This window comes from Rhodospirillales bacterium, assembly GCA_016872535.1.
Classification (GTDB): Bacteria; Pseudomonadota; Alphaproteobacteria; order Rhodospirillales; family 2-12-FULL-67-15; genus 2-12-FULL-67-15.
On the sequence record VGZQ01000002.1, the window covers coordinates 1 to 55792 of the forward strand.

The window sequence follows — 55792 nt, forward strand, 5'->3', positions numbered from 1 at the left end:
CATGTTCTGTCGTCTCAAGGACTTCCGGCGGATCGCCACCCGTTACGACAAACGCGCCGACGTCTTCCTCTCCGGCGTGTTCTTGGCCGCCGCCGTAGTATGGTGGGCCAATTGAGTCCGGACCCTAGACTGAGTATTTTGAATTTCACCCAAGGACTGTTGAACTATATGCAAGTTAATTTTGTCTTCCGTCCTTAACGCAATTTCTATTCGTTTCTCCCATTGCTGAATTTTCTCATTAAGAGTTCTCCAATCTTCTACGAATTTTCCAATTTTTGGCGCGTGATCGACCCACCAGCGATATAAACTTGCTTGCCGAGGATCAATAGGATGCTCGGTTAAGTCGGAACCCGCAACGAAAATTCGACGCATTCCGGTGATCCGAATCCGCGCTTCTTGAATATGATCCCACGTCGCCCATCCGAAATGGATCACATGGTATAGAAGAATCAAAAATAAGACTTCATCGACGACCGTTTTATCGAGATTATCGACCGTTAACCCCCATATTTGTCCGCTGATCGCGAGATCGTAACATTTGTAAACAAGCGTAATAAAACTCACCAGGATGAGGTTGCGCCTGATCCGCAGAACGTTATCGGAAAACTCGGGAAATACGGGTTCGCCGAGGATTTTTTCGACTTCCTGGCGGTCCTTAGCCATTTGTCGGCCCTACTCCGCCGCAGCCTTGATCTTTTCGCCGTTGATGACCAGCGCGCCGTCGCCCGCGGTCACGCGCACGGTTTCGCCGTCCTTGATCTTGCCGGCGAGAATCATCTCGGCGAGCGGGTTTTGCAGCGTCTTCTGGATCACGCGCTTCAAGGGCCGCGCGCCGTAGACCGGATCGAAGCCCTGGTTGGCGAGCCAAGTGCGCGCGCGCGTATCGAGCTCCAGCGTCACCTTGCGCTCGGCGAGCAGCTTGCGCAGGCTGCCGAGCTGGATGTCGACGATGCCGTCCATCTGCGCCCGGGTCAGGCGGTGGAAGAGGATGATCTCGTCGAGCCGATTGAGGAATTCGGGCCGGAACGCGCGGCGCACCACCTCCATCACCGGACCGCGCACTTCTTCCGAATCGTGACCTTCCTCCTGGCCGGCGAGGATGTCGCCGCCGAGATTCGAGGTCAGCACGATGAGCGTGTTGCGGAAATCCACTGTCCGGCCGTGGCCGTCGGTGAGCCGGCCGTCGTCGAGCACCTGCAGCAGCACGTTGAACACGTCCGGATGCGCCTTTTCGATCTCGTCGAACAGGATCACCTGGTAGGGCCGGCGGCGGACCGCCTCGGTCAGCGCGCCCCCTTCCTCGTAGCCGACGTAGCCGGGCGGCGCGCCGATCAGGCGGGCGACCGCGTGCTTTTCCATGTATTCGCTCATGTCGATGCGCAAGAGCGCCTGTTCGTCGTCGAACAGGAACGCGGCCAGCGCCTTAGTCAGTTCGGTCTTGCCGACACCGGTCGGCCCCAGGAACAGGAACGTGCCGATCGGGCGGTTCGGGTCCTGGAGCCCGGCGCGGGCCCGGCGCACCGCGTTGGAAACCGCGGCGAGCGCCTCGTCCTGGCCGATGACGCGGCCGCGCAGGCGTTCTTCCATCTTGAGCAACTTTTCGCGTTCGCCCTGCAGCATCTTATCGACCGGAATTCCGGTCCAGCGCGAGACCACGGCGGCGATGTGTTCGGGCGTCACCGCCTCGTGCAACAGGCCGGCCTCGCCCGCCTTCTCGGCCGCCTGCAGCTTGGCCTCCAGGCGCGGGATCAGGTCGTATTGCAGTTCGCCCGCCTTTTCGTATTTGCCCTCGCGCATGGTCGCCTGCAGTGCGATGCGCGCCTGCTCCAGCTGTTCCTTGAGCTTGGTCGCGTTGGCGAGGGTTTCCTTCTCGCCTCGCCAGCGCGCGGTCAGTTCCTCGGAACGCCTCTCCAACCCGCCCAGTTCCTTTTCCAGGTTCTTGAGCCGGTCGCGCGAGGCCGCATCGGTCTCCTTGCGCAGCGCCTCGCGCTCGATTTTGAGCTGGATGATGCGCCGATCGAGTTCGTCCACTTCCTCGGGCTTGGAATCGATCTGCATGCGGAGACGGCTCGCCGCCTCGTCCACCAAGTCGATCGCCTTGTCGGGCAGGAAGCGGTCGTTGATGTAGCGGTGCGAGAGCGTCGCCGCCGCCACCAGCGAGCCATCGGCGATGCGCACGCCGTGATGCATTTCGTAGCGTTCCTTGATCCCGCGCAGGATCGAGATCGTGTCCTCGACCGTCGGTTCGCTCACGAACACCGGCTGGAAGCGCCGCGCCAGCGCCGCGTCCTTTTCCACGTGCTTACGGTACTCATCGAGCGTGGTGGCGCCGACGCAGTGCAATTCGCCGCGCGCTAACGCCGGCTTGAGAAGATTGGAAGCATCCATGCTGCCTTCGGCCTTGCCCGCGCCGACCAGGTTGTGCATCTCGTCGATAAACAGCACGATCTCGCCCGCCGCCGCCGTCACCTCGCCGAGCACCGCCTTAAGGCGTTCCTCGAACTCGCCGCGGAACTTGGCCCCGGCGACCAGCGCGCCGAGATCGAGCGCCATCAGGCGTTTGTTCTTGAGGCTTTCCGGCACGTCGCCCTTGACGATGCGCTGCGCCAAGCCTTCAACGATCGCGGTCTTGCCGACGCCGGGCTCGCCGATCAGCACCGGATTGTTCTTGGTCCGGCGCGACAGCACTTGAATCGTGCGTCGGATTTCCTCGTCGCGTCCGATCACCGGATCGATTTTGCCCTCTGCCGCGTCCTTGGTCAGGTCGCGGGCGTATTTCTTGAGCGCGTCGTAGGAATCCTCCGCCCGCTCGCTGGTGGCGGCGCGGCCCTTGCGGAATTCGTTGATCGCCTGATTGAGCTTTTGCGCGGAAAGGCCCTGCCGCGCGAACAGTTTCGCCGACCCCGCATCGGGACTCATGGCGAGCCCGAGCAGCACATATTCGACCGTAACGTAGGAATCGCCCGCCTTTTCGGCAAGCTGCGCGGCCTGATCGAGCACGCGCGCGGTTTCCGGCGCGAGATAAACCTGACCCGCGCCGGAGCCTTCGACCCGGGGGATTTTCTGCAATTCGGCCGCGACATCCTGGCCGAGGCGTCCAGCGTCCCCGCCCGCGCGCTCGATCAGCTTCGCCGCCAGTCCTTCGCGGTCGTCGAGCAGGACGCGCAGCAGATGAAGGCTTGCGAGCTGCTGATGGTTGCTGCGCAGCGCCAAACTTTGCGCGTTTTGAATGAAACCGCGCGCGCGTTCGGTGAATTTTTCGAGGTCCATCGGCGGTCCGTCCGGAGTGGATTTAACCCCAGACTAAATAAGGGCGCCCGCCGATTTCGCAAGCGGGCCCTGCCCCTCGCGTTAAGGCCTTCCTCGCGTCAGGTCGGCTGCGGACTCGGCGGACGGGCGTCGCCGGCTTCCTCGCCGGCCTGCTCGAAGCCCGCTTCGGGCTGGCCGTCGAGACCGACCGGCATGGACGACGGAACGTTCGGATTGGTCCCCGGCTGACCGCCTTGCGGGGGGCGGGCGCCGCCGTTGCCCTGGCGGTTGGCATTGTCGAAATTGAGGATCCGGTAGTAATGCTCGGCGTGTTGAAGGTAGTTTTCGGCGGCGATGCGGTCGCCCTGCGCGGCGGCGTCGCGCGCGAGCGCCAGGTACTTTTCCAGGACTTGTTGCGCGGTGCCGCGGATTTTGACCTCCGGCCCGCTGCTTTCGTAGCTGTGATGGCGGTGGCCGTGATGGCCGCCGTGACCGTGGAATCGGCGGCCGTTGTTGTTGGGCGGCCTGCCGCCGCGCCTCATGTTCGAACCGTGTTTCATGACACCTGTTGGATTTTGAAAAAGAACGCCCCCGCCTTGGCGACTATCGCCTCGGCGCGTCCGCGCGGCCAAAAACCACTCTCTCGTCGGTCATCGACAACCGGCTATGGGGGAGCGAAAACGGGCAGGTTCCGCGCTTGGCGATCCGAAAAACTCAGCGGATATCGAACCGGCCCATTGAAAAAGCCTAGTCGGGATTCCCCACTTTTCCAACCCCTATTTTGGGGCCGCGCCCGCGCGAACGCGATTTCGCCGGGGCCGTGGCCAGAACGACACACCTGGGCCTGCCCGCGAGATCGCGCCGGATTTCGGCGACGCGGAGGCCGGCGCGGCGGGCCAGGGCGCAAACCGCGCCCTCCTGGCGCCAGCCGATTTCAAGGCATGCGAAGCCGGCGCGCCCAAGCAGGCGGGAAAGCCGGGGCACGATGCGCCGGTAGGCGGCAAGACCGTCCCGGCCCCCCACCAGCGCCGGCTTGGGATCGTAGAAGCGCACCTCGGGTTCGAGGGTCTGCCATTCCCGTGCCGTGACGTAAGGCGGATTGGCGAGAACTATGTCAAACGGACCGACGAGCGCTTTGGTCCAGTCGTTCCGCCGCCAGCGCACCCGGCGCGCGAGGCCGAGCCGGGCTGCGTTCGCCCGCGCGCAGGCGAGCGCCGCCGGTTCCGCGTCCACCCCGAGGCCGGTCGCGCGCGGCAATTCGGCAAGCAGCGCAAGCAACAGGCAGCCCGACCCGGTGCCGAGATCGAGCACGCGGAGCCGGGCGGAGCGATCCCGGACGCGGGCAAGCGCGGCCTCGATCAGGGTTTCCGATTCCGGCCTCGGCACCAGCGTCGCCGCGTTGAGACGAAAGGAGAGGCTCCAGAATTCGCGCTCTCCGGCCAGCCGCGCGAACGGAACCCGCGCCGCGCGCGCGGCGACCAACCGGGCGAAAGCCGCTTCCTCGGGCGGAGCGAGCGGGCCCGCTTTGCGCGCGAATACTTCCGCCGGACTGGCTTGAAGGGCGAGTTCGGCGAGCCGGCGCGCTTCGCGCGGGGCATCCTCGATCCCCGCGCCGGCAAGAACGCGTGCGGCCTCCGCCAAGCGCCGGGCGAGCGGCACCGATAAATAGGTCATGCGATTTCGGCGAGTCGGGCGGCCTGATCGTCGGCGATCAGGGCTTCGACGAATTCGTCCAGTTCGCCGTCCAAGACGCGGTCGATCTTGTGCAGAGTCAGGTTGACCCGATGGTCGGTCACGCGCCCCTGGGGAAAGTTGTAGGTGCGGATGCGCTCGGAGCGGTCGCCGGTGCCGACCTGACTCTTGCGCGCGGCGGCGCGCTCGGATTCGCGCTTTTCACGTTCGTGCTCGTAAAGGCGGGCGCGCAGGAGTTTCATCGCCTTGGCCTTGTTCTTGTGTTGCGATTTTTCTTCCTGGCAGGCGACCATCACGCCGGTCGGAATGTGGGTGATGCGGACCGCGCTGTCGGTGGTGTTGACGTGCTGGCCGCCGGCGCCTTGCGAACGGTAAGTGTCGACGCGCAAATCCTTGTCCTCGATCTTGAGGTCCACGTCCTCGGCCTCGGGCAGCACGGCGACGGTCGCGGCCGAGGTGTGGATGCGCCCGCTCGCCTCGGTCACCGGCACGCGCTGGACCCGATGCACGCCTGATTCGAACTTGAGCCGGGCGAAAACGCCCGCGCCCGCGATCTCGGCGATTCCTTCCTTGAGGCCGCCGAGCCCGGTGTCCGACATCTCGATCGGCTGGAATTTCCAACCATGGCGGTCGGCGTAGCGCTGGTACATGCGGAAGAGATCGGCGGCGAACAACGCCGCTTCCTCGCCGCCGGTGCCGGCGCGCACCTCGAGGATCGCGCTTTTTTCATCGGCCTCGTCCTTCGGGATCAGCAGCAGCCGCACGCGTTTTTCCAATCCCGGGAACTTCTCCTTGAGTGCGAAATATTCGCTTTCGGCGAGCTTTCGCATTTCGCCGTCCGAAGTGTCGTCGGCCATCAGTGCCTTCAGACCCTCGGCCTCGGCGCGCGCCTTATCGAGCGCGTCGATTGCCTCGACCACCGGGCCCAAGTCGGCGTATTCCTTGGCGAGCCTGGCGAAGTCGCGACCCGCGTCGCCGGACGACATCAGGTGCGCGAGTTCGTCGCGCCGCGCCTTGATGCGCCCGAGCTTGTCGTCGATGTTCACGGCTTGCCGTCCTTGTCCGTCCGTCCGTTGTCGCCGAACAGCTCCTTCAGCGCGCGTTCGGCGTCGGCGATGCCAAACCCGGCGCGCGGGTGCGCGGCGAGCGAGCGCAGCGCGCTCGTCGGCGCATGCAGCAGCCGGTTGACCAGCAGCCGGGTCGCCTTGTCGGCGTCGCCGCCCGCGTCCTTGAGCGCGGCGGCGCGCGCGTCCTCGAAGGCGCGGCGCAGGTCCGCGAGCGCCGGCACCGCCTGGCGCATCAAACGATTCTGAAGAAACGCGCGCACTTCGTCCTCGAGCACCTCGCGCGCGCGGGTGCTTTCCTGCTCGCGGCCGGCGCGGCCGCGCATCGCCACCCGTTCCAGATCGTCGAGGGTATAGAGAAACGCGCCGTCCAAGTCATTGACCGCGGGCTCGATATCGCCCGGCACCGCCGCGTCGATCAGGAACATGGGCCGGCGGCGCCGCATACGCAAGGCCTCCTGCACGTGGGCAACCGAAATCGCGCGCGCCCGCCCGCCGAGAGATGCCAGGACCACGTCGGCGCCGGCCAGCCGCTCGACCAGCGGCTCGAACCGGGCCGCGTGGCAGCCGAACCCGCGCGCGGCGGCCTCCGCGCGGCGCGGGTCGGGATGGATGACGGTCAACGCGACGAGTCCCGCCGCCTGAAACTCGCGCGCCATGATTTCGCCCATGTCGCCGCCGCCCAGCACGAGCGCGGCGCGGGGCGCGAGATCGCCGAAAATCTCGCGCGCGATTTCGACCGCAGCGGCGGCGATGGAGACCGGCCGGCGGCCGATGTCGGTTTCGCTGCGGATGCGCTTGCCGGCGGCGAGCGCCGCCTGCATCAAGGCGTCCATTTCCGGACCAGCGAATCCGAGCTCCCGGGCGAGCGCGTACGCGTCCTTGACCTGCCCGAGCACTTCGGGCTCGCCCACCACCAGACTGTCCAAGGATCCGGCAACGGCGAAGGCCTGGCGCACGGCGTCCTCGTCGAGAAGGGCGTAGGTCTGGCCCGTCATCTCCGCGAGCGATACCGCGCCGTGGGCGGCGAGGAGGTCGAGAACGACCCGCGCCGCCGCATCCGGATCGGGGTGCGCCGCCTGCACCTCGATCCGGTCGCAGGTCGAAAGCACGATGCCCTGGCGGATTCCGGCCGCGCGCAAGCGCTCGATGAACCCGGGCAGCGCGTGTTCCTCGATGAACAGCTTGTCGCGCAGCGTGATGCCGCTGGAGCGGTGGTTGACGCCCACGACCACGTAACGTGCGGGAGATTGGTCGCTCATGGCCCCGCTATCGGTCGCGAGCGAGGCGGTCCTCGAGCGCGGACAAGGGCACTTCCGCCTGTTCGCCCGTGGTCATGTCGCGCACCGTGGCGATCCCGCGCGTCAATTCGTTTTCGCCGAGCACGACCGCGATCCGCGCCCCGATCTTGTCGGCGCGTTTCATGCGCTTGCTCATGTTGCCGGAAAACGCCATGTCGGCGGCGATGCCGGCGCGGCGGAGTCGCTGCACGATCTTGAGCGCAGCGGCGGTTTCGGCCGGGCCGACCGGGACCACGGCGACGGGGGGCGCTTCGGACGCGGGCTCGGTCAACAGGAGCGCAAGCCGTTCGATTCCCGCCGCCCAACCGATGCCCGGGGTCGGCGGGCCGCCCAGCTGCTCGACCAAGCCGTCGTAACGACCGCCCGCCAGCACGGTGCCCTGCGCGCCAAGGGCCTCGGTCGTGAACTCGAAGGCGGTATGGCTGTAATAATCGAGGCCGCGCACCAGACGCGGGTTCAACCGGTACGGCACGCCGACAGCTTCCAGCGCGCGGCATAGACCGTCGAAGAACGCCTTCGAGGCATCGTTGAGACTGTCCTCCATCGGCGGCGCGCCGGCGACGATACGCCTGTCGCCTTCGTCCTTGGAATCGAGGATGCGGAGCGGATTGCGCTTGAGCCGCGCCCGGCTATCCTCGGAAAGCTGCGCGTCGAAATCGCGCAAATACGCAACCAGCCTGTCGCGGTAGACGGCGCGGCTTTCCGGATCGCCGAGGGTGTTGAGTTCGAGCGCGCATTTGTCGGCGACGCCAAGCTCCTCCAGCAGATGCCGGCCGAGTGCGATCACCTCGGCGTCGCCGAGCGGATCATTGACGCCGAGCAGTTCGACGCCGATCTGGTGGAATTGGCGCATCCGGCCTTTCTGCGGGCGCTCGTAGCGGAACATCGGCCCGCGATAGAAAAGCTTGAGCGGCAACTGCTGTTGCAGGCCGTTGGAGAGAAACGCGCGCACCACGCCGGCGGTGTTTTCCGGGCGCAACGTGATGCTGTCCCCGCCCTTATCCTGGAACGTGTACATCTCCTTGGTCACGATGTCCGAGGTGTCGCCGAGCGAGCGTGCGAACACGTCCGAGAACTCGAAAATCGGCGTCGCTATTTCGGCGTAGCCGTAACGGAGCGCAAGCGCGCGCGCCGTTTCCTCGACGCGGCGATGGCGGCGCATCTCCTCAGGCAATATGTCGCGGGTGCCGCGAACTGGCTGCAACGCGGGCATGATCGATGCCTCGCTATCGGGACGCGGCGCGCGGGACGGGCGCGGGTTCGCGCGCGGTGTCGCGGCGCGGATAATGACTCGCGACGTAATCCTCGACCATGCGCTGGAAGTCCTCGGCGATGCCGGCGCCGCGCAACGTCGCGACCTTGCGCCCATCGACGAATACCGGCGCCGCCGGTTCCTCGCCGGTGCCGGGCAAGCTGATGCCGATGTTGGCGTGCTTGCTTTCGCCGGGACCATTGACGATGCAGCCCATCACCGCGAGCGCCATGGTCTCGACGCCGTCGTGGGTCTTGCGCCATTCCGGCATGCGCGCGCGCACGTAATCCTGGATCTTGCCGGCCAGTTCCTGGAACACGGTGCTGGTAGTCCGCCCGCAGCCGGGGCATGCGGTGACCAAGGGCGCGAACGAGCGCAATCCCATGGTCTGGAGAATCTCCTGGGCGACGATCACCTCGCGGGTGCGGTCGCCGCCCGGCTCGGGCGTGAGCGAAACGCGAATGGTGTCGCCGATGCCTTGCTGCAACAGAACGGCCATCGCCGCGGTCGAGGCGACGATGCCCTTGGAGCCCATGCCGGCCTCCGTCAAACCGAGATGCAGCGCGTAATCGCAGCGCCGGGCGAGATCGGAATAGACGGCGATCAGGTCCTGCACGGCGCTGACTTTGCACGAGAGCACGATCCGGTCGCGCCCGAGGCCGATCTCTTCCGCGCGCCGGGCACTGTCCAAGGCCGAACGCACGATCGCCTCGCGCATCACCGCGTTTGCGTCCTTGGGCGACGGCAATTTGGCATTTTCATCCATCAGATGCGCGAGCAATTCCTGATCGAGGCTGCCCCAGTTGACCCCGATCCGCACCGGACGGCCGTATTTGAGCGCCATTTCGATCATGGTGCCGAACTGGCGGTCCTTCTTGTCGCGAAAGCCGACGTTGCCGGGGTTGACGCGGTATTTCGCGAGCGCCTCGGCGCAGGCCGGGTGCTCGGCCAAGAGCTTGTGGCCGATGTAATGGAAATCGCCGACCAGCGGCACGGTGACGCCGCGTCGTTCGAGCAGCTCGCGAATGCGGGGCACGGCGCGGGCGCTTTCTTCGCGATCGACCGTGACGCGCACGAGTTCGGAGCCGGCCCGCGCGAGGTCGGCGACCTGCGCCGCCGTCGCCTCGGCGTCGGCGGTGTCGGTATTGGTCATCGACTGGACGACGATGGGCGCGCCGCCGCCGACGATCACGCCGCCGACGGACACGGGAACGCTCTGACGCCGGACTCCCGGCTCGACCGTGCTGGACATGGAAAAACCCGCTTCGACAGTTCGTTAAGTATCGCCTCTCGCAGGCCCGACCGCAATGGCGCGCGCGGACACGTCCGCGCGCCCGATGCGGCGCCCCCTATGCGGGGTCCGCGGGCGCGGTGCTATTCGGATACGGCGGTGCCTTGCTTAAGGCGTTCGGCGTCGAGCGCGATCGAACGTCGGACCGCGCCTTCGGGACCGAGCGACGGTACGGCCGCGCCATCGACGCGGATCTCAAGCGCCCCGGCGTTGCCCGTGAGCAGGCTCAACCCCTCGCGATCGGGCGCCGTGTAGGTCTCGCCCTCGCGCAAGAGCCGGGTGAGGAGAAGCTCGTTGGCGCCGCCGTCGCGCACCTGGATCCAGCTGTCGGCCTTGGCCAGCACCTCGATGCGCGGGCGTTTCGGCTTTTCGGGCGGCGTTGCCGCCGGCGCCAAGGCCGCGATCGCCGTTTGTGTCGCCGTCGGAGCTGCCGCGGGTGGGAGCGAGGAAGCGGACGACGGGACCGGCACCGAGGCAGCCACGGACGGAGGCGCCGGAGTGAGCGTGGGTGCGGGCGCGGCGGCGGTCACGCTGGAAGGTGGGGCGGAAGGCGCAGACTGCGTATCGGCCTGTGCGCCGAACGACGAGGCCGCCGGCGGAGCCACCGATGTGACGATGGGCGAGGACACGACGACGGCAGGAAGCGCAGCCGCCGCCGGCGCCGGAAGAGACACCGGAGACTTGCTCTCGTTGATTGCAGGCAACGCGGTCGCGGTCGCGGCGGGCGGCGGAGCGGTCCGGCCGTCGTCGCGCGCGAGACGCTCCGGAACGGGCGAGACGCGCGCGATCGAATCGCCATCGCGCGACGTTCCCGCGAGATATGCGCCGTAGGCGACCGCCGCCACCACCAAGCCGACCATCACGACCGCTCCGCTCGGCATCGAACTGTCGGACAGCGGCACCGGGAAAGACAACGGTGGTTTTGTGACGGCAATCTCCGTTTCCACGCGCAACCGACGAACTACTTCCTCGCCGTCGAGCCCGAGATAGTTGGCGTAGGTGCGCACGAAGCCCAGCGCGTACGCCGGGCCGGGTAATTCGTTGAAGCGACCGGCTTCGATCGCCTCGAGGTGGCAGAGGCGAATGCGCAGCGCATCCGCGACCTGCGACAACTCCTCTCCGCAACGGACACGGCTTGCGCGCAACAACGCGCCGACGCCTTCACCGCTCTTGGCTTTCGTTTCTTCCATCAGTCCGGCCAAAACGAGTTCTCCGTTTTCTCGCGCGCGGTGAAAGGAATTTTGCAAAAAAATCGAGTAATTTCAAGAGCAAATGGATTTTCGCCGAAAATTACACCGCGAGCCCGCGCTGGCGCGCAAACCTTTCGAGCGCCGCGCGCGGCGGTTCCCGGCCGTCGCCGGTGACGGTCTGCAGTAACGCCTTGACCTCGTTAAGGTTAACCGACCGGATCATGTCCTTGATGAGTCCGATCGCCGGCGGTGACATGGACAGGTCGCGAAAGCCCAAGCCGATCAAAGCCAGCGCCTCGAGCGGACGGCCGGCCATTTCTCCGCACAACCCCACCGGGCAGCCGGCGCGCCCGGCGCGCGCGACGATATCGCCGAGGCATGTAAGCACCGGAGGCGACAGGGGGTCGTAGCGTTCCGCCAATCCCGGCGCGGTACGGTCGCTGGCGAACAGAAATTGCAGGAGATCGTTGCTGCCGACGGAAACGAAATCCGCGCGCGCAAACAGAGCCTCCAGATCGAACAGCAGCGAGGGCACTTCGAGCATCGCGCCGACACGGAACGGTTCGGGAAGCCTTCGTCCGGCCTTGCGCTCGCGCGCGATCTCGCGTTCGAAGATCGCGCGCGCGGATTCGAATTCCTGAACCGTAGCGATCATCGGGAACATGACGCGCAATTCGCTACCCGCCGCCGCCTGGATAAGCGCGCGCGCTTGCTGACGCAGGATCGCGGGCCGGTCGAACGCGACCCGGATCGCCCGCCAGCCCATCGCCGGATTTTCTTCGCCCGCGCGGTCCCAATAGGGCGCCATTTTGTCGCCGCCGACGTCGAGCGTGCGAAAGACAACCGGTTTTCCCCTGGCCTGCTCGCGGACGCGCACGTAGAGATCGCGCTGGGCGGCGACATCGGGAAACGTCGGCCGGACCAGAAACGGAATCTCGGTGCGGTAGAGACCTACTCCGTCGGCGCCGAATTCGTGCATCAGGCTCATGTCGAGCAAAAGACCGGCGTTGATGTTGACCGCGATTCGCACTCCGTCACGGGTGACGGCGGGTTCGTCGCGTCGCTCGACGTAACCGGCGCGCCGCTCGGCACCGGCGCGAATCGCGTCGCGGAACGCTTTTTTCACGTCCTCGCCGGGGCGAACGATCACCTGGGCGTTGTCGCCGTCGACCACCACGTCGTCGCCCGGCTCGATCTCGGCGAGCGCGCGGGCGCAACGGCCGACGATCGGGATTTCGAGCGCGCGCGCGAGCAACGCGGCGTGCGACGTCGCCGAGCCTTCTTCCAGCACCACGCCGCGCAAACGGGCGGGATCGAAGTCGAGCAACTCGGCGGGTCCGAGCGCGCGGGCCACCAGCACAATGTGTTCGGGCAAGGCCGGACGCGGGCCGCCGTCGCGCCCGGGCGCGCCGTCGATCAGATGCTGGATCAGCCGGTTGGCGAGATCGTCGAAATCGTCCACCCGTTCGCGCAAATAGGGATCGTCGACCTGGGCCAGTCGCGCGCGGATGTCGTTCTGGACCTTTTGCACCGCCGCTTCGGCGGTCAGGCCGCCGTCGATCGCCGCCTCGATCCGGCCGAGCCAACCGGCGTCCTCGGCGATCATCCGGTAGGTGTCGAGCACGTCGCGGTGCGCGCCGGCGGCTTTCAGTTTTCCCGCGCCGAACAGTTCGTCGAGAGCGCCGTGCATGTCGGCGAAGGCGCGCCCGAGCCGCTCGCGTTCGGCTGCCGGATCGTCGGCGACCATGCGATCGATGGCAAAGCGCGGGCGATGCAGAACTGCGGTGCCCAGGCCGACGCCGGGGGAAAGTCGCGTGCCGACGAGCCGTTGCGGCTTGGTCGCAATCACGCCCGCCTCGCGCGCGCCGGCCGCCTGACCGAAGCGCGCGCCCGCGATCATCTCGGCGAGCACCATGGCCACCGTCTGGAGGGTTTCCACTTCCTCGTCGGTGTAATGGCGCCGGGTCCGATTTTGGACCGCGACCACGCCGACGACAAAGCCGTCGCGCAGGATCGGCACGCCCATCATCGAGTGGTAGATTTCCTCGCCGGTTTCCGGTCGGTAGGCGAAATTGGGGTGGGCCTGGGCGTCGGCGAGCGCGAAAGGCCGCGCGCCGGCGGCGATATCCCCGACGATGCCCTCGCCCACCTTCAGCCGGGTCCGGTGCACCGCCTCGGGCTTCAAGCCCTGGGTCGCGAACAACTCCAACACGTCGCCCGGCCGGCGGACATAGATCGAACACACCTCGGCCACCATGTCGGCGGCGATCACGGCGACGAGCCGCTGAAGGCGGCTGCCGGCGTCGCCCGGCCCGGCCATAACGTCGCGCACGCGCGCAAGCAGGCGCCGCGACGCCGGTTGCGTCTTGGACGAATGAAACGGCGGATGCGAATCGTGCGGGATCATGCTCGCGATCGCCTGAAATCCGGCGGGACCGCCCCTTTGCGATCCCTCCGCCGCCGCCTTAGTCGGCGTCGAGACCGTAGGCCGAATGCAGCGCGCGGACGGCGAGTTCGGTGTATTCCTCGGCGATCAGAACGCTGATCTTGATTTCCGACGTGGTGATCGCCTGGATGTTGATGCCTTTCTCGGCGAGCGCGCGGAACATGCCGAGCGCGACGCCGGCGTGGCTGCGCATGCCGACGCCGATAACCGAGACTTTGACCACGTTCTTGTCTTGGATCAGCCCGGCGTAGCCGAGGTCCTTCTTGCGCGCCTCCAGGATGGCGACGGCGCGATCCAGGTCCGCCTTGGTCACGGTGAAGGTGAGATCCGTGGTCTTGCCGTCGGCGGAGACGTTCTGGACGATCACGTCGACGTTGACATTGGCGTCCGCGAGCGGGCCGAATACGGCCGCGGCCACGCCGGGTCGGTCGGCAACCGCCGCGAGCGTGATTTTCGCTTCATCGCGGCTGTAGGCGACGCCGCTGACCAGGGCTTTTTCCACGATTTCGTCCTCGTCCACCACCAGGGTTCCGGGCGCGTCGGAGAAACTCGACAGCACCTGCAGCCGGACGCCCTGCTTCATCGCCAGTTCGACCGAGCGCGTCTGCAGAACCTTCGCGCCGACCGAAGCCATTTCGAGCATTTCTTCGTAGGTGATTTTATCGAGCTTCCTCGCTTTGGCAACGATGCGCGGATCGGTGGTGTAAACCCCGTCCACGTCCGTATAAATGTCGCAGCGGTCGGCCTTGAGCGCGGCCGCCAGCGCCACCGCGCTGGTGTCGGAGCCGCCGCGCCCGAGCGTGGTCACCCGCCCGTTTCGCGTCACGCCCTGAAAACCGGGCACGATCGGCACCTCGCCCGCGGCCATCGCCGCCAGCAAATCCTCGGCCGCGATCGAGTCGATGCGCGCCTTGCTATGGGCCTCGTCGCTCATGATCGGAATTTGCCAGGATAGCCAGGAGCGCGATTTAAGGCCGAGCGCTTGCAGCGCGAGCGCGGTCAGGCCCGTGGTCACCTGTTCGCCGGTTGCCACCACCACGTCGTATTCGCGATCGGCGGCGAGCGCCGCGCCGGGGTCGTGCGCCGCGCGACCGCGGAGTTCGTTGACCCAGGTGACCAGTTGGTTGGTGACCCCGGACATGGCCGAAACCACCACCGCAACCTCGTGACCGGCGTCGCGCTCGCGCTTGACGCGCGCGGCCACCGCCCGGATGCGCTCCAGGTCCGCGACCGAGGTGCCGCCGAATTTCATCACGATCCGCGCCATGGGAGCCTTTCGCTCGTGGATGCGGGTTGCGCCGTGGAAAGCGGGGTTACATACTCTGTCGGCACCCGACTGGCAATAAGCCGACATGGCCGCTCCCCGCACCCGCTTGCGCCCGACGCCCCGGCGCTACCCCTCGACGCGAGACGAGGACGAAATCGCCCGCTTCGAGGCCGACGCCGGGGATTGGTGGCGATCCGACGGCGCCTTCGCGGCGCTGCACCGCCTCAACCCGGTCCGCATCGCCTTTATCCGCGACGCCGTCTTGGCGCACTTCGGGCGCTCCGGTAGGGGCGCGTCATCCAAATATGCGCGCGGGGATTCGCCCGCGCGCCCGTTGAAGGGCCTCGACGTGCTCGATGTCGGCTGCGGCGGCGGCATCGTGTGCGAGCCGCTCGCCCGGCTCGGCGCGCGCGTGACCGGGATCGACGCCGGCGCCGACAACGTGCGCGCAGCCGCCCTGCACGCCCGCGCCTCGCGTCTCGACATCACCTATCGCACCGCCGCGCCCGAAGACTTGATTCGCGACAAGGCCCGCTTCGACGTCGTGCTCAACATGGAGGTGATCGAGCACGTCGCCGAGCCGGGCGCGTTCGTCGAAACCTGCGCCGCGCTGGTGCGGCCGGGCGGGCTGATGGTGCTCGCCACCCTCAACCGCACGCTGAAGTCGCTGCTGCTCGGCAAGATCGCGGCGGAATACGTGCTCGGCTGGATACCGCCCGGTACCCACGATTGGAGCAAGTTCGTCCGGCCGGACGAACTGGCGGGCATGCTTGCGAACGCGGGGTGCGTCGCCATCCGCCGGGCGGGTGTCGCGTTCGATCCGTGGCGGGGCGAATGGCGTCTCGCCGACGATCTCGGCGTCAATTACATGATGGCGGCGGCGAAAGAGAGAAAGCGCGATCCAGCGCGGCGGCGCGGGCCGGCGCGGCCTGTTCAGCTGTCGCGACGGGGACGGCCCGGCAGGGGAAAAACCTCAATGCCCTCGTCGTCGAGGCGGCGGGTGTCGTCCGGGCTGGCCTCGCCGTAGATGCCGCGCTCCGGCTTCTTTTCGCCGTAATGAATGCGGCGGGCTTCCTCGGGAAAGGCGTCGCCGACGTAATCGCAGTTCTCCTCGACGTGACGGCGGATCTTGCCGAACGCCTCCGCCACTTTGCCGGCGATGGTGTGGGCGGCGTCATCCTTGGACTCCACATCGCCGCGGCTTCCGACCACGCCCCTGCCGATGACGTTGGGCGCCATCGGCGCCTTGGCGATCTTGGTCGAGCCGCAAAACGGGCATTCGACCGCGCCCTTGCGATTCTGCGCCTCGAAGCCGGCGCTGCCCTTGAACCAGGCTTCGAACTCGTGATTTTTCGCGCAGCGGAGTTGATAAAGGATCATGGTCCGAAAACTTGGCATATCCGGGGGTGTTTTAAAATGGGAAATGTCCGGGACGCCGGAACGGATTTCCGACCATCACCGTGTCAGACGGCTCCGATCCACGCCATAAGGTCCCGCGCGCGGTGCTTCCATGTGTGATGTTGCGCCTGCCAAGCCCGACCGTTGGCCGCGATCCGCTCCGTCTCCCGATTGCGCGCGAGCCGACGGCCGATGTTGTCCGCCGCGTCGGCCATGTCGAGTCGAATAACCGCCTCCTCGGGGGCGTGCGCATCGAACCAGCGCGTCGGCACGGTCGCGGCCGCCGCGCCCGCGGCTTGGGCGTCGAATACCCGCTCGTGGGTTCCGTGAAATCCGGTGCAGGCGTTGAGCACGATCTTCGCGCGCGCCATCAACGCCTGAATCTCGTCCGCCGGACGCACGCCGAGAAAAACGAAACCGCAGTCCGCGTGACGCGCGGCAAACGCGTCCCATCCGCCCCCGGCCACGGTCACCGGCAGCCCTCGAAGCGACTCCAACAGTCGCCAGCGCGCATGGGCTCGCAAATAAACGTCGAGCGTCGCGAAGTACGGATGGATCGCGTAGGGGTTCCTGACATCGAGCCGGCCGCCGAGAATCTCTTCGATGGCCGCGGTCAACGGGCGCAGCGGCGCGGCGAGGTGGTTTTCGAGCACCGCGTTCAATTCCGCGGCGACCTTGGCGCCGTGTCGGATCCAGCTTTCCCGCGTCCGTTCCGGATTCTCGCATCCGGTGGCCGGAAACAGGAGCGCAATGTCGCGCTCCGCCCACGGCCGGCCCGATCCCGGCTCGGCCGCGTGCGGCAAATGGCGAACCGCAATCGCCGGCGCGACGGCATGCCAATAGTCGAGATCGCAATCGGACACCGTAGTGACGATCCGCCGTCGGATCGGAACCAAAACCTGATCGGCGTAGCCGACCAGCGGGTCGAAATAGATCGAAACCAACGGAAGCCCGATCCGGTCGAAGAGGTTGTTCTCGGCCCTGAGATCGAGACCGAGACCGGTCGCGCTGACGAAGAAATCCGCTTCGCCGCCTGCGACCGCCCGCCGCAACGTTTCGGCGAAGTCCGGCCGGCGAACGTCGAGCAGGGACGCACCCACGCCGCAAGCGGCGAGGCCCCGCGCCAATCCCGCCAGCATGCGTGCCACGTTGCCGTGGAGTACGTCGCCGGTGAACAGTATGGCCTTCTTCATTCGTAGGGTTTCGAACCGTGAACTCCGACCGTCGGGGAGTATATTCGGCGGCAGGCGAAATCGTGCATAATGATGATGGTCCCGCCCGACATGATGCCCGAATCCGCAAAGACCGACGACGAGCTCCGCGCCCGCCACCTGCGCGTGGCCGAGCCGTCCCCCTGGGTCGCGCGTTTCGCCCACCTGGTTCCGGCCAAGGGCTTGGTGCTCGATCTCGCCTGCGGCGGCGGACGACACGCGCGCTATTTCGCCGGGCGCAGCCACCCGGTAGTGGCGCTCGACCGCGACACGACGGCGCTCAGGGAATCCGCTCCGGCCGGCGTCGAAATCCTCACCGCCGATCTCGAGAACGGCGCGCCGGTGTTCGATCCGCCCGGTCCGCTCGCCGGACGCGCGTTTGCCGGCATCGTTGTCGTCAATTATTTGTATCGCCCGCTTTTGCCCCGGCTACTCGCCCTGCTCAATCCCGGCGGCGCGTTGATCTACGAAACCTTCGCGCGCGGCAACGAACGCTTCACCCGGCCGCGCAATCCCGATCACCTGCTGAAGGCGGGCGAGCTGCTGGAATTCGCGCGCGGCAGGCTCCAGGTCGTCGCCTACGAGCACGGGATAGTCGAGGGCGATCCGATCCCCGGCGTCAAACAACGCCTCGCCGCCGTCAACGACCTCGGACGTTCGACCCGCGCGGCGGCGGGCGAATCCCTGCCGCCAAATGACAAAGGCCGCGAGGATTCGCTCGCGGCGGGCGAGCCGGAACCGCATCCGCTCGCTTAGGAAAACTCCCGATCGCTCGAAATCGCCGGCACCTTGGCGCGCGCCTCGGCAACGCGGGCCGGGTCGATGCGCGCGACCACTATGCCCGGCTCCTCGCCGCCGTCGGCGAGCACTTCGCCCCACGGATCGACGATCAGCGAATGGCCATAGGTCTTGCGCCCGTCCGCATGCTCGCCGCATTGGGCCGGAGCGAAGACGAAGGTGCCGTTTTCGATCGCGCGCGCGCGCAGCAACACGTGCCAGTGCGCCCGTCCGGTCGGCCGGGTGAAGGCCGCCGGCACCGAAAAGAAGTCCGCGCCCCTTTTCGCCAGGGCGCGGTAGAGCTGCGGAAAGCGCATGTCGTAGCAGACGGTCATGCCGAGCCGCCCCCACGGCAGGTCCGCCGTCACCGCCCGATCGCCGGGGCGATAAGTGCGCGATTCGTGGTAGCGCTCGCCCTCGCCCAGATCGACGTCGAACATGTGAATCTTGTCGTAGCGGGCGGCGACGGTTCCGTCGGGCGCAAGCAGGAACGAGCGGTTGGCGACGCGCTCCGGCTCGCTCTCGGTCTTGACCACCAGCGAGCCCGCGAGCAGCCACGCCCCGGTTTTGCGCGCAAGATCGCGAAACGCCGCCAATGCCGGGTCTTCCGCCTCGGGCCGCGCCTTGGCCAGCACGGCGTCGCGCTTCGGCTCCAGCATGTTGACGATTTCCGGCAGCAGAATGAAATCGGCGCCCCGGTCGCGCGCGCGTCGGACCAGATCGACGGCGACGGGGATATTAATGTCGGGTTCGCGCGCCGAGGTGATCTGTACGCAGGCGACGGTGAAAATTGCTCCGGGCACTTGGTCGGCCCTCGCCTCAGGCCGCGAGGCCCAACAGCGTATCGAGCTTGCCCTGGCGATCGAGGGCGTGGAGATCGTCGGACCCGCCGATGCTTTTGCCGTCGATGAAGATTTGCGGCACCGTGCGCCGGCCTTCCGCGCGCTTCAGCATTTCGTCGAGCTTGCCCGGCGTGACGTCCACCTCGTATTCGGTGTAGGCGACACCCTTCTTGTCGAGCAGCGCCTTAGCCCGCCGACAATAGGGGCAGAGCGCGGTGGTGTAGATTTCGATCTTGGGCACGGTTTTCTCCTTCCGCTCGGTCGCTTGATATAGACCGGGCCCCCGCGCCAATCTAGGGGGGCCGGCCGCAGGAGCCCCCGATGTCCAGCCGCCTCGTGATCGTTTTTTGCCTGGTTCTGCCGCTCGCCTGGACGGGCGCGGCTTTCGCCGATCCCGTGGTCGGGCCGAGGCCGCAGGCGGTGGACGATATCCCGAGCGAAGGCGCGCCCGGCCACCGGGTGGAAACCTGGATCGGGGGGCTGGAGGCGCCCTGGTCGCTCGCGTTTCTGCCCGACGCGCGCGCGGGCGAATCCCCGCGCGCATCATCGAATGATGGGCCCCTATCGGGGCGCGCCCTGGTCAGCGAGCGGCCGGGTCGTATCCGCCTGATCCAAAACGGCGCGCTAAGGCCCGAACCCTACGCCCGGATCGACGTCGCCACCGGCGGCGAAGGCGGCCTGATGGGCTTGGCGCTCCATCCCGATTTTCCGCGGGCACCTTTCGTCTACGTCATGCACACCTATTTTCCGGGGCCGCTGCCGGCGTTCGCCCGCCGCAACAAGGTCATCCGCCTCCGCCATCTCGGCGATACGGGCGCGTTCGATCGCGTCGTGCTCGACGGCATTCCGGGCGCCCTCAACCACAACGGCGGGCGGATCGGCTTCGGCCCCGACCGCATGCTCTACGTAACGACCGGGGAAATCTACGAAGCGGAGCTGGCCCAGGACCCCGCTTCCCTCGCCGGAAAAATTCTGCGCGTCACCCCCGAAGGCGACGTTCCCGCCGACAATCCCATTTCCGGATCGCCGGTCTGGTCGCTCGGCCACCGCAACCCGCAAGGGCTCGCCTGGCAGCCGGCGAACGGGGACCTGTTCGCCTCCGAGCACGGACCGTCGGGCGAATTTGGCCTCGGCGGCCACGACGAAATCAACCTGATCCTCCGGGGAGCCAATTACGGCTGGCCGCGCGCCGTCGGCGCGCCGAACGTGGCGGCCTACCGCGATCCGCTGGTGGTCTGGAAGACGCCGACCACGCCGCCCTCGGGCATCGCCTTCTGGCGCGGCGATCTTTACGTCGCGACGCTCCGCAGCCAAGCGCTGATGCGCATCGCGCTCGCCCGCGCCGGAAACGATTACCGGATCACGCGCATCGAGCGCTGGTTCGCGCACGGTGACAATCGTCCCGGGCGGCTGCGCGACGCCGTCGCCGGGCCCGACGGGGCGCTGTACGTGCTCACCAACAACCGCGACGGCCGCGGGCGGCCGCGCGAGGGCGACGACCGGATTCTGAGAATCACTCGACCCTGATCACGCGGGCGAGCGTCAGCACGTCGACGGCGGAAGCGCCGGCGGCCATCAGCGCGCGGGCGCAGGCGTTGGCGGTCGCGCCGGTGGTCAGCACGTCGTCGATCAGCAGGATTCGCCGCCCGGCGACGCGGGCCTTTTCCGGCACCGCGATCGCGCCCCGGAGGTTGCGTTCGCGCGCCGACGGATTCAGTTTTCCCTGCGCGGGCGTGCGGCGGCGGCGCGCCAACAACCCGGCCTCGACCGGAATCCCCGTCCGTTCCCCGAGCGCGCGCGCGAGCAGCGCCGCCTGATTGTAGCGGCGCGCGAACAACCGCGTCCAATGCAGCGGCACCGGCGCCAGCACGTCGGCGTCGGCCAGCAGTTCGGCGCCCGCGCGCTGCAACCAGGTGCCGAAGGCGGGCGCGGCGTCGGTGCGGTCCCCGTGCTTGAAGCCGAGAATCAGGCCCCGGCTTGCCTCGTCGTAGACGAACGCGGCCCGGGCGCGGGCGAACGCCGGCCGCTCGGCCGCGCACGCGCCGCAGAGCGCGCCGGGGCCCGGATCGGCCTCGAACGGAACGCCGCACGCTTCGCATACCGGCCGGGCGAGGAAACGAAGTCCGCGCCAGCAGTCCGCGCACAGCGCCTCGCTCTCCACCACCCGACCGCACACCAGGCAGCGCGGCGGCAGCAGCGCGTCGAGACCCCAGCGGATCGCCCGGGCGATCCCGCTGCCGGCGGCGTCGTGCACGGCAACCCTTTCTTGTGCCATATATAACGAGCATGTCGGAAATACCCGTGGTCTTCAATCGCCGCGCCGTGCGCCGCCACCGCGACCGCGCCGCCGCCCGCTTCGCCGAACACGACTTCCTGTTCCGCGAGGTGGCCGAGCGCCTGCTCGACCGCCTCGACGACGTGACCCGCGCCTTTCCGCTCGCCCTCGACCTCGGCTGCCGCGCGGGCGCTATCGGCCGGATGCTGGGCGGGCGGGGCAAGGTCGAAACCCTGATCCAGTGCGATCTGTCGGAGGCGATGGCGAATGCCGCGAGCGGCCTTGCCGCCGTCGCCGACGAGGAAGCCCTGCCGTTCGCGCCCGCAACCTTCGATCTGGTCTTAAGCGCGCTCGCGCTTCACTGGACCAACGACCTGCCCGGCGCGCTGCTGCAAATCCGGCGCGCCCTCAAGCCCGACGGCCTTTTCCTCGGCGCGCTGTTCGGCGCCGACACGCTGCAGGAGCTGCGCCGCGCGCTGACCGAAGCCGAATTGGAGGTCGCGGGCGGGGCCAGCCCCCGCGTCGCGCCGTTCGCCGACGTGCGCGATTTGGGCGCGCTGCTGCAGCGCGCGGGCTTCGCGCTGCCGGTCGTCGACCGCGACACGATCACCGTCTCCTACACCGACCCCCTGCGCCTGATGCGGGACTTGCGCGGCATGGGCGAAGCCAATGCGGTCGCGGCGCGCCCCAAGCGGTTTTCGCGCCGTGCCCTGTTCGCCGCCGCGACCGAGCGTTATCTTCGCGTTTCGCGTGGCGCCGGGTCCGATGGCCGCGTGCCGGCGACCTTCCAGGTGATATTCCTGACCGCCTGGGCCCCGCACCCCGGCCAGCAACGGCCCTTGAAACCCGGCAGCGCCACGACTCGCCTCGCCCAAGCCCTCGACGCCGAAACCCGGAACCCGCGCCGATGAAATTTCCGACGCCCCTGGTGCGCGGCACGCTGCTCAGGCGCTACAAGCGCTTCCTCGCCGATGTCGAACTCGACGGCCGCGGGACGGTGACCGCCCATTGCGCCAACCCGGGCTCGATGCTGAGCGTAAACGCGCCCGGCTCGGAGGTATGGCTCTCCCAATCTCCCGACCCCGCGCGCAAGCTCCGTTATTCGTGGGAGTTGATCCGGGTCGGCGACACGCTCGTCGGCATCAACACCCAGCATCCCAATCGGCTGGTGGAGGAGGCGATCCACTACAAAAAAATTCCCGAGCTCGCCGGGTACGCCGCCTTGCGCCGCGAGGTGCGCTACGGCACGAATTCGCGCATCGACCTGCTGCTCGAAGATCCGCAGCGGCCTTCGTGCCACGTCGAGGTCAAGAACGTGACCATGAAACGCGACCTTGCGCCGTCCGCGCCGGCGGAGTTTCCCGATTCCCCGACCGCGCGCGGGAAAAAGCATCTCGATGAACTCGCCCGGGTGGCGGCCCGCGGCGGGCGGGCGGTGATGTTTTTTCTGGTCCAGCGCCAGGACGCCCGCGCCTTTGCCGTGGCCGCCGATATCGACCCGGCCTACGCCCGGGGGCTCGCCCGCGCCAAGGCCGAGGGCGTCGAGGTGCTGTGCTACGGTTGCCGCGTGAGTCCACGCGAAATCCACCTCGCCGGCCCGCTTGTCATCGGACTTTAGCTTGCGATCCGGCTTTAGCTTGGGGGTCGCTCCGGGCATAATGCGGGTTCGGGTCACGTCATGAACAACAATATGGATTTCGGCGAACGGCAAAGCGCGCACCGCGCCCCCCGCCACGTCAAGATTCACGGGGCGGAGGATTTCGCCGCCATGCGCAAGGCGGGAAGACTCGCCGCCGAGGTGCTCGACTTCGTCACCCCTTACGTCAAGCCCGGGGTAACGACCGAGGCGCTCGATCGCCTCTGCCACGATTTCATCGTCGGCGCGGGCGCCGTGCCGGCGCCGCTCAATTACCGCGGCTTTCCGAAATCCATCTGCGCGTCGGTCAACCACGTCGTCTGCCACGGCATTCCCGGTCCCAAGACGCTGGAGAACGGCGACATCGTCAACCTCGACATCACCGTGATCCTGGACGGCTGGTACGGCGACACCAGCCGCATGTTCTATGTGGGCGAGGTGGGCGTGAAGGCGCGCAGGCTGGTGGAAGCGACCTTCGAGGCGATGTGGAAGGGGATCGAGGCCGTGCGGCCGGGAGCGACGCTCGGCGATATCGGCCACGCCATCCAGATGCACGCCGAGGCGCGGCGCTTTTCCGTGGTGCGCGATTTCTGCGGTCACGGCATCGGGCGCGTGTTTCACGACGCGCCCAACATCATGCATTTCGGCAAACCCGGCGAAGGCCTGGTCTTGAAGGCCGGCATGTTCTTCACCATCGAGCCGATGATCAACGCCGGGCGCTTCGAGGTGAAGATCCTCGACGACGGCTGGACGGCGGTGACGCGCGATCGTTCGCTGTCGGCCCAGTTCGAGCACACCGTCGGCGTCAACGCCGACGGCTATGAAGTGTTCACCCTGTCGCCCAGGGGCTGGCACCAACCGCCCTACCCCGCGCCTTGACCGCGCCCGAGGGCAAATCCCCCCATGCCGGCCATCGCCGACGGCTGCGCGATCGATTCCTCAAGGGCGGCTCGGGCGCGCTTGCCGACTATGAATTGCTGGAATTGGTCCTCTGTCTCGCCCACCCGCGCGGCGACACCAAGCCGCTGGCCAAGCGCCTGATCGCCCGCTTCGGCTCGTTCGCCGCCGTGCTCGCCGCCGAATCCGAACGCGTCCGCGAGGTCGAGGGCGCCGGCGAGACCACCGCCGCCGCTCTCGCCGTGGTGCGCGCGGCGGCCGAACGGCTGGCGCGCGAGGAGGCGATGGTCAAGCCCGTGCTGTCGTCCTGGCAGGCGCTGACCGATTACCTGCGCGTCAGTATGGCGCGCGAAACCCGCGAGCAGTTCCGCGTGCTGTTCCTCAATCGCAAGAACATGCTGATCGCCGACGAGGTCCAGGGTCAGGGCACCATCGACCATACGCCCCTCTATCCGCGCGAGGTGGTCAAGCGCGCCCTCGAGCACGGCGCCGCCGCGCTCATCCTCGTCCACAACCATCCGAGCGGCGATCCGACGCCCTCCAAGGCCGACATCGCGATGACGCGCGAGGTCAAGGACGCCTGCGCCAAGCTCGGCATCGTGCTGCACGATCACCTGATCGTGTCGAAGCACGGCACGGCATCCCTGAAGTCGATGGGGATGTTGTAGGACTCAGGGCGCCCGTGGCGACCGGCGGGCCGCCCAAAAGCAGAACGCCGGAATGGCGATCCATTGCAATAACGGCGTAAGACCGGTCCCCCACGGCGGCACCACCGGCATCGCCTCGGCATAAGCCCAGCTTTGGCGCACCACGGTGTTGAGCCATTCGCTGTAGATCGTGTAGGCGATTCCGGCGGTGACGGTCACGGCGGCGACCGTGCCGAACCGCTCCGCCGGCCAGCGGGACCGGCCGCACGCGACCAGCGCCAAGGCCAACGCCGCCGCCGCGATGCCGAGATCGCCGGCGGTGCAGTGAACGACCGCCCACGCCATTTCGCCGGGCGAGGCGGTCGTCCACAGAGTGTAGAGCGGCAGCTGCGCGGATTCCCAAACGAGATGGCCGACGGCCCCCGCCGCCAGATAGCGGCGGAAAGCCGCCAGCCAGTTCGCCGGCGAATCCAAAGTCGTCGCCATCCGTATCATCAAAGGCCTCCCGGCACTTCACCTTCCGATGTCGATCACGTGCTGAAAGGTTCCATCGGGAAGGCGAATATCGATTCGCCACCGCCCGGACATGGTGACCGGTCCCGTCGCGCGATACACGCCGGGCGCCAGATGTTCGACCGTCGCACGGGTTGGAGGCATCGCATGCCCGACCATTTCAAAACCGACATCGACCCGGGCATCTTTCGGCATGGGGCCATTGTTTCGATCCTGGACCTGGAATTCGATGCGGACTATGCCCATCGGCGTCTCGATCAGGCGCCCGCGCACGGTCCACGCCGGGGTCCGCCCCTCGAAGGTGCCGGCGGCAGCAATGGTCCCGAGCGCTGGCGCGTTCGGCCGGCCGGCCGACGAACCGCTGCCGTCCCCGAAAAATAGGACAACGGCAAGAAAGCTTCCGGCCACCGCCAGAATTAATCCGAAGACGATGAAGAAGAACGCTCGCGACAGCATTGGTCTACCCGCTCGCAATCTTTGCCGGATTCGGGGCCACCCGGCTATGGCCGCGTATCCGCGGGGTCGCGCCCGACCTCAAGGCGGCGCCGCCCACGCATTATCCTGTTGACCGGATTTTCCCAGGCACTCGTAACGCCAGATCGCCGCCGGCGGCAAGTTCAGCCATATATGGTCCGCACGGATGACTTTCAATTTCAGCCGCCGAATGATCGGTTCGGAAACCGGCGGAAACGGGCCATATGTAAACTGGATGAACGGTCCTTCGGTCGCCATCAACCGAAAAGCGGATTTCAGGATCGCGCCCTGCTGACGGATGCTCATGAACAAAAACGGCAGACTGGACACGACGGCGGCAGCCCGGGTCACGCCTGCCTCCCGTGCAATCTTCCCGAGTCGCGACGCGTTGCTTTCGACGACATGAGCCCCTCGGAAACGGCGGCGCAGATGTTCCGCCATGCGACTGTCGAACTCCACGATCAACATCCGCTCCGGCCGAACGCCGGAATTGATGAGTGCTTCCGTCACCGACCCCGTTCCGGCGCCCAATTCGACGATCGTGCCCCTGGTTCGCCCGTCGATCTGCCGCGCCAGCGCCTCGGCGAGCGGACGGCCGCTGGGTAAGACCGAGCCCGTGCGCAGCGGGTTGCGGAACCAGCGGGACAAGAACAGCCAAGCCGGAACGGCCAGATCGGTCATCACGCCGTTTCGAACCGACGCCAGCGGCATTCCATCGACAGCTTGCGCCGTCATGTCTTGTACTCGACGGTCGTAATCATGTCGGCCGCCATGTGGCGCGGGTTGTGGTAATGGAGCGCCCGGTGCCGCGGTAGCAACGGGCGAGGCCAAGAACTGAGGGCGGGAAAGCGTGGTCATGACAAAACTCCCAGCTGTTAAGAACGGCGCCACCGGCCGACGCCGATGGCGCCCGACACCATGCGGCGCCGGTTCAATCAGTCCTGGGTCGTAAGTTTGGGAGGTCGGTATTCGGGGTGGACGATCCGCGCTGGTCCAAGATCGATGGCCGCCCACCGCACGACGCCCGCTTCGTCGTCGGACACGACCGCACTTGCGCGCGGCGGTCCGGCAAACGAGCAGTGGGCGCTGGCTTCGCACTGCTGGACGATGTTGTGGCTGTTTTTGGGCAAATCGTGGTCACTCGATCCGGCAACGCCGATGACAGCCATCCTGCTCGCATCCGCTTGGGCGGACGAAAGGTGGCCGTAATGAAGGAGAACGCCGAACGCAACCAGCAGACCCATAACGGCGCCAAGCCAACGCCCCCGCGCCGGCCAGCAACCGCGTCGCCTCCTGTCGTCGTCTCCGCCCGTCACGTCCCGATCCCTTACGTCCGCCGATCTCGGATGTGCCCCGGAAAACCCTTACGATGGTGACATCCCGCAGTCAAAATATATCCCTGGGCCCGACGCAAATCGAGAGCCTCCGTTTACTTCCATATGCCGTGGGGCGTGTGGCTCCGTTGATCTCGCGAATTGCGAAACCACACCCCCGACTTGCCGCCGGATTTAGTCCACGATCGATATCAACCGGCGTCGCAGATCCTCATTGCTTGGGCATGCCCGGCATGGGTGCCGCCCCGGACCCTTGCCCCATACCCTGACCTGGCCCCATTCCTGACCCGGGCCCCATACCCTGTCCCATGCCTTGGCCCATCGTGCCCTGGCCCTGGGGCATCGATCCGCCGCCCATCATTCCCCCGCCCATATGGCCGGGCGGCATCATTCCGGGTTGCATCATTCCCTGGCCCGTCATACCCCCGCCGCCGGGCGCCGCCGCGCCGGGCTGAATGGCGACGCCGAGCTTGTCGAGAGTCGCCTTGTCGGGCTCGCCGGTGACGGGCAGATGGTGCTGCGACTGGTACTTGCGGACCGCCTCGCGCGTCGCGCCGTCGAGCACGCCATCGGTCTTGACCGCGATCCCTTGCTTGTTGAGCGCCTCCTGCAGCGCCTTGATGGTGGCCGAAGAAAGCCCCGAAGGCGCGGTTGGCGCCGGCGCCTGGGCGAAAACGGGAACCGGCGTCCCTCCGGTCACTCCGGCCGCCAGCACAACGGCCGCAATCGCAATCAAACGCGGGATCATCGAAGTCTTCATGGCACGTTTCCTTTCATGGTTGGCGAAAATCCCCTCCAGGCACGCACACGACCTCAAAACCAGAATCGCACGCCGGCGACGACCGAGCGGTTGTCCGCCCGGTTCCCCTCTTCGCGCGCGTAGTCGGCGGCCTGGCCGAGCTTCCGCTCCCAATGGAAGCCGACGTAAGGCGCAAATTCGCGGACGATTTCGTAACGCAAGCGCAGGCCGGCGCTGACTGAATCGACGCCGGAGCCGACGTGACGCTCCTTGACGCTTTGCACCGCCAAATTGATCTCGGCGCTCGGTTGCAGGATCAATTTCTGGGTGACGAGCCAGTCGGTCTCGCCCTTGAGCCGGGCCGACACCTCGCCCTCATGGCTGACGAAGGCCGCGGCGTCGACCTCGATCATGTATGGCGCCGTTCCTTGCGCGCCGAACACGGCGAAGGTGCGATCGGGGTCCGGCTTGATGTCCTGGCGCAAACCCACCACCGCGTCGAAAAAATCCGAGACTCGGCGGCTGTAGAGAAGCTGGAATTCCCCTTTTTCCAGTTTGCCGTCGTTGGGCTTTTCGCCTTCGGCCTTGATTCGAATCTTGTCGTCGTCGGTGCCGATCCAGCCTTCGGCGTCCCAGGCGAGATTGTCCTTGCCGGTGCCGCTCCGGTATTCGAGCTGCTCGGCCTGAACGAACGTAAATATCTGTCCGGGCTCGGCGGCATCCACCGGCGACACGGACAAGGGCGCGACGATCACGGCGGCGAGCAAACGGTACATTTTCGTCATGTGCTCGCCCCCTTCGGCCCAACAATGAAGCGAGTCATCATCCCCGATGCCATGTGGTACATGAGGTGGCAATGGAACGGCCAATCGCCCGGTTCGTCGGCGGTGAGCAGGGCCGAGACTTCTTGCCCCGGCGGCACGACGACCACGTGCTTGAGCGGCCGGCGGTCGGTTTGCCCGTTCTCCACCTCGACGAACATCCCGTGCAGGTGCATCGGGTGCGCCATCATGGTTTCGTTGACGAACTTGATCCGCACCCGTTCGCCGTATTTGACGCGGATCGGTTCTTCCTTGCCGAACGGGCGGCCGTTCAGGTTCCACATGTAGCGATCCATGATCCCGGTGAGGCGGACCTCAATCTCCTGGCTCGGTTCGCGCGCGTCCGCGTTCTTAGCCGCCGAACGGAGATCGGCGTAGGCGAGCGCCTTCTGGCCCGGCGGCGTCGCGGCATCCGCCCAGCCGAATGGCCGCTTGCCGCTGGCGTCTTGGGTCGTTGGCATGGCGCCGTGCCCCATGGCCGAATGGTCCATCCCGGGCATGGACATCTTGCTGTGGTCCATGCCGGACATGGCGCCGCCTTGGCCCATCGCCCCATGGCCCATCGCCGAGTGATCCATACCGGCATGCGCCGCACCCATGTCGGCCATGCTGAGGATGGTGCGCGGGCGCTGTTCGGGGATCGCCCCTTCCATCCCTTCGCGGGGCGCGAGCGTCGCCCGGGCATAGCCCGAACGGTCGATCGGCTCGGCGAAGACGGTAAAGGCCTTGTCCTCGCGCGGCAGCACGATCACGTCGTAGGTCTCGCCGACGCCGAAGCGGAACTCGTCGACGCGGACCGGCTGGACGTTCTGGCCGTCCGCCGCAACCACCGTCATCGGCAAGCCCGGAATCCGCACGTCGAAGAAGCTCATGGCCGAGGCGTTGATGAAGCGCAGCCTGACCCGCTCGCCCGGCTTGAACAGCGCCGTCCAGTTGTCGCGAGGGCCCTTTCCGTTGACCAGAAAAGCGTAGCCGGTGACGTCGGCAAGATCGGTCGGGTCCATCCGCATTTCGCCCCATTCGAGGCGGTCCTTGAGCGCGGCGCCGAAGCCGTCGCGGTCCGCGTCGCGGAAAAAGTCGACCAGCGTCCGCTTGCCCCGGTTGTAATACCCGGCGTTGGCCTTGAGCTTGGCCATCACCCGCATCGGGTCTTCCTGGGTATGGTCGGAAAGCGCCACCACATAGTCGCGGTCGGCGCGGACGGGATCGCGGCCCCGGGGCTCGATCACGATTCCCCCGTACATGCCGGCCTGCTCCTGCAAGCCGGAATGGCTGTGGTACCAATAGGTGCCGCTCTGGCGGAGCTTGAAGCGGTAGGTGAAGGTCTCGCCCGGCGGGATCGGAGCAAATCCGTTGAATCCCGGCGCGCCGTCCATGTCGCCGTCGAGCAGCAGCCCGTGCCAGTGGATCGAGGTCGATTCCTTGAGACGGTTGGTGGCCTGGATGGTCACTTCTTCGCCTTCGCGCCAGCGCAACGTCGGCGCCGGAACCGAACCGCCCATCATGACAGCGTTGCTCTCGATTCCGTCGACGACGATCCGGCCCGCCTCGACGGCAATCGCGTATTCTTTCGTCGCCGAGGCGAAGCTGATCCGGCCGGGATAGACGGCGACGAGGCCGGCCGCGCCGGCGAGCTTGAGCGCGTTCCGCCGGGAAAGGCCGTGAAGATCGGTGGACATGGCGCGATCCCTCCTCACCATCCGCCGCTAAAGTCGAGCTTGCCGACCATGCCCGCCTCGTAATGGCCGGGAATGGTGCAGGCGAATTCGAGTTCTATCGCCTTGGAGAATTTCCAGACCAGCTCGGCCTGCTTGCCCGGCTCAACCAGCACGCTGCCGGTTTCCGGGCCGTGGTCGTGCGCGGCCATGCCCATCTTGGCGTGGTCCATCTTCATCATGTCCTTGTTGATCCCGGTCGCCGTAATCATGCCGTGGTCCATCATCATCTTCATCATGTCCTGGTGTTTGGCGTGGTCGTTGGGCTGGCCGAGCGCGAACTCGTGCAAAAGATCGCCCTTGTTGACGATGACGAAGCGGACCGTCTCGCCCGCCTTCACGGCGACGGTTTCCGGTTCGTAAAGATTGTCCTTCATGATGATGGTGACGGTGCGGGTCGTGGACGTGGCTTTGGCCACTTCGCCGAAGGGGTGTTTCTGGGCCGGGCCGGCGAGGGCGGCGCCGGCCCCAAGCGTTATGAGGCCGAAAACGGCGGCGACGAAACTTGAGCGAATCATATGCATGACGCGTGCAATCCTTGTCTGGTGTTGAAGTCGAACGGATGGCGCTCACGCGCGAGCTGCGGCCCGGCCGTTCAAGCCCGGCACGGCTAAAGACGCGCGAAGAGCGGATTTAGATCAGGAAGCGCGCGGAGGGCGCAGCGGCGGCGCGGACGAGCCGAGCGGAACGAAGGTGTCGGGCGCCAGCACCGAAACGGTGGCTGGCGCGCGGAGGACGGTTCCGGACGGAATCGGCGTCACGGCCGAAAACGAGCAGCCGGGCGGGCAGCAGCGGTCGATGCCGCCAGCAGAGTTTTCGTCGCACGAACCCAGCAGGGCTTCGGCATCGCTCCCGACGTGCGCGGACGCGGAAACTATCGGCGAGCCTGCCGTTTCGTGCCCGGGCGCGGCAACGCCGGCCAAGCCCCACAGCAGGGTCGCGGCGACCGCAAAGGCGGAAACGATTTTACGGAACCGGCGCGACACGCAAATATTTCCTCGGACGTTCCTCGCCCACGAGCGGGCGAGAGGCGTGGATAGCAAAAGCGGATTCTAAAGACAAGCCGAAAAAGGGCCATCTTCAATCACAAGCGCGAAATCCGTATTCCCGCCAAAAACTGTTTCCCATTGCAAACTCCATGGTCTTCGTCTCACGTCCTCACGGCGCGAAGGGTCGCCCAGAGGGCGGCGGCAAAGCCGAGAACGCCGAGCAGCGGCACGTCGGCATAGTCGCCGAAGACGTGAGGGCCGATGTCGTACTGGAGGAGCAAGGAAGAAGCGACGAATAAACCCATCGACACCAGCGCGAACGCCACCCGCCGGCCGCCGCGCTCCACGGCGTCCTCGACGCGATCGATACCGTGAAGACGCAAGCCGAACTCCGGTCTTCCTCCTTCGCCCTGGAGCCGGTGGAGCCAGGCGCCAAGCAGCGCCGGTAAATCCTCCGCGGTCATTGCGGCTTCGCTCTTCAGCCGCTCCATCTTGCCGGTGCTCTGCGATTGCCGGAGGGTAGTCTCGAATATCTTTTCGCCCTTGGCCAACAGTTCCTTGACGAGGATGTATTCGGGATCGAGGCTTCGTACCGTGCTTTCGATCAGAAACATGGTGCGCAAAAGGACGAGCAGATTAGGCGGAATGGTCACACTTTCGCCGCGCCCGATCCGCAAGATTTGCAGAAAGGCCTGGGCGATCGACAGATCGTTGAGCGGCAACGCGGCGTAATCGGCCATGATCTCGTCGAAGGCGCGCCGGAATTCCGCGCGATCGACCGCCGCGTCGATCACGCCGAGGGCAATCGCCGTGTCGAGCAGCCAAGCCGAGTCTTGATGGGCGAATGCCTGCGTGAACAGCGCAAGATTTCGACGCGTTGCGCGGTCGAGATAGCCGGTCAGACCGAAATCGTGAAAGCAGATGCGTCCCGAGTTCATGATAAACAAATTGCCCGGGTGCGGATCGCCGTGGAAGACGCCGAGCACGAAGAACTGGTGGAGATAGGCGTCAACGAAATTATCGGCCAAGCGCCGTCTGTCTTCGTCGTTAATCGGATCGTCAACGCGGCGGCCACTGCTCATCTCCTGCACCAGGACTGACTCGGCGCCGAGTCCGTCGATCACTGTCGGTACATGCACCGTCTTCCAATCCTTGAAGGCCTCCTTGAAACGCCGGGCGTTGCGTGCCTCCCGCCGGAAGTCGGTCTCGTTGCGGAGATTGGTCCAGGTCTCCTCCACCAGGCGAAGCGGGTGGTAGCGGCGGAGACGAGGGGCCAGAAGTTCAGTCGCGCGCGCGAACATCCGCAGCATGCGCATGTCCCGGCGGATTTGATCCTGAATCCCCGGTCTGCGCACTTTGACGACCACCATCCGTCCGTCGTGGAGGCGTGCTTTGTGCGCCTGCGCGATGGAAGCGGCGGCGAAGGGGACCGGATCGAATTCCGCAAACAACTCGGCGATCGGCCGGCCGAGCGCCGTTTCGATCTCGCGTATCGCCTTCGCGGCGGGAAAAGGATTTACATGCTCATGAAACCGTTGCAGAGCCTTGATGTAGTGGTCCGGCAGCATTTCCTGGTGCAAGCTCAGGATTTGGCCGAACTTGACGAACGTCGTGCCAAGCCGTTCGAGGGTCACGGCGAATCGCTCCGCCAGCGTCGGCAAACGCCGGGGACGAAACAGGTACAGATAGAGGGCGTGAACCGCGAAATTCGCCGCCGCGAACCCAACGCGCAGCAACCGGCCGATAAACATCATTTCATGGCATCCATGTCTGCAGGGGAAGCATCCGATTGAAAGGTGAACTTCGAGCGGATCGTACGCATGACGCGTGCAATCCTTGTCTGGTGTTGAAGTCGAACGGATGGCGCTCGCGCGCGAGCTGCGGCCCGGCCGTTCAAGCCCGGCGCGGCTCAAGACGCGCGCAAAACGGATTTAGATCAGGAAACGCGCGGAGGACGCAAAGGCGGCGCGGATGAGCGGAGCGGAACGAAAGCGTCCGGCGTCAGGGCTGGAATGCCGGATGATTCGTGAAAAACGATTCCCGAAGGTGCGGCTGTCATCGCCGAAAAGGCGCATTCCGGCGGACAGCAGCGGTCGAATCCGCCGCCGTAACCGTGGAGGGAATTTCGGTCGCACGAACCCGGGGCGGCGTCGACGACGTGTCCGCCTTGCGCGGACGCAGCGATTCCGCCGGTCGACGCTATCATCGGCGAACCCGTCATTTCGTGTCCTGGAACAACTGCGCCTGCGAATCCCCAAAGCAAGGTCGCAGTGACCGCGAACATGGAAACGATTCGCCGGATTTGGCGCGGCAGACGGATCAACTTTCTCTCCGGGACTTGCCCTCGATCATGAAATGACGGACGTTGCGTTCTGTCAAGCGCGCCCGCGAAGGACAGCCGCAAGATGAGCAAATTCACCCGCCTCGACGAACGCCTGCACGATTACCTGGTCGCGGTCGGGACGCGCGAGCATCCCGCCCTCGCGCGTCTTCGCGCCGAAACTGCGACCATGCCCAAGGCGGGCATGCAGATTTCCCCCGATCAGGGGGCGTTCATGCAATTTCTCGTGCGGTCACTCGGCGCGCGGGCGTGCCTCGAAATCGGCGTGTTCACCGGCTACAGCTCGCTGGCGGTCGCGCTGGCGCTGCCCGCCGACGGGCGGCTCACCGCCCTCGACGCGAACGCCGAATGGACCGCCGTCGCCAGGCGCTATTGGGCCGAAGCCGGCGTCGCCGACAAGATCGAGTTTCGCCTCGGCCCGGCGGCCGGCTCCCTCGACGCCCTTCTCGCCGAAGGTCGCGCCGGAACGTACGACTTCGCCTTCATCGACGCCGACAAGGAAAACTACGAGCCGTACTTCGAGCGCTGCCTCGCGCTCGTGCGTCCGGGCGGCGTGATCGCCGCCGACAACGTGCTGTGGGACGGCGCGGTGATCGATCCCAAGGATACCGACGCGGATACCGAGGCGATCCGCGCTTTCAACCGCGCCCGCCACATCGACGAGCGCATCGATCTCTGCCTGGTGCCGATCGCCGACGGGCTTACGCTTGCCCGCAAGCGCGGCTGATCGCCGAGGATCGCTTAATCACTTGATCACTTCGGCGCGAATTCGGGAAAGGCGCGCCTCAGGTTGCGCTCGATGCGCTCGCGCACCGGAAGCTCGGGCTCGACCGGGACGAATTCCTGGCCGGTCATCTGCTCGTAAAGGCGCACGTACTTGGCGCTGAACTCGGCGAGCGTCGCGGGCGGAATTTCGGGGATCGGCTCCTTGTAGGGATCGCAGCGCGCCGCGATCCAAAGTCTCAGGAATTCCTTGTCGAGGCTGTCGGGTTCGAGGCCCTGGTCCGCGCGCTCGGGATAGGTGGCGGCGATCCAGTAACGGCTGGAATCGGGCGTGTGAATTTCGTCGGCGACGCGCAGCCTTCCTTCGCGGTCGAGGCCGAATTCGTACTTGGTGTCGACCAGGATCAACCCTTGCGCGGCGGCGAGATCCCGCCCGCGCCGGAACAGCGCCATGCCTAAGCGCTCGATCTCGCGCCAGCGATCGGCGGGCACCAGGCCGCGCGCGACGATCTCGGCGGCGGTGATCGGCACGTCGTGGGCGGTCGCGCCTTTGTCCGTGGTGGCGCCCTTGGTGGTCGGCGTGATCAGGGTCGCGGACAGGCGCTGGTTCTTGCGCATGCCGTCGGGAAGCCGGTGGCCGTAAACGACGCGCGCGCCCGTCGCGTATTGGGTCCAGATGCTGGTCGAGGTCGCGCCGGTGAGATAATCGCGCACCACCACCTCGACCGGGATCATGTCGAGCTTGATCCCGACCGTCACGTTCGGGTCCGGGTAGGCGAGCACGTGGCTCGGGCAGACGTCGGCGGTGGCGTCGAACCAATAGCGCGCCGTTTGCGTCAGCACTTGGCCCTTGAACGGAACCGCCGCCAACACCTGATCGAACGCCGACTGGCGGTCGGTCGCGATCATGATCCGCCGGCCGTCGGGCAGGTCGTAGGAATCGCGTACCTTGCCGCGCTGGAAATTGGGCAGCCACGGAAAGTGAGCGTCGGTCAGACAGCGGCCGAGGCTGTTCAAGTAATCGATCACCATGCGCGCTCCCGAACCTATTTCCCCTGTTGCCCCGCTCGGGCCCGACCGCTAGCTTCCGCCGATCATGCCCGCTTTGACCCGCACGCTCGCGGCTCGCGTGTTCGTGCCTTTCGCGGTCGGCTATTTCCTTTCCTACCTGGGCCGGGTTGTCAACGCCGTGCTGGCGCCGCGCCTGATGGCCGAATTCGATCTCGGCGCGGCCGATCTCGGCTTTTTGACCAGCGTCTATTTCCTGGCCTTCGCCGCGTTCCAACTGCCGCTCGGCATCCTGCTCGACCGCTTCGGGCCGAAGCGGGTCGAAGCGGCGTTGATCCTGGTCGCGGCCCTCGGCGCCTTCGGATTTGGGATGGCGGGCGGGCTGGCCGGGCTCGTTTCGGGTCGCGCCCTGATGGGGCTCGGCGTTTCCGCTTGCCTGGTGGCGCCCTTCACCGCCTACCGCATCTGGTTTCCGGCCGCACGGGTGCCGCTCGCCAACGGCCTCCTGATGTCGTGCGGCGGCCTCGGCGCCATCGCCGGCACCGTGCCGGTCGAGGTGACGCTCGGATTCGTCGGCTGGCGCGGCGTGCTGATGCTTTATGCGCTGGCCATCGTCGCCGCCGCGGCCCTGATCTACCTTGTCGTTCCCGACGACGGCCGAACCGGCAAGCCGCCGCCGCTCGCCCGCCAGTTGCGCGAGCTGGTCGGCATCCTGCGCGATCCCTTGTTCGTGCGCGTGGTCGGCTCGACCGCGTTGATCCAGGGATCGTTCATCGGCCTGCAGAGCCTGTGGGTCGGCCCGTGGCTCGCGGACGTCGCCGGGCTCAAGGGCCCGGCCGTCGCCGATTATCTGCTCTGGATCGCGCTCGGCATGACCTCGGGCTACGCCGCCATGGGCGCGATCGCCGACCGGCTGGCGCGCCTCGGCATCGCCGCGCACACGGTCGCGCTGGCGGCGACCGTCGGCCTGCTCGCGACCCAGGGCGCCATCGTCCTGCTGCCGCCCGCCGAGGCGGCGCCGCTCTGGGTCCTGTTCACGTTCCTCGGCGCATCGAACGTGTTGTGGTATTCGGCGTTCTACCAGAGCTTTCCGCTCGAGATGGCCGGCCGCGCCGCGACCGCGTTCAACGTCTCGGTTTTTCTCGGAACCTTCGCCTGCCAGTGGGGCGTCGGCGTGGTGGTCGATTTCTGGCCGCGCGGCGCGGACGGATCGTATCCGCCGGAAGCCTATCGTGCCGCGTTCGCGGCGCTGCTCGCGGCCCAAACCGCCGGACTTGCCTGGTACATGCTCAAACGCCGGGCGAAATTTCGCACCTGAATCAGGGCAGCGTCAGCGGCGCGGTCGCCGGTCCGTCCGCCTCGAAGCCCTGGACCCAAAGCGTGCCGCGCCGAGCGTTGGCGACCACCGCCGCCCGCGTGGTGCGGTTGAGGATCGGCGCGGTCAGCCATGCGAAGCCGTCGGGCGCGCGGCGATGGATTTCGGCCAGCGTTCGCGCGCGCTTGACGCTGTCGGCCCCCCGCGCGCGGCCCGGCCGGTGGAATCCCTGCCAATGGTTGGCGGAACACGCGGGCGATTCGCGCACGCTCGCGCCCGTTTCGGTGCGCTCGATCACGCAGCCTTGGTCCGGCTCCGCGCCGCTCAGGACGAAGATCGCGGGCAGGCACATGGGCGTTTCGACGAGCTGGGCGCGTGCTTCGGCGTAAGTACGGCAGGTATCGAACACGCGCCGCAACAGATGCGCGGGCGGAAGCTGGCCGCGCGCCGCGAGGCGGATGCGCGTGACCGCCCAATCGAGCCAACAGGAAGGCGTGTAGCGCGGCATCGGCGCCTGATTGAGCGCGGCGGCGAATCGGCCGGGCGCCATCGCGGTGGCGATGCCGGCGAATCCGGGCCACGTGACGTTCAGGTAATCCCCGGCCGCGCCCGACTGCCGGGCGACCACCAGGGCGCGGCCGAGACCGTCGAGCGGCCAGTCGAGGGTGCGCAGCATCCGGTTGCCGGCACCCGAAGGATCGGGCGCGACGCCGCTGGTGCAGGTCCATTCGTAGGAGAGGTTGAGAAGATGCGCGCCCGCGCGCCCCAAGCGCGCGGCGACCGTGTCGATCTCCGGCAGGTAGGGATTGTTCGCGCGCATCAGCCATTGTCGCGAAAGCGCGTCGCCGAGGCGAAGCGGGATCCGGCCGTAGCGCGTTTCGGCCGAGGCGAGAATCAGGGCCAACCGCTCGGGCGCGGAGGCGGCGAGCGCGTCGGCGCCGCCGCCGCCGATATCGAAAACCGGAATCGGTGCCGGAAGTTTGGAGACGAAAGCGAAACTGTCGTGCATGCGTGATCCGAGCGACGGAGCATCCGGGAAAGGCCGATTTCCTCCGCCGGGGATATGTTCTAGGATGTTCCCCCTGCCGAATCCAGGACGCCGTTCCGATGATCCCCCGCTACAGCCGCCCGGCGATGGCCGCCATCTGGGAGCCCGCCAACAAGTTCCGCATCTGGTTCGAGATCGAGGCGCACGCGGCCGACGCGCTGGCGCAAACCGGCGCCATTCCGAAATCGGCCGCCGCCGCTGTGCGCAAGCGCGGCCGCGCGCCCTATACGCCCGACCGGATCGCCCGCATCGACGCGATCGAGGCCGAGGTCAAGCACGACGTCATCGCCTTCCTGACCGAACTCGCCGAACGGGTCGGGCCGGAGGCGCGCTTCGTCCACCAGGGCTTGACGTCCTCCGACGTGCTCGACACCTGCCTCGCCGTGCAGATGGTCGAAGCCGCCGATCTGCTGATCGCGGACGTCGACCGGCTGCTGGCGGCGTTGGCCAAGCGCGCGCGGCAATACAAGAATACGCCGTGCATCGGCCGCAGCCACGGCATCCACGCCGAGCCGACGACCTTCGGCCTCAAGCTCCTCGGCTTTTACGCCGAGTTCCAGCGCGCCCGCGCCCGCCTCGTCGCCGCGCGCGCCGAGGCCGGCACCTGCGCCATCTCCGGCGCGGTCGGCACCTTCGCCCACATCGACCCCCGGGTCGAGGCGCACGTCGCCGCCAAGCTCGGCCTGGTGCCGGAGCCGGTTTCGACCCAAGTCATCCCGCGCGACCGCCATGCGGCCTACGTCGCGGCGTTGGCGGTCGTCGCCAGCTCGGTCGAGCGCCTGGCGGTCGAGATTCGCCACCTGCAGCGCACCGAGGTGGCCGAGGCCGAGGAGTTCTTCGCGCCGGGACAGAAGGGCTCGTCGGCGATGCCGCACAAGCGCAACCCGGTGCTGACCGAGAACGTCACCGGACTCGCGCGCCTCGTGCGCGCCGCCGCGATCCCGGCGTTCGAGAACGTGGCGCTGTGGCACGAACGCGACATTTCGCACTCCTCGGTCGAGCGGGTCGCGCTGCCGGACGCGACCATCGCCCTCGACTTCGCGCTCGCGCGGCTCGCCGGCGTGATCGAGAAGCTGGTGATCTATCCCGACGCCATGCGCCGCAACCTCGACCGCCTGGGCGGGCTCGTGCATTCGCAGCAGGTGCTGCTCGCGCTGACCCAGGCGGGCGTCAGCCGCGAGAAGGCCTACGCGCTGGTGCAGCGCCATGCGCTCGAGACGTGGAAGAAAGGCGGAAGCTTCCAGAAACGGCTGCAGGCCGAGCCGGAGGTCGCGAAGCGTCTCGGCCGCGCGAAGCTCGCGGCGCTGTTCGACGTGCGCCGACACCTCCGCCACGTGGATACGATTTTCGCCCGCGTGCTTGGAACCAAGGCCGCGCGCGATCGCAAAAAAAGCTGATTACTTCTTGCCCTGGTCCCTGGCGACCTGCTCGAGGGCGACGGCGTGGCAACGCCGCATTTCCTTCTCCACCTCGGCGCGGACGAGGGTGATGTTCCGCGCTTCCGCGTCCTTCATGATCTTGTCGAGAAGGTCGTCGTGCCCGGGCTTATCCAGATCGGCGATCGCCAGTTCCTTGCCGTAGGCCTGGCGCTGGTCGGCGGACATGCCGAACCTTTCGCCCACCCATTCCGCCAGCATCTTGTTGCCGCGCGAGGTGGCCTTGAATTTCAACTCCTCGTCGAGCTTGAATTTCGCCTCAAAACCCTTTTCGCGTTCGTTGAAGACATCGGCCATCGGCTGCTCCGGTCAAAAGTTGGGGGCGTTCGGGCGCCGGAAATGTATGGTGGACGGCCGCGGCTTGCAACGGCCATGGCACGAGCGCGCCTTCGGACATAACATTCCGCCATGTGCACCGTCGTCGTCCTCTTCCGCCCCGGCCACGCCTGGCCGCTGATCCTTGCCGCGAACCGCGACGAGATGATCGATCGGCCGTGGCGCGCGCCCGGCCGCCACTGGCCCGACCGACCGCGCGTGGTCGCGGGCCAAGACCAACTCGCGGGCGGAACCTGGCTCGGGCGCAACGACGAAGGCGTCGTCGCCGGGATCCTCAACCGGCCGGGCTCCCTCGGACCCGAAAAGGGCAAGCGGAGCCGGGGCGAGTTGCCGCTCGCGGCGCTCGACCGCGCCGACGCGCGTGCCGCCGCCGACGCGCTCGCCCGCGTCGATCCCGGCGCCTACCGTACGTTCAACATGGTCGTCGCCGACCGCCGATCCGCGTTCTGGCTGCGGCGCGCCGACGAAACCGACATGATCGAATCGTTTCCGATGCCGGAAGGGCTGTCGATGATCACCGCCCACGATCGCAACGATTCCGCGTCGGCCCGCATCCGGCATTATCTGCCGCTGTTCGCCGAGGCGACCCCGCCCGATCCCGGCGCGGGCGACTGGGCGGATTGGCGGGCGCTGCTGGCGAGCGGCGAGACGGCGCCCGGCGCGGGCCCGCGCGAGGCGATGTTCATCGCGCCCGATCGCGGCTACGGCACCGTGTCGTCCTCGCTCGTCGCGCTGCCCGCGAACGCCGATGCCGGTCCGGTCTGGCTGTTCGCGCCGGGCTTTCCGAATCCCGCGCCGTTCGCGCCCGTGGCGGCGTAGGCCCGGCCGCCAAAAACCCGCGGAAACGGCGCGGAATCGAGATAACGCGGACCATTTGTTTTCGCGGGGACCCCCTGCTATACCAACCTCGTTCAGCCGCGATTTCCGCCTCCCCAACCCCGGCCGACCCATGACCCGGCGCAGACGCATCTATGAGGGCAAGGCCAAGGTCCTGTTCGAAGGACCCGAGCCCGGAACCCTGGTCCAGTACTTCAAGGACGACACCGCCGTCGAAGGCGACGACAAGACCTCGGTCGTCACCGGCAAGGGCGTCCTCAACAACCGGATTTCCGAATACCTGATGACGCGCTTGAACGAAATCGGCGTGCCGACCCACTTCGTCCGCCGCCTCAACATGCGCGAGCAATTGGTGCGCGAGGCCGAAATCATTCCGATCCAGGTGGTGGTGCGCAACGCCGCCGCCGGATCGCTCGCCCAGCGCTTCGGCATCGCCGAGGGCACGGCGCTGCCGCGCTCGATCGTCGAATTCTACTACAAGGCCGAAAACGGCCAGCGGCCGATGGTGTCGGAAGAACACATCACCGCCTTCGGTTGGGCCGCGCCCGAGGATCTGGACGAGATGATGAATCTCGCGCTCAGGGTCAACGACTTTCTCTCCGGGTTGTTCCTCGGCATCGGCCTCAGGCTGGTCGACTTCAAGGTCGAATTCGGGCGCTTGTGGGAAAACGATTACATGCGGATCGTGCTCGCCGACGAAATCAGCCCGGACAATTGCCGGCTGTGGGACATCAAGACCAGCGAGCGGTTCGACCGCGACCGGGTGATCCGCGGCCAGGGCCCGGTCGAGGAAGTCTATCAGGAAGTCGCCCGCCGGCTCGGCATCCTGCCCGAGGGCGGCCCGCGCGACCTCAAGGGCCCCAAGGTGATGCAGTAGCCCTCTAAAATAAGAAAGAGCCAGCGTCTTGAAGGCCCGCATCCACGTCACGCTCAAGAACGGCGTCCTCGATCCGCAAGGCAAGGCGATCGGGCACGCGCTCGCCGGCCTCGGCTTCGCCGGCATCGGCGAAGTGCGCCAGGGCAAGTTCATCGAGCTGGAATTGGCCGAGCGCGACAAAAATCGCGCGCGCGAATCGGTCGACGCCATGTGCCGCAAGCTGCTCGCCAACACCGTGATCGAGAACTACACGATCGAGATCGCCGACTGATGCGCGCCGCCGTCATCGTCTTTCCCGGCTCCAACTGCGACCGCGACGTCCAGGTCGCGCTCGCGCAGAGCATGGGCCGGGAGCCGGCGATGGTCTGGCACCGCGAAACCGAGCTGCCCCGGGTCGACCTGATCGTGCTCCCCGGCGGCTTTTCCTACGGCGACTATCTCAGGAGCGGCGCCATGGCCGCGCGTTCGCCGGTGATGCGCGAAGTGATCGCCCGCGCCGAAAAGGGCGTACCGGTGCTCGGCATCTGCAACGGATTCCAGGTGCTGACCGAAACCGGGCTCCTGCCCGGCGCCCTGATGCGCAACGCCGGCCTGAAGTTCATCTGCCGCGACGTGTGGCTGAAGGTGGAGACCGCCGACAGCGTTTTCACCGGCGGCTACGCCAGGGATCAGGTGATCCGCATCCCGGTCGCCCACGCCGACGGCAACTATTTCGCCGACGCCGAGACCTTGAAGCGGCTGGAGGCCGAAGGCCGGATCGCGTTCCGCTATTGCGACGACCGCGGCCGCGTCACCGCGGAGGCCAACATCAACGGCAGCCTCGGCAACATCGCCGGTATCCTGAGCGAAAAGCGCAACGTGCTCGGCCTGATGCCGCACCCCGAGCGGCTGGCCGATCCGGAACTCGGCGGCACCGACGGGCGCGCCATGTTCGACCATTTCATCCGCGTTCTGCACTGATCGCGCCCCGCCGGAGAGTCGCCTTGCTGATCCCGCTGCACGACGAGAACCCGCTCCGCCACATCCGTTTCCAGTACGTCACGGTCGCGATCATCGCCGTGTGCGTCGCGGTGTTTCTCTACCAATCGACGCTGGACGTCCGCGCTGAGCGGGTGTTCGTGATGAGCTATGGCGCGATTCCGGCGGCCGTGTTCGGCCTCGCCGAGCGCGGGGCTGAGATCTCGGCGATCCCGCCGTCCGTCACGCTTCTCACCAGCATGTTTCTGCACGGCGGCTTCATGCACCTCGCCGGCAACATGCTGTTCCTGTGGGTGCTCGGCGACAACGTCGAGGACGCCATGGGCCACGCGCGCTACGTCGCGTTCTATCTGTTGTCGGGCCTCGCCGCGGCGCTGGCGCACGCCGGGCTCGATCCCGTCTCCAAGATTCCGATGATCGGGGCAAGCGGCGCGATCTCCGGCGTCATCGGCGCCTACTTGATTCTGCACCCCAAGGCGCCGATCAAGACTCTCGTTCTGCGCATGATCGTTTATCTCCCGGCCTGGGTGGTGCTGGGCCTCTGGTTCGCGTTCCAGCTGATCAACGTGGCGATGACGCCGAAGGGCGCGGGCGGCGTCGCGTGGTGGGCGCACATCGGCGGCTTCGTCGCCGGTGCGATCCTGATTTTCCTGTTCCGCAAGCGCGACGTGACGCTGTTCGACCGCGGCTACGTGCCGAAATCACGCCGCCGTTCCATCATTCCCAATTCGGAGTAGCGCGGTTGAGCAACGACGTCACCCCGGAAGTCGTCGCCGCCCACGGCCTGTCGCCGGACGAATACCGCCGGATTCTCGGCATCATGGGGCGCGCGCCCAATCTGACCGAACTCGGCATCTTTTCGGTCATGTGGTCGGAGCATTGTTCCTACAAATCCTCGAAGAAGTGGCTGAAGACCCTGCCGACCAGCGCGCCCTGGGTGATCCAGGGGCCGGGCGAGAACGCGGGCGTGATCGACATCGGCGACGGTCAGGCCGCGATCTTCAAGATGGAAAGCCACAATCATCCGTCGTTCATCGAGCCCTATCAGGGCGCGGCGACCGGCGTCGGCGGCATCCTGCGCGACGTGTTCACCATGGGTGCCAGGCCGATCGCCAATCTCAACGCGCTCCGCTTCGGCGGTCCCGACCATCCCAAGACCCGGCACCTGGTCGCGGGCGTGGTCGCCGGAATCGGCGGCTACGGCAACTGCGTCGGCGTGCCCACCGTCGGCGGCGAATGCAACTTCCACGCCGGCTACGACGGCAACATCCTGGTCAACGCCATGACCGTCGGCCTCGCCGACGCCGATCGCATTTTCTACGCCAAGGCCGCCGGAGTCGGAAACCCGATCGTCTACGTCGGCTCCAAGACCGGGCGCGACGGCATCCACGGCGCGACCATGGCGAGCGCCGAGTTCACCGACGATTCCGAGGAAAAGCGTCCGACCGTGCAGGTCGGCGATCCGTTCACCGAGAAGCTCCTGATCGAGGCGTGCCTGGAACTGATGGCGACCGACGCCATCGTCGCCATCCAGGACATGGGCGCGGCGGGTCTGACCTCGTCCTCCTTCGAAATGGCCTCCAAGGGCGGGCTCGGGGTCGAATTGAACCTCGACCACGTGCCGCAGCGCGAAACCGGCATGACCGCCTACGAGATGATGCTGTCGGAAAGCCAGGAACGCATGCTGATGGTCCTGAAACCAGGACGCGAGGACGAAGCGCGGCGCATCTTCGAAAAATGGGAGCTCGATTTCGCGGTCATCGGCAAGCTGACCGACACCGGCCACATGGTCCTGAAGCACAAGGGCGCGATCGTCGGCGACCTGCCGATCGATCCCTTGGCGCAGGCCTCGCCCGAATACGACCGCCCCTGGACGCCGCCGCCGAAGCGCGCCGTCCTCGATCCCGCCGACGTACCGGCGCCCAACGATATTCCCGGCGCCCTCGTCGCCCTGATCGGCTCGCCGGATCTCTGTTCCAAGCGCTGGATCTGGGAACAGTACGATCACATGGTGATGGCCGACACCGCGCAGCGCCCGGGCGGCGACGCCGCCGTGGTGCGCGTGCACGGCACGCGGAAGGCCCTCGCCATGACCTCCGATTCGACGCCGCGCTACTGCTTCGCCGATCCGGTCGAGGGCGGCAAGCAGGCGGTCGCCGAAGCGTGGCGGAATCTCACCGCCGTCGGCGCAAGGCCGCTCGCGCTCACCGACAACATGAACTTCGGCAACCCGGAGCGGCCCGAGATCATGGGCCAGTTCGTCGGCTGCGTCCAAGGCATGGCGGAGGCCTGCCGCGCGCTCGACTTCCCGGTCGTTTCCGGCAACGTCTCGCTCTACAACGAAACCAACGGCAAGGCGATTCCGCCGACGCCCACCATCGGCGGCGTCGGCTTGATCGCCGACGTGGCGCGCATGGCGACGCTCGCCTTCAAGGCGGTCGGCGATGCGATCGTGCTGGTGGGCGAAACCAAGGGCCATCTCGGCTGCTCGCTTTACTTGCGCGAGATTCTCAAACGCGAGGACGGCGCCCCGCCGCCGGTCGATCTCGCGGCCGAGCGCAAGAACGGTGATTTCGTTCGCGACCTCATCGGGCGCGGCGCGGTCGGCGCCGTCCACGATCTTTCCGACGGCGGGCTTCTGGTCGGCATTGCCGAGATGGCGCTCGCCTCCGGCATCGGCGCCGAGATCGCGCCGCCGCAAGGAACGCCCCCTCTGCACGCATGGCTATTCGGCGAGGATCAGGCCCGCTACCTGCTGACCGTCCGCGAGGCGGACGCGTTCCTCGCCGCCGCCGCGAAAGCGGGGGTCAAGGCCGCGATCGTCGGGCGCACCGGCGGCGACGGCTTGACGGTGCACGGCGAACGGTCCATATCCCTTGCCGAACTGCGCGCGGCCCACGAGGGCTGGCTGCCCCGTTACATGGCGGGCGGCGCGTAACGACACTTCGAGGTTGACGTTCATGCCGATGGCGGCGTTCGAAATCGAGCGGTTGATCAAGCAAGGCATCCCCGACGCCAAGGTCACGATCGAGGATTTGCGCGGCGACGGCGACCATTACGCCGCCCGGGTCGAATCCGCGGCCTTCAAGGGCAAGTCGCGGGTGCAACAGCACCAACTCGTCTATCAGGCGCTGCAGGGCCGCATGGGCGGGGCGTTGCACGCGCTGCAACTGACCACCGTCGCCCCGGATTGACGTTCGACCGGATTCGAGAATCGACGCAACGCAAAGGAACCGCACATGAGCGAACCCGCCGTCTTCGCCCGCATCCGCGAAGAGATCGCCGAAAACCCCGTCACCCTTTTCATGAAGGGTTCGCCGATCTTTCCCCAATGCGGATTTTCCGCCGCCGTGGTCGGCGTCCTCAGCCACATGAACGTCAAGTTCAAGGGCATCGACGTGCTCTCCGACCAGGATATCCGCGAGGGCATCAAGGCCTTCTCCAACTGGCCGACCATTCCGCAGCTCTACGTCAAGGGCGAGTTCGTCGGCGGCTGCGACATCGTGCGCGAAATGTACCAGTCGGGCGAACTGCAGAAGCTGCTCAAGGACAAGGGCGTGCCGTTCGCCGACGCGTGAGTCCGTCCGACGCGAGCGCGCGTGGACATAGGGCCCGGGGGAACTCCCGCGGCCCTTTTTTCCGGGCATAACGGCGGTTTTCCGCTAGTCGGAAATCGCCCCGAGTGCTATACAGCCACCCCACGAGTGCGCCGGACGATTCCATCCGGGCGCGACGGTTGCCGCCACACGGCGGCCTTCGCCGCTACCTTCGTCGCCCCCGCATTCACGCTTTCACATGGCACGGCTTTGAAACCGACCTGACGGTCGGTTTTGTTCCATTTGGAGGATTTGCGTGGCGGCGGAAATTGGGTCTTTCGGTTATCGGCGGCGGCTGGCCAGTATTTTTCCGTTTCTGGAATGGCTGCCGCTCGTCAACCGCCGCACCATGACGGCGGACTTGAGCGCCGGGTTGACCGGCGCGATCGTCGTCCTGCCGCAGGGCGTGGCGTTCGCCACCATCGCCGGCATGCCGCCGGAATACGGGCTCTACGCCGGGATCGTGCCGGCCATCGTCGCGGCGATGTTCGGTTCCTCCTGGCACCTGGTGTCGGGCCCGACCACCGCGGCCTCGATCGTTCTCTATTCGTCGCTCAGCGTCATGGCCACCCCGGGCACGACGGACTACGTACAGCTGGCCATCACGCTCGCCTTCATGGTCGGCGTGCTCGAAATCGTCATGGGGGTGTTCCGGCTCGGCGCATTGGTCAATTTCATTTCCCATTCGGTGGTGATCGGCTTCACCGCCGGCGCCGGCATTCTGATCGCCGCCAACCAAGCCAAGAACTTCTTCGGCCTGTCGATCCCGCGGGGCGCGTCGTTCCACGACGTCGCCGTCTACCTGTTCGAGCACATCGACGAAAGCTCCCTGGCGGTGACGACGGTCAGCGTCGTCACCCTGCTGACCGGAATCGTCGCCCGGCGACTGATCCCCCGCGTTCCCTACATGCTGGTGGCGATCGTCGTCGGCAGCCTGGTCGGCCTGGTTCTCGAGTTCGGTCTCGGCGCGGCGATCCCGATGGTCGGGGCGTTGCCTTCGCACCTGCCGCCGTTGTCGATGCCGGATTTCTCGATGCAGAAGATGCGCGATCTGGCGCCGACCGCGCTCGCGGTCACCCTGTTCGCGCTGACCGAGGCGATTTCGATCTCGCGCGCGCTGGCGGTGCGCAGCGGCCAGCACATCAGCAGCAACCAGGAATTCATCGGCCAGGGACTTTCCAACATCGCTGGAAGCTTTTTTTCCGCTTACGTCGCGACCGGTTCCTTCAACCGCAGCGGCCTCAACTACGACGCGGGCGCGCGCACGCCGTTGGCGGCGATGATCGGGGGAGCGGCGTTGCTTGCCGTCCTCGTCCTGGTCGCGCCGCTGGTCGCGTATCTTCCCGACGCGGCGATGGCGGGCATCCTGTTTTTGGTCGCCTGGGGGCTGATCGACTTCAAGCATATCGCCCAGATCGCCCGCACCAGCCGTTCGGAAACCGCCGTGCTCGCGGTTACGTTCGTCGCCACGCTCTTGTTCCCGCTCGAATTCGCCATCCTCGCCGGCGTTCTGTTGTCGCTGCTGCTTTATCTCAACCGCACCTCGCACCCGACCATCCTGTCGCGGGTTCCCGACCCCGCGGCGGAAAGGCGGAAGTTCACCTCCGCCCACCAATTGCCCGAATGCCCGCAAGTCAAGATTTTGCGCATCGACGGCTCGTTGTTCTTCGGCGCGGTCAACTATTTCCAGGAAACCCTGCGCGCCTACGAACGCAAGCAGCCCGAGCAGAAGCACGTCGCGTTGTTCATGTCGGGGGTCAACTTCACCGACGTCGCCGGCGCCGAGGCGTTGGCCCAGGCGGCGCGCCGGCAACGGGATCGCGGCGGCGGGCTTTACCTCATCAACACCAAGGAAGCGGTTTTGTCCCGCCTGCGCCGCGGCCGCTACATCGACGAGATCGGCGCCGGCAACATCTTCGCCTCGAAAACCGAGGCGTTTGCGACCATCTACCGTAGCCTCGACCGGCCGACGTGCCAGGCCTGCCGCGCGCGCATTTTCAGGGAATGCTTGGACGAATACGGCAAGCCCGAGCCGTTGCCCGAGGCGCCCCGCGTCTTCCCCGAGCTCGCCGAGGGCAAGGCGCCGAAGCGCATTCTCGCGGTGCCCGCCCTCGATTTGGGCGATCACGCGCTCGCCGAATACGCCTGGGCGCTGGCGCAATCGCGCGGCGCCAAGCTCGCCTTCGGCCATGTCGCCGAGTGGGAGCCGGGACTCGGGTTCGAAAGCTACCTGACCCCGGCCGAGGTCGAGAAAAAGCTGGAGGAGATCGTGCGCCGCAAGCTTGCCGACCTGGCGGCCGAAGTCGGCGCGATGGAAGCGGAAACCCTGGTCGCGTTCCCCGGCTGGGATCGCGGTCTCGCCGATTTGGCGCGCGCCTGGAAACCCGACCTGGTGATCGTGCCGTCGAACAAGAGCCACGACCTCTCGGGCGGCGGCCGCCTGGTGGTGCGCGACTGGGAATGCGACGCGGTCATCTTCCGGGTGCCGTGGTTCGGGGCGCTCGGCCGCGCGATGAAGTCCCTATGGGCCGATCCCGACGGCAGCGCGCGTTGACCCCCGTACCGATGAAAAAGGGCCGCGAGTTTCCTCGCGGCCCTTCGTCGTTCGGCGGATACGGCGATCAGCGCGAATAGAATTCGACCACCAGGTTCGGCTCCATCTGCACCGGGTACGGCACGTCGCCGAATTTGGGCGTGCGCACGAAGGTGCCTTTCATGGCCGAATGATCGACCTGGAGGTAATCGGGCACGTCGCGTTCGGCGAGCTGGACGGACGCCAGCACCGAGGCGAGCTGCTTGGACGATTCCTTGAGTTCGATGGTGTCGCCGTCCTTGACCAGATAGGACGGGATGTTGACCCGCCGGCCGTTGACCTTGACGTGGCCGTGGTTGACGAACTGGCGCGCGGCGAAAACGGTGGGCACGAACTTCATGCGGTAGACGACCGCGTCGAGGCGCCGTTCCAGGAGCCCGATCAGATGTTCGGAGGTGTCGCCCTTCCGGCGCGCGGCTTCGGCGTAATAGCGGCGGAACTGGCGCTCGCCGATATTGCCGTAATAGCCCTTCAATTTTTGTTTGGCGCGCAGCTGGGTGCCGAAGTCGGACGGCTTGCGGCCGCGCCGCTGGCCATGCTGGCCGGGGCCGTATTCGCGAACGTTGAGGGGACTTTTCGGCCGACCCCAGAGATTGGCGTTGAGGCGGCGATTGATCTTGTACTTGGACTCGGCGCGTTTGGTCATGTGACTCGGTTTCCCGTTGGTTGTTGTCCCGATAGGCCCCGGCGCGAAATTCCCGGCCGGGGCGTGGCTGCGGCCAACGAAGGGCCGGGCCCGCGTTCTCGGAAATCAAGGGGCGGCAGTATAGGCGCGCGCGCGCGCCTGTCAAACGCCGCAAGCCACTGGAATCTCAGGTCGATTCCAGCTCGCTGTCCCAATAGAGGAAGTCGCGCCAGCTTTCGTGCAGGTAGTTGGGCGGGAAACCCCGGCCGTTTTCCTGCAACTCGACGTTGGTCGGCGCGTACGGTTTGCGCCGGAGCGCGAGCCCGACCTCGTTCGGCAGGCGGCGGCCCTTGGTCATGTTGCACGGCTCGCACGCGGTCACCACGTTCGACCAGACCGTGCGGCCGCCGCGCGAGCGCGGCACCACGTGGTCGAAGGTCAGGTGTTCGGTCGGAAAATGGCCGCCGCAGTACTGGCAGCGGAACCGGTCGCGCAGGAATACGTTGAACCGGGTGAACGCCGGCCGGCGCGAGACGGGCACGAATTCCTTGAGCGCGATCACGCTCGGCAACTGGATGCGCGCGCTCGGCGAGCGCACGACGCGGTCGTATTCGGAAATCACGCTGACGCGGTCGAGAAACACGGCCTTGACCGAATCCTGCCACGACCACAGCGACAACGGGAAATAGCTGAGCGGCCGAAAGTCGGCGTTCAACACCAAGGCCGGGAAACTGTTGACGGCGATACTCACGTTGAACTCCCGCTCAGCATCCGGGGCATACTACAGGATGGCGGGGTGGTTGCAAATCGGAGCGGCGAGGGTTTACCGGCCGTCCGGGCGAAGGGTTTGCCGGAGAAATTCCTGGGCCAGTTTGATCCCTTCCTCGTCGATGCCGTGGGCCAGTCCGGGGCGCGTGTGGGCGCGCACCGCGACCTTGTTCGCCTCGAGCGCCTTCTTGGCGTGGTCGAGGGACTGCACGGGCACGATGGCGTCGGCGTCGCCGTGGACCAGCAATACCGGCGGGCGCGAGCGCAATTCGGTAGCGAGCGAATCGTCCCCGACCAGCATGCCCGAAAAGCCGACGATCCCGGCCAAGGTTTTCGCGCGGCGGAGCCCGACGTAGAGCGCCATCATGGTGCCTTGCGAAAAGCCGATCAGGGCCATGTCCTTGTCTTCGAGCCCGAAGACAGCGAGCAGATGGTCGATGAAATGGTCGAGGATCGGCGCCGCGGCCCGGGTGCCCTTGAGCCGCGCCTCGGGCCCGAAATCGCTGAGGCTGAACCACTGATAGCCGTAGGGCGCCATGTCGAACCGTTGCGGCGCGTTGGGGGAAAAGAACGCGGCTTCGGGCAACACCTGCTGAAAGAAGGGCGCGAGCCCGATCAGGTCATTGCCGTCGGCGCCGACGCCGTGCAGCAACAACACCAACTGGCGCGGCGGCCCGCCGGCGGCGGGCGGCAACGTCGGACCGGACAGCAAGGGAAGCTCGGGCATGAACGAAGTGGTAGCCAATTTGGCCCGCTTCTGCCATCCCTTCCGGCGAGGAATCATGACCATCGTCACCCGATTCGCGCCGAGCCCGACCGGCCTTTTGCACCTCGGCCACGCTTTCGCCGCCCTGTTCGCCGAAGCGCGCGCGCGCGAAGTGGGCGGGCGGTTCCTGCTCCGGATCGAGGACATCGACCCGATCCGCTGCCGGCCCGAATTCGAGGCGGCGTTGGTGCAAGACCTGGCCTGGCTCGGGCTCGTTTGGGAAGAGCCGGTGCGGCGGCAATCGGAACGCATGGCCGACTACCGCGCCGCGCTGGCCCGCCTCGAATCCGAAGGGCTCGTCTATCCCTGCTTCTGCACCCGGCGCGAGATCGCGGCGGAGATCGCGGCCGCCGCCGAGGCCCCTCACGGTCCCGACGGGCCGGTCTATCCCGGCATCTGCCGCGCGCTGACCGAGGCGGAACGGCGCGAACGGATCGCGACTGGAGTTCCGTTCGCGCTCCGGCTCGACATGGCCGAGGCGCTGCGCCGCGCGGGTCCGCTCGCCTGGACCGACCGCGCGCGCGGGCCGCAGGACGCGCGCCCCGAAATTTTCGGCGACGTGGTGCTGGCGCGCAAGGACACGCCCGCCAGCTATCACCTCGCCGTCACCGTCGACGACGCGCGCCAAGGCGTGACGCTGGTGACCCGGGGCGAGGACCTGTTCGCCGCCACCCACGTGCACCGTCTGTTGCAGGCGCTGCTCGGGTTGCCGGCGCCCGCGTATTTCCACCATCGGCTGCTGGTCGGCGCCGATGGGCAACGCTTCGCCAAGCGCGACCGGTCGCTCACCCTGCGCGCCCTGCGCGAAGCCGGGCACACGCCGGCGGAAGTGCGGACGATGGCGGGGTTTTGACGGAACTACGGCAAGCAAAGTAAATTCACGCAATAGGCGATTTTAGTGGTGATAATCCCTATCCTTTTAACCGAATAATTATGAGCGGTAGAAAATTCAAGCTCGAGCCGGTCGCGGCTTCGTTTCCAGGTGTTGAAACGAGACGACTTCCGCTGCCGCGCGTGCGGCGCCAACCCACCAACCTCGCCGGGACTTCGCCTGCATGTTGACCACATCGTGCCATGGAGCAAAGGCGGAGAAACCATAATGGACAATCTCCAAACCCTTTGCGAACGGTGCAACTTGGGCAAGAGCAATACGCTTTAACGGGCTATCGCCGCCAAGCTAAGCGGTTGCGCCTTTGTCGGCTTGAATAATTATGTGAAATAACACATAATTAAACATAATGCGGGACTACGCCGAACCGAAGCCGTTGATTTGGCGCGCGACCTCGAAGGCGGACTTCATGGCTTTTCCGGCGACCGTGCAACGCGAGATGGGATACGCGCTCTTTCTCGCACAAATGGGCAAGCGTCATCCGATCATGGCGAAGACGCTGAAAGGCTTTGGCGGCGGCACGGTGATGGAGGTCAGGGAGAGCCATCAGGGTGACGCATATCGCGCCGTTTATACGGTGCGACATGCCGATGCAATCTATGTCCTTCATGCCTTTCAAAAGAAGTCGAAGAAGGGCGTTGCGACGCCGAAGGCCGACATGGCGCTGGTCCGAAAGCGATGGGCCGATCTGATCGCAGACATGGAGAAGCGAAGATGACCCGAATTCCCACGGCGAAAGACCCGACTCGGAACGTCTGGCTGCAGCTCGGGCTGCCCGACGCCGAAGAGCATTATCTCAAGGCTGAGTTGGTTTTTAGGCTCGACAAAACGATCAAGGTCCTCGGCCTGACGCAGCATGCGGCGGCGCGTAGGCTCCGTACCACCCAACCCGAGTTGTCGAAGATTCTCCGGGGTAAGTTTTCCGAAGTTTCCCTGGAACGACTGATGCGTTTCCTGACGGCCTTGGGTCAACGCATCGAAATCAAGATTGGTGCGGCAAAGAAAGGCGAACCCGGCGAAGTGGTGATCGGAGATATTCGCCGACGCGCGGCTTGATTATCGCGTTGGCGTGAACTGCTCGGGGTGACTGGCGTCGATCATCGGACCGTCCTTGAAGCGCAGCCAGCCGCGCACCTCGACCCGTTCGCCTTTGAATGTCAGCGGATCGACTCCGGCCGCGCGAAAGAGCTTGAGCGCCGCGCCGTCGAGCCGGACGGTGAAATCGGTCCGCCAATCGGGACCGAAGTTGAGGAACACCGCGTTCTTGACCTTGACCGCGTCGACCACGGTCCCGGCGACGATCTGGAAAGTATCGAGATCGCCCTTGAGTCCTTCGGGCGCGCGCACCGCATAGAACGGGTGCGCCCAGATGCCGCGCCGCGCGGCGCGCGCCTCGGCCTCCAGGGCGTACATTTCGGCGGCGCGCGCGCGGTTGTCGGGAAACGTATAGACCCGGGCCTGGCCCTGCCTCAGCATTTCGCCCTGCACCCACAAGCCGTCGGCGCGATGGAGGTGTGCCAGCACGCGGCCGTGGCGGTCTCGGTTGGCGCCACCGTGGCGAAGGATCACGCGCTGACCGACCACGAGCGCGGCGACGGCGCGCTTCGAGTCTTCCGCCAACGGCCAGTCCTTGAAGTTCCTGCGGCCGAGGGCGAGTTTCGGCGCCTGCAGACCGACCAGGCGCACCTCGCGCCCGTCGGCGAGAAGGACCGTATCGCCGTCCACCGCCTCGCGCACGATTTCCTCGCCGCCCGCGACCAAATCTTCGCCGGCGCGCGCGTCCGCGAACGGAAGCGCCGCCGCGACCAAGGCGAGAACGGCAACGAGCGCAAATAACCATCGGCGCGACATGGATAGATCGTAGCTCGCCCGGGCCCGAGCGCAACACGGCGGATGTAACCAATCGCTAACCATCGACGGTGATTTTCGTGGATCGATTCCATTATTCCGCCATAATCCCGGGCCATTATCGGGCTAGCGGCGCTCACGCCATTGCCCGCCGCCGCCCATCGCTTCGTTGTCGCCATGCCTGGTCCGTTGCCGATCCGTCTTTCGATCCTGCTCGCGGCGCTCGCGATCGCGCCCGGCGTCGCGCGCGCGGAGATGGCCATCCCGAACGGCACCTGGACGCTGCTGATGGAAAACGACCGCTTCGCGGATACCGACCGGCATTACACCCACGGCACCCGGCTCGCCTGGGTGTCGGACAAGACCGGCACCGGACCCGGTTGGGTGCGCGACCTGTTGGGCCGAGCCTATCCCTTCGCCGACGTGCGCGGCGGGCGGATCGGCTTCGCCCTCGGCCAGAACATCTACACGCCCGAAAACATTTCGCGCAGCGACCTGATCGTCAACGACCGGCCCTACGCCGGCTGGCTCTACGGCGCGGCCTCCGTGCACGCCGAGACGCGGCAGAACCTGCTCGGCCGGAAGCTCGACGTGCTCGACACCGTCGAGATGCAGCTCGGCATGATCGGGCCGCTGTCGCTCGCCGAGCCGACCCAGAAAACGGTGCACGAACTGATCGACACCACCCGGCCGCGCGGCTGGAGCCACCAGCTCGACACCGAGCCGGGCATCGCGCTGCTCGCCGAGCGCAAATGGCGCACGCCGGAAACGAAACTCGGCGCGGGCAGAATCGCGTTCGACGTCATTCCCCATCTCGGCGCGGCGCTCGGCAACGTCTATACCCACGTCAACGCCGGGGCGATGGCGCGTATCGGGCGCAACCTCGCCTTCGATTACGGTCCGCCCCATATCCAACCGGCGCTGTCGGGGTTGGAGGCGATCGATTCGGGAGGCGAGGTCGGCTGGTACCTGTTCGCCGGCGTCGAGGGCCGCGCGGTCGGGCGCAATATCTTTCTCGACGGCAACACGTTTTCCGACAGCCACAGCGTCGATAAGCACACCCTGGTCGGCGATTTTCAGGTCGGCGCCGCGCTCGTCGCCGGGCGCTTCCGTATCGCCTACACCCACGTGTTCCGGACCCGCGAATTCGAAAACCAGAACGAACCCGACCGGTTCGGCGCCGTCAGCATCTCCGCCCGATTCTGATTGCGCCCTGCCCGACGGTGCGGATTAAATTGGAGCCATGCCCGGACCCCTTTCCCGCGTCGCTTTCGCCTTCGTTCTCGCCGGCGCGCTCGCGCCGCTCGCGGCCTGCACCGTCAATCCCGCGACCGGGCAGCAGAGCTTCACCGGCTTCATGTCGGAAAGCGAAGAGCTGCGCGTCGGCGCCCAGGAGCATCCCAAGATCCTGCGCGAATTCGGCGGCGCCTACGACAATCCGGCGCTCGCCGATTACGTGCGGCGGGTCGGGGAATCGCTCGTGCGCGTCTCGGAAACGCCGAACCTTCGCTATACTTTCACTGTTCTCAATGACGACAAGGTCAACGCCTTCGCGCTGCCCGGCGGTTACGTCTACATCACCCGCGGCCTGCTCGCGCTCGCCGAAAACGAAGCCGAAATGGCGGGGGTGCTCGCCCACGAAATCGGCCATGTGGTCGCCCGCCACACCGCCCAGCGCTACAGCCAGGCGATGGCCGCCAACATCGGCCTGACCGTCCTCGGCGTGCTCGGTCAGGCCGCCGGCGTGCCGGGCGCCGCCTCCGACCTCGCCCAATTCGGCGCCGCCGCCGCGCTGCAAAGCTATTCGCGCGAGCAGGAATTGGAATCGGACATGCTCGCGGTCCGCTACATGGTCCGGACCGGCTACGCGCCCGGGGCCATGAACAGCTTCTTCCGCAAGATGGAGGCCAACGACCGCCTGCTGGCCGAACTGGAAGGGCGGCCCGGCGGCGACGACCGCTACAACATCATGTCGACGCACCCGCGCACGTCGCAGCGCATCGACCAGGCGATCGCGCTGGCCCAGGTCAATTCGGCGCCCGGTCTCCGTTACGAACGCAAGGCCTTCCTCGACCGCATCGACGGCATGACCTTCGGCGACGATCCCCGCCAGGGTATCCGGCGCGGCCGCGAGTTCGTTCACCCCGAACTGCGCTTCCGCTTCACCGTGCCGCAGGGGTTCGCGCTGTTCAACTCGCCGCGCCAGGTGATCGCGCGCGGGCCGCAGCAATCGCTGATCGTTTTCGACATGGAATCCGAAGCCAAGGCGCGCGCCGCCGGCCCGCTCGACCGCTACCTGACCCACGAGTGGGGCGCGCGGTTCGCGCTGCGCGACGTCGAACCCATTACCGTCAACGGCCTGTCCGGCGCGACCGGCCGGACGCGGGTGCAAACCCGGAACGGCGTGATGGACCTGCGCCTGGTGGCCATGCGCGCGGACGCGGCGCGGATCTATCGCATGGTGTTCGTGACGCCGCCCCGGTTGACCGATTCGCTCCGCACCGAGTTGCAGCGCACCACCTATTCGTTTCGCCTGTTGACGCCGGCCGAGGCGGCGGGGGTCAAGCCGCTGCGCATCGCCCTGGTTACCGCCAAGGCGGGCGACACCGCCGAATCGCTCGCGGCGCGCATGCCGTTCCCGGACCACAGGCTCGAATGGTTCGAGACCCTGAACGGCCTCGCCCGCGGGCAACCGCTGGTGCCGGGCGAAACCTTCAAGACGGTCGTCGAATAAGGAAAGCCCGGACATGGATCTATTGATCGAGGGTTACCGCCGCTTTCGCGCCCG

At 66.7% G+C, this 55792-nt stretch carries 57 protein-coding genes and 2 pseudogenes (1 of these 59 cut by a window edge); 27 read left to right on the top strand and 32 right to left on the bottom strand.

Features of this window, described 5'->3' with window-relative positions:
- A partial coding sequence (locus FJ311_00660; protein MBM3949948.1) for an IS5/IS1182 family transposase occupies positions 1–115 on the top strand: 115 nt, incomplete at its 5' end.
- 557 nt (positions 116–672) lie between these two features.
- On the opposite strand, the gene clpB is transcribed toward FJ311_00660, so the two are convergent.
- From clpB to FJ311_00710, 10 genes are all read right to left on the bottom strand, one after another.
- Complete coding sequence (gene clpB, locus FJ311_00665) at positions 673–3270, bottom strand: ATP-dependent chaperone ClpB (protein MBM3949949.1); 2598 nt, start codon at positions 3268–3270, stop codon at positions 673–675.
- A 98-nt stretch (positions 3271–3368) separates the two neighbouring features.
- Positions 3369–3809: a DUF4167 domain-containing protein gene (locus FJ311_00670; GenBank protein ID MBM3949950.1), complete on the bottom strand. Its 441-nt coding sequence runs from the start codon at positions 3807–3809 to the stop codon at positions 3369–3371.
- 187 nt (positions 3810–3996) lie between these two features.
- Positions 3997–4923, bottom strand: a complete 927-nt coding sequence (gene prmC / locus FJ311_00675) for a peptide chain release factor N(5)-glutamine methyltransferase (GenBank protein MBM3949951.1) — start codon at positions 4921–4923, stop codon at positions 3997–3999.
- The gene (gene prfA / locus FJ311_00680) at positions 4920–5987 is read right to left on the bottom strand and encodes a peptide chain release factor 1 (protein ID MBM3949952.1); all 1068 of its coding nucleotides are present in this window, start codon (positions 5985–5987) and stop codon (positions 4920–4922) included. The genes prmC and prfA overlap by 4 nt, the downstream gene beginning before the upstream one ends.
- A complete protein-coding gene (locus FJ311_00685) occupies positions 5984–7267 on the bottom strand; it encodes a glutamyl-tRNA reductase (protein MBM3949953.1) in 1284 nt (427 codons plus the stop codon). The genes prfA and FJ311_00685 overlap by 4 nt, the downstream gene beginning before the upstream one ends.
- Before the next feature lie 7 nt (positions 7268–7274).
- Entirely contained in the window at positions 7275–8519 is a 1245-nt protein-coding gene (locus tag FJ311_00690) for a histidine--tRNA ligase (protein ID MBM3949954.1), read from the bottom strand.
- Between the two features lie 13 nt (positions 8520–8532).
- Positions 8533–9810 carry a flavodoxin-dependent (E)-4-hydroxy-3-methylbut-2-enyl-diphosphate synthase gene (ispG, locus tag FJ311_00695; GenBank protein ID MBM3949955.1) on the bottom strand — a complete coding sequence of 426 codons (1278 nt, stop codon included), beginning with the start codon at positions 9808–9810 and terminating at the stop codon, positions 8533–8535.
- A gap of 122 nt (positions 9811–9932) precedes the next feature.
- Positions 9933–11039 (bottom strand): helix-turn-helix domain-containing protein, encoded by a 1107-nt coding sequence (locus tag FJ311_00700; protein ID MBM3949956.1) that lies wholly within the window; start codon positions 11037–11039, stop codon positions 9933–9935.
- Positions 11040–11139: 100 nt separating this feature from the next.
- Complete coding sequence (ptsP, locus tag FJ311_00705) at positions 11140–13446, bottom strand: phosphoenolpyruvate--protein phosphotransferase (GenBank protein ID MBM3949957.1); 2307 nt, start codon at positions 13444–13446, stop codon at positions 11140–11142.
- Between the two features lie 58 nt (positions 13447–13504).
- Positions 13505–14752 (bottom strand): aspartate kinase, encoded by a 1248-nt coding sequence (locus tag FJ311_00710; protein MBM3949958.1) that lies wholly within the window; start codon positions 14750–14752, stop codon positions 13505–13507.
- Between the two features lie 85 nt (positions 14753–14837).
- On the opposite strand from FJ311_00710, the gene ubiG reads away from it, so the two are divergent.
- Positions 14838–15779 (top strand): bifunctional 2-polyprenyl-6-hydroxyphenol methylase/3-demethylubiquinol 3-O-methyltransferase UbiG, encoded by a 942-nt coding sequence (gene ubiG, locus FJ311_00715; GenBank protein MBM3949959.1) that lies wholly within the window; start codon positions 14838–14840, stop codon positions 15777–15779.
- Here ubiG and FJ311_00720 read toward each other — a convergent pair.
- Together FJ311_00720 and FJ311_00725 are read right to left on the bottom strand one after the other, a co-directional pair.
- Positions 15686–16132: a DUF1178 family protein gene (locus FJ311_00720; GenBank protein ID MBM3949960.1), complete on the bottom strand. Its 447-nt coding sequence runs from the start codon at positions 16130–16132 to the stop codon at positions 15686–15688. The two genes, ubiG and FJ311_00720, sit on opposite strands and share 94 nt — an antisense overlap.
- Before the next feature lie 83 nt (positions 16133–16215).
- Positions 16216–17343 carry a glycosyltransferase family 1 protein gene (locus FJ311_00725; GenBank protein ID MBM3949961.1) on the bottom strand — a complete coding sequence of 376 codons (1128 nt, stop codon included), beginning with the start codon at positions 17341–17343 and terminating at the stop codon, positions 16216–16218.
- Positions 17344–17436: 93 nt separating this feature from the next.
- On the opposite strand from FJ311_00725, the pseudogene FJ311_00730 reads away from it, so the two are divergent.
- Positions 17437–18039: pseudogene (locus FJ311_00730) on the top strand (class I SAM-dependent methyltransferase).
- 74 nt (positions 18040–18113) lie between these two features.
- Here FJ311_00730 and FJ311_00735 read toward each other — a convergent pair.
- Both FJ311_00735 and grxC read right to left on the bottom strand, forming a co-directional pair.
- Positions 18114–18929, bottom strand: coding sequence for a carbon-nitrogen hydrolase family protein (locus FJ311_00735; GenBank protein ID MBM3949962.1), 816 nt, complete (start codon positions 18927–18929; stop codon positions 18114–18116).
- A 28-nt stretch (positions 18930–18957) separates the two neighbouring features.
- Positions 18958–19221, bottom strand: a complete 264-nt coding sequence (grxC, locus tag FJ311_00740; protein ID MBM3949963.1) for a glutaredoxin 3 — start codon at positions 19219–19221, stop codon at positions 18958–18960.
- Positions 19222–19301: 80 nt separating this feature from the next.
- Between grxC and FJ311_00745 the strand changes: the two genes are divergently transcribed.
- Entirely contained in the window at positions 19302–20507 is a 1206-nt protein-coding gene (locus FJ311_00745) for a PQQ-dependent sugar dehydrogenase (GenBank protein ID MBM3949964.1), read from the top strand.
- Here the strand turns inward: FJ311_00745 and FJ311_00750 are convergent.
- Positions 20494–21255 (bottom strand): ComF family protein, encoded by a 762-nt coding sequence (locus FJ311_00750; protein MBM3949965.1) that lies wholly within the window; start codon positions 21253–21255, stop codon positions 20494–20496. The two genes, FJ311_00745 and FJ311_00750, sit on opposite strands and share 14 nt — an antisense overlap.
- An 11-nt stretch (positions 21256–21266) precedes the next feature.
- Between FJ311_00750 and FJ311_00755 the strand changes: the two genes are divergently transcribed.
- The 4 genes from FJ311_00755 (at position 21267) to FJ311_00770 (ending at position 24456) form a co-directional block, all read left to right on the top strand.
- Positions 21267–22166 (top strand): methyltransferase domain-containing protein, encoded by a 900-nt coding sequence (locus tag FJ311_00755; GenBank protein MBM3949966.1) that lies wholly within the window; start codon positions 21267–21269, stop codon positions 22164–22166.
- Complete coding sequence (gene sfsA, locus FJ311_00760; protein ID MBM3949967.1) at positions 22163–22873, top strand: DNA/RNA nuclease SfsA; 711 nt, start codon at positions 22163–22165, stop codon at positions 22871–22873. Before FJ311_00755 ends, sfsA begins: the two co-directional genes overlap by 4 nt.
- A gap of 72 nt (positions 22874–22945) precedes the next feature.
- Complete coding sequence (gene map, locus FJ311_00765; GenBank protein ID MBM3949968.1) at positions 22946–23770, top strand: type I methionyl aminopeptidase; 825 nt, start codon at positions 22946–22948, stop codon at positions 23768–23770.
- Positions 23740–24456 carry a JAB domain-containing protein gene (locus FJ311_00770; protein MBM3949969.1) on the top strand — a complete coding sequence of 239 codons (717 nt, stop codon included), beginning with the start codon at positions 23740–23742 and terminating at the stop codon, positions 24454–24456. The genes map and FJ311_00770 overlap by 31 nt, the downstream gene beginning before the upstream one ends.
- 3 nt (positions 24457–24459) lie before the next feature.
- On the opposite strand, the gene FJ311_00775 is transcribed toward FJ311_00770, so the two are convergent.
- The 10 genes from FJ311_00775 to FJ311_00820 form a co-directional block, all read right to left on the bottom strand.
- Positions 24460–24930: a hypothetical protein gene (locus FJ311_00775; protein ID MBM3949970.1), complete on the bottom strand. Its 471-nt coding sequence runs from the start codon at positions 24928–24930 to the stop codon at positions 24460–24462.
- Positions 24931–24948: 18 nt separating this feature from the next.
- On the bottom strand, positions 24949–25404 hold the full coding sequence (locus FJ311_00780) for a FixH family protein (protein MBM3949971.1): 456 nt from the start codon (positions 25402–25404) through the stop codon (positions 24949–24951).
- Between the two features lie 78 nt (positions 25405–25482).
- The gene (locus tag FJ311_00785; GenBank protein ID MBM3949972.1) at positions 25483–26157 is read right to left on the bottom strand and encodes a hypothetical protein; all 675 of its coding nucleotides are present in this window, start codon (positions 26155–26157) and stop codon (positions 25483–25485) included.
- A gap of 200 nt (positions 26158–26357) precedes the next feature.
- A complete protein-coding gene (locus FJ311_00790) occupies positions 26358–26591 on the bottom strand; it encodes a hypothetical protein (protein MBM3949973.1) in 234 nt (77 codons plus the stop codon).
- A gap of 376 nt (positions 26592–26967) precedes the next feature.
- Entirely contained in the window at positions 26968–27516 is a 549-nt protein-coding gene (locus FJ311_00795; protein MBM3949974.1) for a peptidoglycan-binding protein, read from the bottom strand.
- 53 nt (positions 27517–27569) lie between these two features.
- Positions 27570–28280, bottom strand: coding sequence for a copper resistance protein B (locus FJ311_00800; GenBank protein MBM3949975.1), 711 nt, complete (start codon positions 28278–28280; stop codon positions 27570–27572).
- Positions 28277–29995 (bottom strand): copper resistance system multicopper oxidase, encoded by a 1719-nt coding sequence (locus FJ311_00805; GenBank protein ID MBM3949976.1) that lies wholly within the window; start codon positions 29993–29995, stop codon positions 28277–28279. Before FJ311_00805 ends, FJ311_00800 begins: the two co-directional genes overlap by 4 nt.
- A 14-nt stretch (positions 29996–30009) precedes the next feature.
- A complete protein-coding gene (locus FJ311_00810) occupies positions 30010–30555 on the bottom strand; it encodes a copper-binding protein (protein MBM3949977.1) in 546 nt (181 codons plus the stop codon).
- A 114-nt stretch (positions 30556–30669) separates the two neighbouring features.
- Complete coding sequence (locus FJ311_00815; protein ID MBM3949978.1) at positions 30670–31017, bottom strand: hypothetical protein; 348 nt, start codon at positions 31015–31017, stop codon at positions 30670–30672.
- 164 nt (positions 31018–31181) lie between these two features.
- Positions 31182–32774, bottom strand: a complete 1593-nt coding sequence (locus tag FJ311_00820) for an AarF/ABC1/UbiB kinase family protein (GenBank protein ID MBM3949979.1) — start codon at positions 32772–32774, stop codon at positions 31182–31184.
- Positions 32775–33425: 651 nt separating this feature from the next.
- Between FJ311_00820 and FJ311_00825 the strand changes: the two genes are divergently transcribed.
- Positions 33426–34088: an SAM-dependent methyltransferase gene (locus FJ311_00825; GenBank protein MBM3949980.1), complete on the top strand. Its 663-nt coding sequence runs from the start codon at positions 33426–33428 to the stop codon at positions 34086–34088.
- Positions 34089–34114: 26 nt separating this feature from the next.
- Here the strand turns inward: FJ311_00825 and FJ311_00830 are convergent, their stop codons facing one another.
- Entirely contained in the window at positions 34115–35116 is a 1002-nt protein-coding gene (locus FJ311_00830; protein MBM3949981.1) for a phosphoribosylaminoimidazolesuccinocarboxamide synthase, read from the bottom strand.
- Between the two features lie 64 nt (positions 35117–35180).
- Here FJ311_00830 and FJ311_00835 point away from each other — a divergent pair, with 64 nt between their 5' ends.
- Positions 35181–36410 (top strand): MFS transporter, encoded by a 1230-nt coding sequence (locus FJ311_00835; protein MBM3949982.1) that lies wholly within the window; start codon positions 35181–35183, stop codon positions 36408–36410.
- Position 36411: 1 nt separating this feature from the next.
- Here the strand turns inward: FJ311_00835 and FJ311_00840 are convergent, their stop codons facing one another.
- Positions 36412–37416 carry a hypothetical protein gene (locus FJ311_00840; protein ID MBM3949983.1) on the bottom strand — a complete coding sequence of 335 codons (1005 nt, stop codon included), beginning with the start codon at positions 37414–37416 and terminating at the stop codon, positions 36412–36414.
- Positions 37417–37514: 98 nt separating this feature from the next.
- Between FJ311_00840 and FJ311_00845 the strand changes: the two genes are divergently transcribed.
- Positions 37515–38852 (top strand): adenylosuccinate lyase, encoded by a 1338-nt coding sequence (locus FJ311_00845; protein ID MBM3949984.1) that lies wholly within the window; start codon positions 37515–37517, stop codon positions 38850–38852.
- Here FJ311_00845 and FJ311_00850 read toward each other — a convergent pair whose 3' ends face one another.
- Positions 38853–39188, bottom strand: a complete 336-nt coding sequence (locus FJ311_00850) for a DUF1476 domain-containing protein (protein ID MBM3949985.1) — start codon at positions 39186–39188, stop codon at positions 38853–38855.
- Positions 39189–39299: 111 nt separating this feature from the next.
- Between FJ311_00850 and FJ311_00855 the strand changes: the two genes are divergently transcribed.
- From FJ311_00855 to FJ311_00895, 9 genes and pseudogenes are all read left to right on the top strand, one after another.
- On the top strand, positions 39300–40046 hold the full coding sequence (locus FJ311_00855) for an NRDE family protein (GenBank protein ID MBM3949986.1): 747 nt from the start codon (positions 39300–39302) through the stop codon (positions 40044–40046).
- A 130-nt stretch (positions 40047–40176) separates the two neighbouring features.
- Positions 40177–40941 carry a phosphoribosylaminoimidazolesuccinocarboxamide synthase gene (locus FJ311_00860; protein ID MBM3949987.1) on the top strand — a complete coding sequence of 255 codons (765 nt, stop codon included), beginning with the start codon at positions 40177–40179 and terminating at the stop codon, positions 40939–40941.
- Positions 40942–40969: 28 nt separating this feature from the next.
- Positions 40970–41212, top strand: a complete 243-nt coding sequence (purS, locus tag FJ311_00865; protein MBM3949988.1) for a phosphoribosylformylglycinamidine synthase subunit PurS — start codon at positions 40970–40972, stop codon at positions 41210–41212.
- The gene (gene purQ / locus FJ311_00870; protein MBM3949989.1) at positions 41212–41901 is read left to right on the top strand and encodes a phosphoribosylformylglycinamidine synthase subunit PurQ; all 690 of its coding nucleotides are present in this window, start codon (positions 41212–41214) and stop codon (positions 41899–41901) included. Before purS ends, purQ begins: the two co-directional genes overlap by 1 nt.
- 26 nt (positions 41902–41927) lie before the next feature.
- Positions 41928–42656 (top strand): rhomboid family intramembrane serine protease, encoded by a 729-nt coding sequence (locus FJ311_00875; GenBank protein ID MBM3949990.1) that lies wholly within the window; start codon positions 41928–41930, stop codon positions 42654–42656.
- Positions 42657–42739: 83 nt separating this feature from the next.
- The gene (gene purL, locus FJ311_00880; GenBank protein MBM3949991.1) at positions 42740–44857 is read left to right on the top strand and encodes a phosphoribosylformylglycinamidine synthase subunit PurL; all 2118 of its coding nucleotides are present in this window, start codon (positions 42740–42742) and stop codon (positions 44855–44857) included.
- Between the two features lie 22 nt (positions 44858–44879).
- Positions 44880–45113: a BolA family transcriptional regulator gene (locus FJ311_00885; GenBank protein MBM3949992.1), complete on the top strand. Its 234-nt coding sequence runs from the start codon at positions 44880–44882 to the stop codon at positions 45111–45113.
- 45 nt (positions 45114–45158) lie between these two features.
- Entirely contained in the window at positions 45159–45497 is a 339-nt protein-coding gene (gene grxD / locus FJ311_00890; protein MBM3949993.1) for a Grx4 family monothiol glutaredoxin, read from the top strand.
- 367 nt (positions 45498–45864) lie between these two features.
- Positions 45865–47529, top strand: a pseudogene (locus FJ311_00895) (SulP family inorganic anion transporter).
- 607 nt (positions 47530–48136) lie between these two features.
- Here the strand turns inward: FJ311_00895 and rpsD are convergent.
- From rpsD to FJ311_00910, 3 genes are all read right to left on the bottom strand, one after another.
- Positions 48137–48754 carry a 30S ribosomal protein S4 gene (rpsD, locus tag FJ311_00900; GenBank protein MBM3949994.1) on the bottom strand — a complete coding sequence of 206 codons (618 nt, stop codon included), beginning with the start codon at positions 48752–48754 and terminating at the stop codon, positions 48137–48139.
- Positions 48755–48920: 166 nt separating this feature from the next.
- Entirely contained in the window at positions 48921–49484 is a 564-nt protein-coding gene (locus FJ311_00905) for an HNH endonuclease (protein MBM3949995.1), read from the bottom strand.
- A gap of 72 nt (positions 49485–49556) precedes the next feature.
- Positions 49557–50228: a phospholipase gene (locus FJ311_00910; GenBank protein ID MBM3949996.1), complete on the bottom strand. Its 672-nt coding sequence runs from the start codon at positions 50226–50228 to the stop codon at positions 49557–49559.
- A 55-nt stretch (positions 50229–50283) separates the two neighbouring features.
- On the opposite strand from FJ311_00910, the gene FJ311_00915 reads away from it, so the two are divergent.
- From FJ311_00915 to FJ311_00930, 4 genes are all read left to right on the top strand, one after another.
- On the top strand, positions 50284–51120 hold the full coding sequence (locus FJ311_00915) for a tRNA glutamyl-Q(34) synthetase GluQRS (protein MBM3949997.1): 837 nt from the start codon (positions 50284–50286) through the stop codon (positions 51118–51120).
- 129 nt (positions 51121–51249) lie between these two features.
- Complete coding sequence (locus tag FJ311_00920) at positions 51250–51426, top strand: HNH endonuclease (protein ID MBM3949998.1); 177 nt, start codon at positions 51250–51252, stop codon at positions 51424–51426.
- 79 nt (positions 51427–51505) lie between these two features.
- On the top strand, positions 51506–51874 hold the full coding sequence (locus FJ311_00925; GenBank protein MBM3949999.1) for a hypothetical protein: 369 nt from the start codon (positions 51506–51508) through the stop codon (positions 51872–51874).
- A complete protein-coding gene (locus FJ311_00930; protein MBM3950000.1) occupies positions 51835–52212 on the top strand; it encodes an XRE family transcriptional regulator in 378 nt (125 codons plus the stop codon). Before FJ311_00925 ends, FJ311_00930 begins: the two co-directional genes overlap by 40 nt.
- On the opposite strand, the gene FJ311_00935 is transcribed toward FJ311_00930, so the two are convergent.
- A complete protein-coding gene (locus FJ311_00935; GenBank protein ID MBM3950001.1) occupies positions 52213–53007 on the bottom strand; it encodes a thermonuclease family protein in 795 nt (264 codons plus the stop codon).
- Positions 53008–53148: 141 nt separating this feature from the next.
- On the opposite strand from FJ311_00935, the gene FJ311_00940 reads away from it, so the two are divergent.
- The 3 genes in view from FJ311_00940 to FJ311_00950 are tightly spaced (at most 37 nt apart) and all read left to right on the top strand, a layout consistent with a single transcriptional unit that may run on beyond the window.
- Positions 53149–54210: a lipid A deacylase LpxR family protein gene (locus FJ311_00940; GenBank protein ID MBM3950002.1), complete on the top strand. Its 1062-nt coding sequence runs from the start codon at positions 53149–53151 to the stop codon at positions 54208–54210.
- A gap of 37 nt (positions 54211–54247) precedes the next feature.
- The gene (locus FJ311_00945; GenBank protein MBM3950003.1) at positions 54248–55738 is read left to right on the top strand and encodes a peptidase M48; all 1491 of its coding nucleotides are present in this window, start codon (positions 54248–54250) and stop codon (positions 55736–55738) included.
- Positions 55739–55751: 13 nt separating this feature from the next.
- On the top strand, positions 55752–55792 hold the beginning of the coding sequence (locus FJ311_00950; protein MBM3950004.1) for a carbonic anhydrase. 580 nt of this gene lie beyond the right edge of the window; 41 of the gene's 621 nt are visible here — the first part of the coding sequence; the start codon lies at positions 55752–55754; the stop codon falls past the right edge of the window.

Bases quoted from the DNA above. Each gene is read 5' to 3' on its own strand.
- clpB (MBM3949949.1), bottom strand. From the start codon at position 3,270: ATGGACCTCGAAAAATTCACCGAACGCGCGCGCGGTTTCATTCAAAAC.
- FJ311_00670 (MBM3949950.1), bottom strand. From the start codon at position 3,809: ATGAAACACGGTTCGAACATGAGGCGCGGCGGCAGGCCGCCCAACAAC.
- prmC (MBM3949951.1), bottom strand. From the start codon at position 4,923: ATGACCTATTTATCGGTGCCGCTCGCCCGGCGCTTGGCGGAGGCCGCA.
- FJ311_00685 (MBM3949953.1), bottom strand. From the start codon at position 7,267: ATGAGCGACCAATCTCCCGCACGTTACGTGGTCGTGGGCGTCAACCAC.
- FJ311_00690 (MBM3949954.1), bottom strand. From the start codon at position 8,519: ATGCCCGCGTTGCAGCCAGTTCGCGGCACCCGCGACATATTGCCTGAG.
- ispG (MBM3949955.1), bottom strand. From the start codon at position 9,810: ATGTCCAGCACGGTCGAGCCGGGAGTCCGGCGTCAGAGCGTTCCCGTG.
- FJ311_00700 (MBM3949956.1), bottom strand. From the start codon at position 11,039: ATGGAAGAAACGAAAGCCAAGAGCGGTGAAGGCGTCGGCGCGTTGTTG.
- ptsP (MBM3949957.1), bottom strand. From the start codon at position 13,446: ATGATCCCGCACGATTCGCATCCGCCGTTTCATTCGTCCAAGACGCAA.
- FJ311_00710 (MBM3949958.1), bottom strand. From the start codon at position 14,752: ATGGCGCGGATCGTGATGAAATTCGGCGGCACCTCGGTCGCGGACCTG.
- ubiG (MBM3949959.1), top strand. From the start codon at position 14,838: ATGGCCGCTCCCCGCACCCGCTTGCGCCCGACGCCCCGGCGCTACCCC.
- FJ311_00720 (MBM3949960.1), bottom strand. From the start codon at position 16,132: ATGATCCTTTATCAACTCCGCTGCGCGAAAAATCACGAGTTCGAAGCC.
- FJ311_00725 (MBM3949961.1), bottom strand. From the start codon at position 17,343: ATGAAGAAGGCCATACTGTTCACCGGCGACGTACTCCACGGCAACGTG.
- FJ311_00745 (MBM3949964.1), top strand. From the start codon at position 19,302: ATGTCCAGCCGCCTCGTGATCGTTTTTTGCCTGGTTCTGCCGCTCGCC.
- FJ311_00750 (MBM3949965.1), bottom strand. From the start codon at position 21,255: ATGGCACAAGAAAGGGTTGCCGTGCACGACGCCGCCGGCAGCGGGATC.
- FJ311_00755 (MBM3949966.1), top strand. From the start codon at position 21,267: ATGTCGGAAATACCCGTGGTCTTCAATCGCCGCGCCGTGCGCCGCCAC.
- sfsA (MBM3949967.1), top strand. From the start codon at position 22,163: ATGAAATTTCCGACGCCCCTGGTGCGCGGCACGCTGCTCAGGCGCTAC.
- map (MBM3949968.1), top strand. From the start codon at position 22,946: ATGGATTTCGGCGAACGGCAAAGCGCGCACCGCGCCCCCCGCCACGTC.
- FJ311_00775 (MBM3949970.1), bottom strand. From the start codon at position 24,930: ATGATACGGATGGCGACGACTTTGGATTCGCCGGCGAACTGGCTGGCG.
- FJ311_00780 (MBM3949971.1), bottom strand. From the start codon at position 25,404: ATGCTGTCGCGAGCGTTCTTCTTCATCGTCTTCGGATTAATTCTGGCG.
- FJ311_00785 (MBM3949972.1), bottom strand. From the start codon at position 26,157: ATGACGGCGCAAGCTGTCGATGGAATGCCGCTGGCGTCGGTTCGAAAC.
- FJ311_00790 (MBM3949973.1), bottom strand. From the start codon at position 26,591: ATGGCTGTCATCGGCGTTGCCGGATCGAGTGACCACGATTTGCCCAAA.
- FJ311_00795 (MBM3949974.1), bottom strand. From the start codon at position 27,516: ATGAAGACTTCGATGATCCCGCGTTTGATTGCGATTGCGGCCGTTGTG.
- FJ311_00800 (MBM3949975.1), bottom strand. From the start codon at position 28,280: ATGACGAAAATGTACCGTTTGCTCGCCGCCGTGATCGTCGCGCCCTTG.
- FJ311_00805 (MBM3949976.1), bottom strand. From the start codon at position 29,995: ATGTCCACCGATCTTCACGGCCTTTCCCGGCGGAACGCGCTCAAGCTC.
- FJ311_00810 (MBM3949977.1), bottom strand. From the start codon at position 30,555: ATGCATATGATTCGCTCAAGTTTCGTCGCCGCCGTTTTCGGCCTCATA.
- FJ311_00820 (MBM3949979.1), bottom strand. From the start codon at position 32,774: ATGATGTTTATCGGCCGGTTGCTGCGCGTTGGGTTCGCGGCGGCGAAT.
- FJ311_00825 (MBM3949980.1), top strand. From the start codon at position 33,426: ATGAGCAAATTCACCCGCCTCGACGAACGCCTGCACGATTACCTGGTC.
- FJ311_00830 (MBM3949981.1), bottom strand. From the start codon at position 35,116: ATGGTGATCGATTACTTGAACAGCCTCGGCCGCTGTCTGACCGACGCT.
- FJ311_00835 (MBM3949982.1), top strand. From the start codon at position 35,181: ATGCCCGCTTTGACCCGCACGCTCGCGGCTCGCGTGTTCGTGCCTTTC.
- FJ311_00840 (MBM3949983.1), bottom strand. From the start codon at position 37,416: ATGCACGACAGTTTCGCTTTCGTCTCCAAACTTCCGGCACCGATTCCG.
- FJ311_00845 (MBM3949984.1), top strand. From the start codon at position 37,515: ATGATCCCCCGCTACAGCCGCCCGGCGATGGCCGCCATCTGGGAGCCC.
- FJ311_00850 (MBM3949985.1), bottom strand. From the start codon at position 39,188: ATGGCCGATGTCTTCAACGAACGCGAAAAGGGTTTTGAGGCGAAATTC.
- FJ311_00855 (MBM3949986.1), top strand. From the start codon at position 39,300: ATGTGCACCGTCGTCGTCCTCTTCCGCCCCGGCCACGCCTGGCCGCTG.
- FJ311_00860 (MBM3949987.1), top strand. From the start codon at position 40,177: ATGACCCGGCGCAGACGCATCTATGAGGGCAAGGCCAAGGTCCTGTTC.
- purQ (MBM3949989.1), top strand. From the start codon at position 41,212: ATGCGCGCCGCCGTCATCGTCTTTCCCGGCTCCAACTGCGACCGCGAC.
- purL (MBM3949991.1), top strand. From the start codon at position 42,740: ATGGGGCGCGCGCCCAATCTGACCGAACTCGGCATCTTTTCGGTCATG.
- FJ311_00885 (MBM3949992.1), top strand. From the start codon at position 44,880: ATGCCGATGGCGGCGTTCGAAATCGAGCGGTTGATCAAGCAAGGCATC.
- grxD (MBM3949993.1), top strand. From the start codon at position 45,159: ATGAGCGAACCCGCCGTCTTCGCCCGCATCCGCGAAGAGATCGCCGAA.
- rpsD (MBM3949994.1), bottom strand. From the start codon at position 48,754: ATGACCAAACGCGCCGAGTCCAAGTACAAGATCAATCGCCGCCTCAAC.
- FJ311_00910 (MBM3949996.1), bottom strand. From the start codon at position 50,228: ATGCCCGAGCTTCCCTTGCTGTCCGGTCCGACGTTGCCGCCCGCCGCC.
- FJ311_00915 (MBM3949997.1), top strand. From the start codon at position 50,284: ATGACCATCGTCACCCGATTCGCGCCGAGCCCGACCGGCCTTTTGCAC.
- FJ311_00925 (MBM3949999.1), top strand. From the start codon at position 51,506: ATGCGGGACTACGCCGAACCGAAGCCGTTGATTTGGCGCGCGACCTCG.
- FJ311_00930 (MBM3950000.1), top strand. From the start codon at position 51,835: ATGGGCCGATCTGATCGCAGACATGGAGAAGCGAAGATGACCCGAATT.
- FJ311_00935 (MBM3950001.1), bottom strand. From the start codon at position 53,007: ATGTCGCGCCGATGGTTATTTGCGCTCGTTGCCGTTCTCGCCTTGGTC.
- FJ311_00945 (MBM3950003.1), top strand. From the start codon at position 54,248: ATGCCCGGACCCCTTTCCCGCGTCGCTTTCGCCTTCGTTCTCGCCGGC.